We start from the raw sequence: 49,895 nt of genomic DNA, 5'->3' as shown, positions 1-49,895 counted from the left end.
GGACGGTCACAAGATCTACTCCCTTCATGAGCCGGACGTGTTGTGCATCAGCAAGGGGAAGGACCACAAGAAATACGAGTTCGGCAATAAAGTCTCCCTTGTCAGACTGTGGAATGGTCTCATTGTCGGTGCATTATCTTTCCGCAATGAATACGACGGTCATACGATAGACAAGGCAATGGAGCAGGTCGGCAGGGTCTATGGCAGGAAAATCAAAAGACTCGCTGGGGACAGAGGGTATCGCGGGCAGGAAACGTGCGGAGAGACGAACATCATGATACCCGGCGTTCCCAAGGCAAGCGACTCGCCACACACGAAAAAGAAAAAACAAATGTTCTTCCGCAAGAGAGCAGGAATAGAGCCTGTCATAGGGCACTGCAAGGCAGATCATCGATTGGGGAGGAACTTCTACAAGGGTCTCTTGGGTGATGCCATCAACGTGATGCTCGCTGCGGCTGCATTCAACTTCAAAAGAGCCATGCGGCTTCTTTTGTGCCTTATTCGAACTATGATAAAATGGAGTATTCAAGGAGTGGATTCCAACTTTAACGAAACAAAGGTGTTATCCAATACCTTTTGCTGGTTGTAAGTCGAGTTCTTGAGGGACGACTAGCTAAGGTTTCGTGTTGCAAAAGCTTAGCTTTTGAACTGTAAAAGCTTAGCTTTTGAACTGCAAAAGGTAAGCTATTGGAAACTCGGAAATCAATCTATTTGTAGAAATTGGGTATTGTATTCATTAACAATCTGTTATGGGATTATTTTCTTTGGATTGTGGCTGTAAAAAATATTTACCTTAGATGGAGGCCTCACTGTGAGAAATCAGGCGAGTGGGACAAGAGACGGATTTTAGTCGTTTAGTTTCTTAAATGCTTCCGGAAGATACCTGATGATGTCGCCTGCCACAAGGCTTTCCTTTCCAAGTTCCTTCGCAGCCAAGTCGCCTGCCAATCCGTGTAGAAACATTCCCACTGCACAGGCGTTGGCATGCTTGTAGCCACGTGCCAACAGTCCGGTGATGATGCCCGTGAGCACGTCGCCACTGCCGGCTGTTGCCATGCCGCTATTCCCGGTTGAGTTGAATATTACGTTGCCATTTGGCAGACAGAGCGCGCTGCGATGCCCTTTCAACAGGATGAAAGCGTGAATGCCCTGCGCCATGTTCCGGGCTTGTTGCAGACGTTCGTAGTCGCAATTGGCGGGAACACTGCTGATTCGGTCGAATTCCAGTGGGTGTGGTGTCATGATGATGTTTCTTGGCAATTGTTGCATCCATGCTCTGTGGCTTGCCAAAATGTTCAAGGCGTCGGCATCTGCCACCACGGGGCATTGCGCCCGTCGTATTTGTGAAATCATCGCTATGGCGGTGTTCTCCATCTGTCCCAAGCCGGGACCTATTCCCAAGGCATCGAAATCTTCAGTATCGACAGCCTCCGAGAAGGCAGTTTCCTCATGATCCATCTGCATCACTGCTTCCGGCACTGAGATTTGCATGATGTCGTAATTCTTTTTCGGTGTGTGAACCGTAACCTTGCCCACTCCGGCTCTCAGGCAGGCTTTGGTTGCCAAGATGGAAGCTCCTGCCATACCGTAGCATCCGGCTATGATGAGCGCGTTGCCCATCTGTCCTTTGTGCGCAAAATCGTTGCGATGAAGCAGGAGAGGACGGATGTCTTTTTCCTCCAATAGTGTAAATTGGCACTCGGTTTTATCTATGAAGTTCCGATCCAGGCGAATGTCGAGTATTTTTATCCTACCCAAATAGGCTTGTGCGTCGCTAAAGAAGAAAGAAAGTTTCTTTTGATGGAGTGTCAGCGTGAGGTCGGCTCGAATGATGTTTGCGGTAACGTTTAGTGAATTGTCTTCAGGCATGAGCCCGGAAGGGATGTCTATGCTCACGACTTTTGCCGGACTTTGGTTGATGTATTTCACGAGCGATGCGAAACCACCTGCCAATGGCTTTGAGATGCCAGTTCCGAACAAACCATCGATGACCAAAGTGTCGGCAGTTAGTTCAGGTGGGTCGAAAGTGGTTGTTACTTCAGTGAAGTCCTTGAAATGTTTGATCTCTACGAGGCGTTGTTTGTTGATGGCACAATCTTCGGAAAGCTTGTCCGAGATGTTGAAGAGAACAACTTTCGGTTTGTAGCCTTCCGTCAATAACAAACGAGCCATTGCCAATGCATCCCCACCATTGTTGCCCGGCCCGGCAAAAACGACAATTGGCGTGTTGGTGTTCCATTCTTCCATGATGGCATGGGTCATTGCTTTGGCGGCACGCTCCATGATATCTACCGAACGAATGGGCTCGTGTTCAATTGTATATTTGTCAAGCTCGCGTAACTGAGCACTTGTAAATATCTTCATAACGTACGCAAATTTACAAAATAAATGTCAATCCTATAGATTGTTTGGCATAAATTTCGTAAATTTGCGCAAAATAACAGAGTTAGTACAATGAGTCGGGTAACAATAAAAGACAAAACGTTTGAGACTTCTATCACCGAAGCGGAAATCCTGGAGAGAGTCAGGCATGTGGCAGAAAAGCTGAATCACGACATGGAAGGTAAGAATCCGTTGTTCCTTGCCGTACTGAACGGAGCGTTCATGTATGCCGCCGATTTGATGAAGTTTATTACCATTCCCTGTGAAATATCTTTCGTGAAACTGGCTTCTTACGAAGGCACGGCTTCAACGGGAAAGATTAAGGAGGTAATAGGACTGAACGAGGATATTCGTGGGCGGCATGTCGTTATTGTGGAAGACATTGTGGACACCGGTGCCACTATGAAACGCATGATGGAAACTTTGGGAAAACGCGTCCCCGCCAGTATGCACATCAGTTCGTTGTTGGTGAAACCCGGCAAGTTGCAAGTACCCTTGAACATAGAGTATGCCGCCATGGAAATTCCCAACGATTTTATTGTGGGCTATGGATTGGACTACGATCAGCAGGGAAGGAACTTGAGAGATATTTACACATTAGTAAAAGAATAATGAAGAATATTGTGATTTTCGGTGCGCCGGGTGCGGGAAAAGGTACCCAGAGCGACAAGATGATTGAAAAGTACGGGTTTGAGCACATCTCTACCGGTGATGTGCTCCGTGCGGAGATTAAGAATGGTACGGAATTGGGCAAGACTGCCAAAGGATACATTGATAATGGGCAGCTCATTCCGGATGAGTTGATGATTGATATCCTCGCGAGTGTTTACGATAGCTTCGGAAAAGAGCACAAGGGGGTTATCTTCGATGGCTTCCCACGCACCATACCGCAGGCGGAAGCTTTGAAAAAAATGCTCACTGAGCGTGGACACAAGGTAGCAGCCATGATTGAACTCTTCGTTCCGGAAGAGGAATTGATGAAGAGATTGCTGCTTCGCGGTCAGCAGTGTGGACGCTCCGATGACAACGAGGAAACCATCAAGAAGCGTTTGCACGTTTATCACACACAAACCTCACCACTCATCGATTGGTATGAGAAAGAAGGCATCCACCATCATGTGGAAGGGCTGGGCACCATTGATGAGATATTCGCGAGAATAGCACAAGTAATTGATAATTTGTAAACAAAATCTCCCCAAGCATTTCCATGGGGTGTCTGCCTTTTTTCAAACTATGAGAGAAAATGGGGCATCCACTTTGTTCGGAAAAGCTTGGGGAGATTTCAGAAAATAGAATATGGAATCCAATTTTGTAGATTACGTAAAGATATATTGCCGTTCCGGAAAGGGCGGGAAAGGTTCCATGCACCTTCGACGAGAGAAGTATAATCCCTACGGTGGACCCGATGGAGGAGACGGTGGTAAGGGGGGCAGTATCATTCTTCGCGGCAATCACAACTATTGGACGCTGTTGCATCTTCGATACCAACGCCATGTTTATGCCGAGCATGGAGGAAACGGTGGACGCGACAAGTGTCATGGAACCGATGGAAAGGATATGTATATAGACGTGCCTTGTGGAACCGTGGTTTACGATGCGGAGACCGGAAAGTTTATCTGCGATATCTCTTTCGATAAACAGGAGGTCGTTTTGCTTAAGGGGGGCAGGGGAGGACTTGGGAATTTCCAGTTTAGAACCGCCACCAATCAGGCACCACGCTACGCTCAGCCCGGAGAGCCCATGCAGGAAATGACCGTCATTCTTGAGCTGAAACTGCTCGCTGATGTGGGATTGGTGGGTTTCCCGAATGCCGGCAAGTCCACTTTACTGTCTGCCTTGTCGAGTGCAAAACCCAAGATAGCCAATTATCCTTTTACCACGATGGAACCCTCCTTGGGAATCGTGAGCTATCGCGATAACCAAAGCTTCGTGATGGCGGACATTCCCGGAATTATAGAGGGCGCAAGCGAGGGGAAAGGACTTGGATTGAGGTTTCTGCGCCACATTGAGCGCAATTCACTCTTGCTCTTCATGGTGCCCGGAGAAACTGATGATATCAAGAAAGAGTATGAGATTTTGTTGAATGAGTTGAGACAGTTCAATCCGGAAATGCTTGATAAACACAGGGTGTTGGCAATAACCAAGAGCGACTTGTTGGATGATGAGTTGATTGAAATGCTGAAAGATACACTCCCCACAGATTTACCAACGGTTTTTATATCGGCTGTTTCAGGAATGGGATTGAACAGCCTGAAGGATTTACTTTGGAAAGAGCTCAATGCAGAAAGCAATAAGTTGCAAGATATCACGTCGGAGGACACGTTGGTGCATCGCGATAAGGATATGACACGGTTTGAAGCTGAGATACACGCTGAAGGAGCGGACGTGGAAGAAATCGATAGTGTAAGCGAAGAGGAAATCGATGATATCGAAGAACTTGACGACTTTGAATATACGGATGATTAAACCAAAGTTACATTATTACGATTTGGGTGCGGAGATTGTGGCTTTCAGTAGTACGCGACACGGAGGAGTGAGCAGGGGACGTCATGCCGAGTTCAATATTAATAGGTATTGTAGCGATGATGTTAAAAATGTGGCGACCAACCGCGAGGCGTTGGCTGAAGCGTTGGGACTATCCGTTGATAAACTAATAGTTCCGCATCAGATTCATAAGATTGATTCGCGCCGTATTGAGGAAGAGTTTTTCACGTTGTCGCAAATCACTCGTGATAAGATACTTGATGGTGTTGATGCCGTGATGACCAATGTGCCGGGAGTTTGTATCGGTGTTTCGACGGCGGATTGTATTCCCGTGCTTGTTTATGATGAGAGAAAGCGTGCGACAGCTGCCATTCATGCCGGCTGGCGTGGCACTTTACGACATATAGTGTGGAAAACAATTCGGGAAATGGTTGTTGGATTTAGCTCTGAGCCTAAGGACTTAAAGGCGGTGATAGGTCCGGGAATCTCAATAGAGAACTTTGAGGTGGGGCAAGAGGTCTATGACGCTTTTGCTTCTGCCGGCTTTGATATGACTGCCATTGCAAAACAATTCCCTGCTTTCGGGTTGAATGCTGAAGAACCGGAAATGAAATGGCATCTTGATATCCGGATGTGTAATCAATTGGATTTGGAAAGAGCAGGACTTGTTGCCGAAAATATCCTTGATACAGGTATTTGTACCTACGATATGGTGGATGATTACTTCTCGGCACGAAGATTGGGCATCCGCTCCGGTAGAATTTACAACGGCATTATCATAAAGTAAAGTAATTGTTTTACTTCTTGTTTCTAATGACCGCCATCGGAAATATTCAGTTATATGGGTTTGTTATTCAGCTGTTTACTAACTAAAAGCCATACGCAATAAACTCGCATCAACCCCTGCCCCTGTCCGGATCAAGATAAAAGACAAGCATATTCTCTTTGTTTAGTCGGTTCGTTGAAAAAGCGAAAATCCTTCCCGGCGATATGGAAAAAGTTCGATAATGTCCTAAATTTTCTTCATTCATCTATCCAAAGCTTAGCTTTTGCTTTCCAAAAGGTAAGCTTTTGCAATGCAAAAGGTCATGAATCGGAGTGCAAAAGGTAAGCTTTTAAATCGTAATTAATATCATTCTGATTATCAATAAGTTATGAGGTGTACTTCGGGTGTGGTTTTTGTAATATAATTTCGTGGTGATGGTTGAGTCGAATGTGCGCTATCAAGCGTCTGTTTGCCATCATCCGAATACGAATTGGAGGCATGAGGAAATTTGTGCTATTCGAGATTGGAACAAAATACGTCAAGTCGCATGACTTGATGCAACTTTGCGTGAGGTTTCAACAAAATCATTCAGGACACCATTGGAACAAGATGAAAGATTTTTCTTTGTCGTGCGACAAAGAAAAATCCTAATGACCGATTTGGGCTAAACTTTATTCCTCATGAGGCTATTTGTGCCTGTTGGCTCGTTGTTGGCGATATTTCGCTTTTTGTTTCGCACTTCCCGAGCCGTGAGCCCCCGTGATGTATTTCTTCTTTTTTGCTTTGGTCTTGATCTTGTCTTCGGCTTTCTTGGACTTTGGCGCACCCTTAAAAACCATTCCACTCTCGATTATTTCGTCAATGTCGCTCATCTTTATTATATTAGGTGGGTAAATTCGGCATACATTCCCCATTCCCTATAACAAGGAGTGGGGAATATGGGAATTAATGATGGAATAATCTTATACCGGTGAATGTCATCGCGATGTCGTATTTGTCGCAGGTATCGATGACATTATCGTCGCGGATGCTCCCACCTGCTTGTGCGATGTATTCCACTCCGCTCTTGTGCGCACGCTCAATGTTATCGCCGAAGGGGAAGAAAGCATCAGAACCCAAAGCCACTTTCTTATTTTGTGCGAGCCATTCTTTGCGTTCTTCTGCTGTCAGCGGCTCCGGTTTCTCCGTGAAGAAGAGTTGCCATATTCCCTCTTTTAGTATGTCTTCGTATTCATCCGAGATATAAATATTGATGGAATTGTCGCGATCGGCTCTTCGTATGCCGGCTTTGAATGGAAGGTTCATTACCTTTGGGCATTGGCGGAGCCACCATTCATCAGCTTTGTTGCCTGCCAATCGTGTGCAGTGAATGCGGCTTTGTTGTCCCGCTCCGATGCCGATGGCTTGTCCGTCTTTCACATAGCATACTGAATTGCTCTGTGTGTATTTTAGGGTAATGAGCGATATAATGAGGTCGCGTCTTGCTTCTTCCGGAAAGTCCTTGTTTTTTGTAGGGATATTCTCAAACAATTCAGGGACGTAAAGCTTTACTTCGTTGCGACTTTGTTCGAATGTTATTCCAAATACCTGTTTGTGCTCTATGGTTGCAGGGCGATACTTGGGATCCATCTCAATAATATTATATGTCCCTTTGCGCTTGTGCTTCAATATTTCCAATGCTTTCGCTGAATAACCTGGCGCGATTACTCCATCGCTTACTTCGCGGTTGATGAGTCGGGCTGTAGCTTCATCGCATATATCGCTGAGAGCACAGAAATCACCATAAGAGCACATGCGGTCGGCACCTCTTGCACGGGCATAAGCCACTGCCAAAGGGGTGAGCTCAAAATCAATGTCATCTACAAAATATATCTTTTTCAGCGTGTCGTTAAGCGGTAAACCGATGGCAGCACCTGCGGGACTGACATGCTTGAACGAAGCTGCTGCCGGTAATCCGGTTGCTTCTTTCAGTTCTTTTACGAGTTGCCAGCTGTTGAGTGCATCCAAAAAATTGATGTATCCCGGTCTGCCGTTCAGCACTTTGATGGGAAGTTCTCCCTCTTCCATATAGATTCTGGAAGGTTTCTGATTCGGATTGCATCCGTATTTGAGTGATAATTCTTTCATATATATAATGTCGTGATGGATTTATTATTGCAAAGATAGTCAAAAGAACGGAGACTGCTGTCGTGTGGCGATAGTTTTATTCAAGTTTTCTGATTTTTTGCTGAATTTTCATCTTGCTTCTTATTTTTATTTATAATCTTTTAGTACTTTTGCATCTGAAAAATTAGAGAGATAAAAATGAGTAAGAGTGTTAGAAATTTGGTGGAAGAATGGGGGCGAAAAGCACCTCGTCATTCCTTGATGATAGCCGACTTTGAGAAAGTTTCTGCCAAACTTGAAAAGCATCATATTCATCTGCGCTCCGGTTCGTTGCGCAAACTCTGGGGATATGTTGTTTCAAAGGAAAAGCCCTCTCAAAAGTCATTGGATAGATTGGCGCTTTTTGCCGGCTTTCAGTCTTGGAAAGATTTTCAGAAAGCCATCCATGGTGATGGCGACGGACAATTGAATTATGAAGACTGATGACCGGTTGTGGGGATAATGAAAAAAGGTTCGGATAAAATTCCGAACCTTTTTAATTCTGTTGGATTATCGAAAGGTTTACTTTTCGGCAACAATCTTTCTTCTTTCCTGAATGCGTGCTGCCTTACCCGTGAGCTTGCGCAGATAGTAAAGCTTTGCGCGACGCACCTTACCGCGTTTATTCACTTCAATGGAATCGATGTTTGGAGATTCCATCGGGAAGATGCGCTCCACACCGATGGTGCCTGACATTTTGCGAACAGTGAAACGTTTCTTTTCTCCCTCGCCACTAATTTTAATTACAACACCGCGATAGAGCTGAATACGTTGTTTGTTACCCTCGACGATTTTGTAAGCGACAGTTACAGTATCACCGGATTTGAACTCCGGGAACTTCTTGCCGGTTGCAAATGCTTCTTCAGCAACTTTAATTAAATCCATTTTGTTTGATAATTAAATATTGTTTGTCGTTCCAATACAACATGGCTCACGACTCTTCCGTGACCAGCGGTTATACCGAAAAGCGGTGCAAAGTTACGATAATTTATTTAATTCCGCACGTATATGATATGTTACTTCATATCCATTTAAACAATTTTTGCATTTTTAATATATCATCTTCTGTTTTTTATCACTCTATAATGGTGAGTTTTTGCTATCTTTGCAACGGATTGAATATCATATTCGTTCCAACGATAGATTATACGATATTTATTCTTACCACAAATATAATTGCAGGACATAATGAAAAGAAAATTTATTTTGATGATAGGTTTCGGATTGTTCCTTGTTTTTACGGGATGTTCCACTCACTATCAGCTGGCAGCTATCAGTCGAAGCCGAATTCTTGTCGATAGTAATTACGATGGCTCCACCAATCCGAACGTCATGGCGTTCCTCGCGCCTTACAAATACCGGGTGGATAGTCTGATGGAGCCCGTCGTGGCACGTTCAGATCACTATATGAAAGCGAGAAGACCGGAGAGCGACCTGTCTAACCTTTTAGCGGATATCATGGTTTGGGGCGCGAAAGCCTACAATGAACAAGTGGATTTCGCTGTTTACAACATGGGAGGCATACGTGCCGATCTGCCCTCAGGGGACGTAACCTATGGGGATGTGCTGGATATCGCGCCTTTTGAAAACAAGATTTGTTTCCTTTCCCTTACCGGAGATAAGGTGATGGAACTCTTCCGCCAGATAGCCTCCACCGGCGGTGAGGGAGTGAGCAAGGGTGTTGAGCTCATGTTGAGCAAGAACAATCGTCTCTTGCATGCTTCCCTGAATGGAAAGCCTATTGATCCAAATGCGAAATACCGCATTGCGACCATTGATTATCTGGCACAAGGCAATGATAAGTTGGAGGCGTTTAAGTTTAAGACTGAATTTAACGCTCCGCAAGACGAATCGAATAACTCACGCTATATCATTCTTAATTATTTCAAACAGCTCACCGCAGAAGGGAAGACGGTAAACAGCGCAACGGAGGGGCGCATCGCTTACTATAAGCCCAATGATGATAGAATTGGCGTAATTGGAATTAACAAGAAACAGGAAAAACAATGAAAAAACAAATATTGTCGCTGACACTATGCATGATAAGTTTGGTGGCAGTGGGTCAGGGAAAGCAACTCACCATCTTGCATACGAACGACACACACAGTCAGATTATGCCTTTCAAGTCCACATTGGCCGATACGCTAAAAGCCGGACGGGCAGGTTTTGTGCGCAGAATAGAAATGTTGCGAAACGAACGTGAAAAAGATCCAGATCTGTTGCTGTTCGATAGTGGGGACTTTTGTCAAGGCTCACCTTATTTCACAATGTATAAAGGCGATGTAGAGGTGGGACTCATGAACATGATGGGGTACGATGCCGGAACAATTGGTAATCATGAGTTTGATTTTGGAATGGCGAACATGATTAGATTGTTCAAGCAGTTGAACTATCCTATAGTATGTGCTAACTATGATTTCACGGGAACGGAATTGGCGGAGATAGTAAAACCTTACACCATCATTAATCGTAAAGGAATAAAAATAGGAGTGTTTGGTTTGTCGCCGGAATTGCGAGGACTGGTGATTGAGGCAAATTATGAACCCTTGAAATTTATGGATCCCATTGCCTGCGCTCAAAAATGCGCTGATGAACTGAAAGCGAAAGGTTGCGACTTGGTGATTTGCATTTCGCATTTGGGAGTGAATATTGCCGGTGTCAGCGATGAAGAGATGGTAGCGGGAACGCGAGGTATCGACTTAGTGCTTGGTGGTCATTCTCATACTTTCTTGAAAGAACTCCTATATGTTAATAACAAAGATGGGAAGCCCGTAGGTATTGATCAGAATGGGAAGTCGGGAATCTATGTGGGGAAGATGGTATTAACCCTCAATAGGAAGTAACTCTTGTCCTTTGCACACAAAAAACGGTCGGTTGTCATGTGGCTTTTATGCCTGACAACCGACCGTTTTTCTTGAAAATCGTGATGTACCATCCCCTCATTATTCAAAATAGAAGGTTAAGGCAATCATCTTTGAGTGAGCTTCCGATACAGAGTTGGTGTACATAATCATGTTTTTATCTTTCAAATCTTTCGAGTGTTTTGTGTCAAGACAGTTGGAAAGACCATACATGAACTTCACTTCAGGGCGCAACTTGAAAAACGGAAGGTAAAAGTCGCATCCGATGCCGGCTTCCAAAAACACATCCCCACCTTTTAACTTGATGTAGTCGTTATTCTTTCCCGACAAATTCAACATCGGATTAAGTCCCAGCATCAAGTAAGGTCTATGATTGTTGAAACGCGGAGCAGCCGCAATCAAATCGAAAGCGCATGCGACATAAGCCGACTTAAGGTTTTGAGTTTGTTCCGTGGGATTTCCTTCGATGTTTAAATCGGTATGGTTGCGAAATGTGATATGGCGTGTCCCGAAATACATCGCCGGCGCCACTCGAAACTGGAATGTGGTGTTGAGTCTGAATTCTCCCAATACTCCCACGGTGAAACCGGCGTCCCACCTATCTTGATCGGCAGAAATAACCTTTTCCACCATTCCGTTTCCGTCTTCAAAATCCACCATTTGCGAACCAACATTCAATAATTCCATATCTTGCAGGTGGGTTCCCACCATCACACCGAAATGAAACCCTCTTAAATCGGTATATGGGCGGTTCTGCACCGTTCGCTGCTGCGCAAAAACCGTCATAACCGACAATAACATCCAAACTATGTATAGCGTTCTTTTCATATAATCTTTCATATAACGCTTTAGCTTTCTTCTTATTGTGCATGATTCAATCGGCTTATGTTTTCCACTTTTATTTTTATAATGTTTAAATACTTAAAAAAAATAGCATTATCTTCTAACGTTCAAAATATTGTTCCTATCTTTGCAGCATACTTAAAAGTAGGTATCAAAATATTCTGTACAAAAACATTATTAATAAAAACAAAGGAGATAATTATTATGGCTTACGTAATTGGCAATGACTGTATCGCTTGTGGTACATGTATTGATGAGTGTCCGGTAGGTGCAATTTCAGAAGGCGACATCTATAAGATCGATCCGGATGCATGCACAGAGTGTGGAACATGCGCTGAAGTTTGCCCGAACGAGGCAATCAGCCTTCCATAAGGAACGCTAAACGTCAAAAGGTAAAACTGCGAACTCGAAAGAGCTCGCAGTTTTTTGTTTCAATGGACGAAGGAGATTAAACGCACCGATTGATAATGTTTTTAAGAGCTGATTTGTTTGTAAACAACTATCGAACAAGTGTGCAAATCTGTCTCATACGCAAGTTGTAAGTCTTGTCTTCCTCAAGGTGATAACATCCATTTCCTCTTCATCTGTTGTGTGTTAGAAATGGAATAAAAAAACAAAATAAGCCATTGTGTATTAACCTAAATCGGTCATTATAAACTATTTTAATTCTTTTTCCTAATGAACGCCATTCGAAATACTCAACTATAGATGTTTGTTATTCAGCTGTTTACTAATTAAAAGCCATACGCAATAAACTCGTATCAACACCTGTCCCTGTCCGAATCAAGATAAAGGATAAGCATATTTTTTATTTAGATGAGGCTTTGAAAAAGCGAAAATCCTTTCCGAAGACAGGGGAGAAGTTCAATAATGTCCTAAATTTTCTTCATTCATCTATCCAAAGCTTAGCTTTTGCTTTCCAAAAGGTAAGCTTTTGCAATGCAAAAGGTCATGAATCAGCGTGCAACTAATCAGCGAAAATGAAGAAATATCGAAGTTGGTGTAAACTGACTGATAATGAGTAGGAAACGGAATAATTTGCATAGAAGTGCTCTTTTCAAAAAGAGTTATAATATGCAGATTTAGGCAGAAGTTCAGTTACCAAACCGTTACCCGAATTTGCCATAGGTAACGATGGAACAATGTTCGGTAACTGAATTATTTTTACTCGTGTGGCTGTTGCTGCGGTCGGCAGTTTTCTGCGTAAGTGAGGAACGCTTTGAATTTGGTAATTTTGCCACAAAACATCAAAGCGTATGAAAACAGAAAAAATGAAGGTGTTGCTCTACCTCAAAAAGAGCGGTCTGGACAAGTCGGGTAAGGCTCCGATTATGGGGCGGATAACCATCGGACGTTCTATCGCGCAGTTCAGTTGCAAGCTCTCCTGTAATCCTGACCTGTGGAATCCCCGTGAGAGCAGAATGGACGGAAAAAGTCGTGAGGCGGTGGAAGTGAATGGCAGGTTGGAGAATTTGCTGCTGTCCATTCAGTCAGCTTATCAATCTTTGCTTGCAAGAGGTTGCCCATTTGACGCAACCGACGTGAAGGAGCAGTTTCAAGGGAGTGTGCAGACACGGTGCATGCTCATCGAAAGACTTGATATGCTCATCAAGGAGAAAGAAAGTCATATCGGTGTAGACATCAGAAAAGAGTCAATGGCAAGCTATCACTCCACGAGAATCCACTTGCAGGAGTTCATCCAAGCGAAGTATAAGGTTTCTGACTTAGCCTTCTCACAACTGACAGAGAACTTCATCCATGAGTTTCAGCAGTACTTCTTGGGAGAGTGTGGATTTCAGGAGAGCTCATTCTACAATGTCGCCACCCATTTGAAAACAGTTTGCAGGCAGGCTTACCGTGAGGGGGTGGCAGACATCCTGCTTTTTGACAAAGTAAAAATCAGCAAGGGTAACAAGAAACTCCCCAAAGCACTTGACAGAGGAGCATTTGAGAAGTTAAAGACTCTCCACTTTGAGGAATTGGAGGAGGAAATGGAAACGGCAAGGGATATTTTCCTCTTTGCCTGTTATACGGGTGCTGCGTATTGTGATTTGATGGAACTGGACAAGTCCCATCTTGTGCGTGATGACGAGGGTAGCCTTTGGCTGAAGTTCAACCGTCAGAAGACAAGTGTGCCTTGCCGTGTCAAACTGTTACCCGAAGCCATACGGCTGATGGAGAAGCTCCACAGCGATGAAAGGGAAACATTGCTCCCTTTCATGGGATATGCCACTTACCAATCTTATTTGAAAGCCTTGCGGCTTCGTGCAGGCATCTCGTTTCCTTTTACCACACATACGGCAAGGCACACATTTGCCACGCTCATCACGCTTGAACAGGGTGTACCCATTGAGACCGTTAGTAAGATGCTGGGGCATTCCAACGTGAGCATGACCGAGCGTTATGCAAAGGTAACCCCACAGAAACTCTTTGAGGAATTTGATCGTTTCCTTTCTTTCACTGAAGATATGCAGTTAATAATCTAATTCCTATTTTTTTCTATCTTATCATTATTCATTATTCAAAACCACCAAGACAATGAGAAGTACATTCAAGATACTGTTCTATATCAACAGACTGAAAACAAAGGCAGACGGCAATACCGCCATTCTCTGCCGTATCACCATAGACGGAAAGAACACAGCCATTACCACAGGCGAAGAGTGCCATCCTGCCGAGTGGAACACCAAGCAGGGGTTGACAACCAACAAGAAAACAAACCAAAGAATCATTGAGTTCAGGGACTTGGTGGAAAAGACCTATCGGGACATTCTTGTAAAGGATGGAGTGGTAAGTGTGGAACTTGTAAAGAACCGCTTACAGGGGATTGCCACCAATCCGACCACGCTCCTTGCCATGAGTAAGGCAGAATTGCAATCCGTCAAGGAGAGCGTAGGCAAGTCAAGGGCAGAGGGAACTTATCTGAACCTGTTCTATTCTGACAGAAATCTCCGTGAATTTGTAGAAAACAAAGGAGTGCAGGATATATCCATCGGAACAATTACAGAGGACTTGTTCGAGGAATACCGCTTCTTTCTCAAAAAGCGTGGACTAAAAGCATCCACCGTCAACAGCAACCTCTGCTGGTTGAGCCGACTAATGTTCCGTGCGGTCAGCAAGAGAATTATCCGCTGTAATCCGTTTGAGAATGCCAAGTATGAGAAAGAGGAAAAGAAGATACGCTTTTTGCAAAAGAGCGATGTGATGAAACTTATGGCAATGAAGATTAACGACAAAGAAGCGGAGCTGGCAAGACTGATGTTTGTCTTTTCCTGCTTCACAGGCTTGGCTATTTCAGATATGGAGAATTTGGAATACAAGCATATCCAAACGACAGCGGATGGACAGATGTATATAAGAAAGGAACGTCAGAAGACCAAGGTTGAGTTCATCGTGCCGTTACATCCCATAGCGGAAGCCATAATCAGCCATTATCGGAAAGAGCCAGAAAGAAGCGAGGTACAGCAGACGGTGAAAGAAAAAGGCGACCACCTTGTTTTTCATCGTGATTGCAGCCGCAGTGTCATGGATGCCAAACTGAGTATTGTGGGAAAGGCTTGCGGTATCCGCCAAAGACTTTCCTTCCACATGGCAAGGCATACGTTTGGCACGATGTGCCTTAGCGCAGGAATACCTATTGAGAGTATAGCCAAGATGATGGGACACGCCTCCATATCAAGCACTCAAGTTTATGCGCAGGTGACGGACAAAAAGATATCAGAGGATATGGACAGGCTCATTGCCAAGCAATCAGTAAAGGAAAAGGAAACTATGGAGAGAGAGGTTTATGAACCAAACTCTGCTAACTCGTTGTAATTAAATGTTCTATCAATTTTGACAAATCGGTAGTGTAGCATTTTTGTAGCAGTATTTTGACCGCTTGATGACTACCATTCTGACTACCTGTTGAAAGCACAACTGCTCTCTTTTCTTGGGTACAAAAGTATATAAAATTGTACTAACCTCCAAATCTTTGTACCATAAAGATTTAGATATTTTACTGCTACACTTTCCAGTGCAAGGTGCAAGTCCCTATATATAAGGGGACTTGCACCTTGCACTGGAGGGATTTTCTCAAAATTATTTGATTTTGTTCTGGAATGATTGTTATTACAATGTATTTTCGTTTATGAATTCTAGAAAACAAACCAATTAAATCATCCCATGTTGACATCGCCCATCATATTCATCTGCACCTAATGCAAGCCACCTTGCATGGGATGCAAACATTTGAATGTGGCGGGTTGCTCAAATTTAGGTGTCTTTGTAACTTTATACATATGAAACAGTTGCACAAAACCCTAAAGGAAAAGCGAGAGCATGAAGGATACTCACAGGAGTATATCGCTGAAAAACTGAAAGTTAGCTCAAGTACCATCTCAAGATGGGAAACGGGAGCCGTATCCATGAGTATAGTACAAATTTGCAGCTATGCCAAAGTTTTGGAAATGGATGAGGACGATCTGCTTGCATCCATTGCAAGGAGAAGAAGAGAAATACCACCCCCATTTATCCGACTGGGCATAGACGTGTTTGACGAAGAGACTTATGGAAAGATAATGGATCTCGCCAAGGAATTGGGACCGCAGCACATTATCTTACAAACCAAATTATAAAGGCTGATGGAAATAATAGCAGTAGAAAGCCAAGCCTATCAGGAACTGATAGATAGGCTCAACCGAATTGAACAGTATGTTGAGCGCACCTCTCATCTTATCCAAGATATAGATGATGAGCTGGAGATGACCACGAAAGACCTTATCGGGACTCTGAATGTTTCAGAGTCCACCCTTTACCGTTGGCGCAAGAAGCAGTTGGTGCGGTATCGCTACACAGAAGGTGGTGATGTGCGTTATTTTTTCAAGTCTATCGTGATTGCCACGAAATGCAACCGCCTCCGTGTTTCAGGTATGAGGAATGACGAGGTTCTTGGTAGGCTCAATCGTTTTAAGGACAATCTTATCATGAGTTCATGTCTTAACCCTAAAAACAGACAACTATGATAGAAAAAGAACAGATTCTTTTGCTTACCCAAGGAGGTTTGGATGTATTTTCCCATTTCCTTGGTTTTGAGGTGAATCTTCACCGAAACTTCCGTAGCCCCTTTTATGACGACAGACGGGCTTCCTGTCATATCTACTATGATAGGAAAACTTCTTCTTATAAATTCTATGATCATGGCGATACCACCTATTCAGGGGATTGCTTCTGGTTTGTGGCAACGTTGCGTAGTTTGAATCTGAAAACGAGTTTTCCCGAGGTCTTGGAAATCATCGTACAAGAACTTGGATTGTATTCTTTATGTGATGCTGAAAAGCATAACAAACATATCACACCGTCATATAAAAATTCTAAAGCCTCCAGTCCTACGATTGAAATCATCAAGTGTACGGAAGAACGCCCATATAGTTTCGAGATACAGCCATTTGACGATGGATTGCTGAACTATTGGGCGCATTATGGCATTCATGAAGATACACTCCGGCTTTTTCGGGTACGGAGTCTTAAACGGTATGAGAGCGTATCTGCCGAGGGCAAGAAGTTTGAACTTCACAGTTCACCGACAGAACCGATATTTGCCTATATCGGAAACGGCTATGTAAAGATATACCGACCACACAGTCCGAAAATCCGCTTCCTCTATGGTGGAAGGATGCCAGTCACCTATTGCTTCGGTATGGAGCAGATTCCCACCAAAGGTGATATTCTTTTCATCACAGGTGGAGAAAAGGATGTGCTCTCGTTATATGCACACGGCTTCAATGCGATATGTTTCAACAGTGAAACAGCACAAATACCGACAAGCATCATTGAGAGCCTTCAACTTCGCTTTCGGCATATCATACTCTTGTATGATGCGGATGAAACAGGTGTAAGGGAGGCGCATAAACAGGCTGAACATTTTGTAGAATTCAAAGTGTTGAATCTTACACTTCCACTTAGTGGAACCAAGACGGAAAAGGATATTTCTGATTTCTTTGCTTTAGGAAATGGAGCAACGGAACTGAAGGATTTACTTGCCAAAATGTTTACAGACCTATACAGCCAAACCATGATGATGTTACGTTCCTGTGAAATTGACTATGAGAATCCACCAGACATTTCCAAATCAGTAGTAGCAGTAAACGGTGTGCCACTCGGCACGCAGGATAACCTATTCTGCATCACTGGAGGAGAAGGTACGGGCAAGAGTAACTATGTAGGAGCCATTCTTGCTGGAACATTGGGAGAAGAACAACTGCCAATAGAGAAAACCTTGGGATTAGAGATTACCGCCAATCCCAAAGGTTTGGCAGTTCTGCACTATGACACGGAGCAGTCCGAGGCACAACTCCACAAGAATTTGGGCAAGACATTGCGCAGGGCTTCTCTGGCAGCAGTACCTGAATATTATCATTCTCTGTATCTCGCTTCGCTTTCCCGCAAAGACCGGTTGAAACTTATCCGTGAAAGTATGGACCTGTTTCATCACAAGCATGGGGGCATCCATCTTGTGGTGATTGACGGCATAGCTGACTTGATACGTTCCGCCAACGATGAAACGGAAAGCATTGCCATCGTGGATGAGCTTTACCGTCTGGCAGGGATTTACAACACCTGCATCATCTGCGTACTGCACTTCGTGCCGAATGGTATCAAACTCCGTGGGCATATTGGCTCCGAACTTCAACGCAAGGCGGCAGGCATTCTCTCCATAGAGAAAGATGATAATCCTGAATACTCGGTGGTGAAAGCTCTGAAAGTCCGTGACGGAAGCCCGTTGGACGTACCGATGATGCTTTTTGGATGGGACAAGGCAGAGGATATGCACGTCTATCGTGGTGAGAAGTCCAAGGAGGACAAGGAAAAGCGTAAGACCGATGAACTCGTTGGCGTTATAAGGGAAGCCTTCCGAAATTCTTTCAAGCTCACCTATCAGGAACTTTGTGATGTTCTGATGCGAGAAATGGAAATAAAGGATAGAACCGCAAAGAAGTACATCGCCTACATGAAAGAACAGCATATTTTGGCACAGGATATCAATGGCAACTATCAAAAAGGAGAATTATGTCGTTCATAAACTATAATACAGAAGACACTTGGCAAAAACGCCTGTTCGATAAGCTCATGAATGTCGAGGACAAACTCGACCGTCTGCTTATTCTGCAAGAACAATCCGTCGATACGTCTGTCCATCCACCATTGAAACCCGAATATTTGGATATCATAGATGTGTCCAAGATACTCAAAGTGGAACAAAAGACCATCTATAATTGGGTTTGGGCAGGGAAAATTCCTTATCTCAAAGCCAATGGCAGATTACTTTTCCTTCGGGAGGAGATAGATGAAATGGTACGGAAGCGAGAAGGTTGGTAGAAGTCAGTTCTATACAGGTATGTTGGAAATGTTCATGTTTTATTTCATCCTCTTTTTCCTCACTATGGTTGAAATATTATCCTACAAGTCAACTATTAGTTTACTTTCAGGAAAATAATTCAACCAATCAACTGTAATTAGTAAAGTCTTTTGTACCTTTGCGGTTGGTTTTAATTACAGCAAGTAAACTATGAGTGTACTAAAAGGAAAAAAAATAAACCAAATGCTTCAATCTGGGCAAAAGAACGGATTGCTGTTTGCGACATGGCTCGTAGAGCATGGCTATTCCAGGCAGTTGTTGAGCAGATATCGTTCTTCCGGTTGGTTATCCTCTCTATGTAAGGGAGTCATGTACCGCACAGGTGACACGCTGTCCGCTTTTGGTGCTTTGCAGTCCTTTAACGAACAAGTAGGAAAGAGTTTTCGTGTTGCAGCGCATTCTGCTTTGGAGCTTTGGGGCTTCAACCATTATGTTCCTATGGGCAAACCCCTGTTAATGGTATCAACGGCAAGTGATAAAATGCCACAATGGATGAAGCATGACATTTTCGACCGTGAATTTAAGTTTTTCAAGACAGAGGTGTTTATCAGTGCACAGATAACAACTTTAACATACTTGGACTGGAGGCTGCTTATATCCTCCCCTGAGCAGGCCTTTATGGAATGTCTGCTGCTTGCACCACGCCAATATGATTATATGGATTTATTCTATATCATGGAACAACTGACTACTCTGCGCTCTAATATTGTTCAATCGTTATTAGAGACGACAAAACACTACAAGATGAAGAGATTGTTTCTATATATGGCTGAAAAGGCAGGGCATTATTGGTATGAAGAGTTAGACCTTACAAAAATTGAGTTGGGGACACACAAGCTTCAATTGGTTAAGTCGGGTGTATATATCAGTAAATATAAGATGGTTGTCCCAAAAGATTTAAATGATTATGAATAACCAGCAATATAAAAAACAGGTGGCATTGTTACTACGCATTCTGCCTTTGGTTTACAAGATAACGGACTTTGCTGTTCATGGAGGTACGGCTATTAACCTGTTCCACCAGAATATGCCGCGTTACTCGGTTGATATTGACCTCACCTATATTCCGATAGAGCCACGCACAGCGAGTTTGGAAAAGATAAATCAACATCTTGGAGAACTGAAAACTAGTATAGAACGTGCCATTCCCGGAATACATGTGGTACATAAATCCGAAGTATGGAAATTGCAGTGCACGCATGATGGTGCTACGGTGAAAATAGAGGTAAATGGTACAAAACGGGGCATACTTGGAGAGGTTGAAATTATGGAACTCTGTCCGAAAGCAAAGAAAGAGTTCCAAGCCAGCTGTAAGGCACGTATAGTTCCTTATTCTCAACTTTATGGGGGGAAGATTGCGGCCGCCCTCAGCCGCCAGCATCCACGTGACATGTTTGACTGCAAATACATGAAAGACCAAACGCTTGAAAGTGTAAAAGGCGGACTCATCTTATGCTTATTGGGAAGCGACAAGCCTATCGTGGAATCCTTGTCTCCTAATAACATAAACCAAGAGGAGGCACTTGAAAACCAATTCAAGGGAATGTCAGATATTCCATTTACATATACAGACTATGAGCAGGCTCGTAAATCCATTATTAAAAAGGTAAATGACAGCCTTACAAATACAGACAAGGAATTCCTCGTTTCCTTTGAGGAGGGAACACCACAGTGGGAGAAATGTTGCGCAGGTGATTTAAGCCAATATCCATCTGTACAATGGAAACTACTGAATATAGGTAAACTTAAGAAACAGACTCCCGATAAGCACAAAGAAGTAATAGATAAGCTAAAAAGTTATTTGCAGGTATAATGATAAAAGTCAGACATTCAATACGGATGTCTGACTTTTATTTAGCCTCTCGGCATGTGCTTAGTGCCTCCATTTGGGTCTAAAACTCTGTAAACGGCTATTATCTTCTCTGTCTTGGACAAGATCGCTTTCATTCTTTACTCCTCCAGAATGATAATGGTCGGATAAATCCTCTCCTTGCTTCATTTCTTCTGTTTCCTCTTTTTCCTCTTTTTCCCCCTCTGGTGGAGCAAGGGTAAGCGCAATCTTTCTGTCTAATTCAGCAGCTTCACTTTTAAGTGAGCGAAGCTCATTCTCTTTCTTCCAAGAACTGTTAGCAATATTAGTATAAACTTCTTTATTTGCAACAACCTTTGCCATTTCCTTCTCATGCGACTCTACCACCTTAGGGATACGCTCCAAGGCATTTACGAAGTTCTCGCAGGCAAGTTTCGGGTCTGCCGCTAACTTACCGTTATTATAGGTATAGTAGATGCTTTCCTGTCCCTTGACAAAGAAGCGGTTCACCGAGCAGTCGAACAAGTCCTTGGAAGTGCTCTCCGTCTTGACCATGATGGAAAAGCCGTAAACCTCGCCAATCTTGTTGTACTCGCTCTTGGTACGAGCCTTTTCCTCTATCTCATGCAGACGGGCGGCGATGACCTTTATGTCGGTGCTGTCCTCTACACCTTTGATTGTCAGTTTATTGACGGGCAGTCCCTCCTTGTCCCGTTCCACACGCTGCTCAAAGCAAGCCAAGTCAGCTTTAGCTTCCTTAATCTTGTCGGAATGGAAGGACACGGAACTCTCAATCTCTGCCAGCTTGCCCGTCGCTGCATCACGCTCACGGAGGAAGTTCTTACGCTCGGATTCCAAGGTGGTAATCTTCTTGTCAAGTCTCGCTTTTTCCAAAAGGTCGGTGTTGCCTGAAAGTACTGCTACATATTCTGAGAAGTTCATACCACTATCCTCGTCCATCGAACCCTCATCAATGGTACGGCTACCCAAAGTGTTTGTTTTTAGCTGGTTGATAAAGAGCTGTTTGTTGTGCAACAGATTGAACTTATAGCTATCCAAGGAACGCTCTACGGCATAGATGATGACATCGACCTTGTTGTCCGCAAACTCCTTGGCAACAAGATTTCCTTTTCGGATGGCACGCCCATTGCGTTGCTCAAGGTCTGACGGTCGCCACGGTGTATCGAGTTGATGGACCGCAACAGCCCGTTGCTGGGCATTGACTCCAGTTCCCAACATAGAGGTAGAACCGAAGATAATGCGAATGTCGCCACGGTTCATGGCATCCACCATTGCTTTCTTTGCTTTCTCGTTCTTGCACTCCTGAATAAAACGTATCTCGTATGCCGGGATATGGTAGTCCTCTACCAATTTTCTCTTGATTTCCGAATAGATATTGAAGTCTCCGCCGGGCTTGTAAGTCCCCAAATCAGAGAAAACAAACTGCGTTCCCTTTTGTGCATCATACTTTTGGTAATAGTCATTCAAGAGTTTCGCACAATGGCTTGCCTTGTTGTCGATATGGTCTGAGTACCCATTTTCATCAATCATGCGTAAATCTAAGCTCATCTTTCGAGCATAATCAGTTGTTAAGAATCAAGGGAAACAGAGGGAAAAGCAAGGAATGTAACTATTTGAAATATCATCATTTAGCATTTTTATGCCATTATCGAGTTAGGCGAAAGGAAGCATCAAACGGCAGGAGTTCCGTTACCAAATCGTAACCCATCAAGGAAAAAGCAAAAAGGGGTTACGAATTGAAGGTAAACAACTGTATCATAGGTTTTTATTCTTCATCTTTCATTTTTCTGCATCGCTCAGGAATACTTGTTCATCTGTACCTTTGCAAGCAAAGGAAATTTTGAAAAAACGACAGAAAAAAATGAAGGAAAACAAACTCAAAGTATCGTTCTTCGTTCAGGCGAAACGAACCGACAAGAAAGGACTTGTGCCTGTCATCGGGCGAATCTCCGTTGGCAGAACCCATTCGGGCTTCTCCACCAAATGCAAAACTCCGCTTACTCTTTGGGACAGTCGTAAGCAAAGGCTCATCGGCAAGAGCAGCATGGCTGTGTCCGTCAATCAGAAACTTGGTGAATGCACCGCACTTATCCACACACGCTTTCACGAACTCTGTGAAAGAGAAGAATCCTTTACCGCCACCGATGTGAGGGATGCCTATCAGGGGCAAATCCACTGTCAAGCCTTGCTCTTGGAGAGTTTCGGGGAGTATCTCACACAGACAAAGGAGCGCATAGGCATCGACCGAGCCTTAAAGACGTTCAAACTTCGTACCTACCAGCTCTCCTTGCTCCGTGAGTATGTGCAAAAAAAACATAAAGTAAGCGATATTCCCCTTTCACAGTTGGACAAAGCCTTTATCGAGGGTTTCGAGTATTATCTCACCATTGACCGAAAACTGAAACGCAGCAGCATATTGAGTACCTTGTCCACCTTGCAGACCATCGTCCGTATGGCGGTGAAGAAAGGCGTGCTGGACTTCTATCCGTTCTTGGGCTACAGTTACGAGCGACCAAAAGGCGAACCGAGAAGCATTACGCAAGACGAACTACAAAAGATAATTGACTTGGAGATTGAGTGGGAAAACTACCGCATTGTCCGTGATTTGTTCGTCTTCTCCTGCTTCACAGGACTGGCTATCTCAGATGTCCGCAATCTTCGGGAGGAGAATATCGTCACTGAAGAAGGCAAACTCTGCATCAAGGGCAGACGCATGAAGACCAAGACCCCGTATCGTGTACAGGTGCTTCCCCCTGCGCTGACTATCATGAATCGTTATAGAGGGATAAGGGCAGGCTTTGTCTTTGACGTGCCGACCACCGACATTGTCCTCAATGGTATGCACTACATACAGAGAAACATCGGCATGGAGACTCCGCTGACCTTCCACATGGCTCGCCATACCTTTGCTTCGCTTATCACGCTCTCGGCAGGCGTTCCTATTGAAACGGTGAGCCGTATGCTCGGACACACCAACCTGAGAACAACACAGGTATATGCAGCGGTTTCCTCCGAAAGAATCCATCGGGATATGCAAGCGATACAGCAGCGAATACAAGATACATTCACCTTAAAACTTTGACATTATGGCACGAAGTACATTCAAGACACTCTTTTATATCAATCGCTCAAAAGAGAAAAAGAACGGCAGCTGCCCGATTATGGGACGCATCACCATAGACGGAGAGCAAGTGCAATACAGCACGGGAAAGGAAATCGCTCCCGAGCTTTGGGACAGCCATAAGGGACGATGCAAGGGTATAGGCGAAGAGACAAAGGAAATCAACCGCTACTTGCAAACCAAAGAGGAACAAGCCAAAGGCAAATACCAAGAATTAGTTTGGCAACGTGGCTATATCACCGCCGAGTTGTTGAAACGTGAACTCATGGAAGAAGACAATCCCAAAGGCTTTCTTTTGGAGGAAGCCCGACTATTTATTGAGGAAAAGCGTCCATGCGTAGGACTGACGATAGCCAAGCCTACCTTTGCTAATTACATCTATGCAGCGCAGCTCATTAAGTCCTATCTGCGTGAACGCTTAGGGCTGGAGGATATCCGCTACTCTCTGTTGGACTATGGTTTTATCGAGGGGCTGGACTTCTACCTTAAATCAGAGCGCAACCTTTCTCTTGCCACTATTCAGGTAGCGGTCATCTTCCTTAGGAAACTCATCGGCATCGGTCAGCAGAAGAAGTATATCCGTATCGATCCGTTTGCGGACTACAAGGCAGAACTGCCACATCGCACACGCAGGTATCTCACTACGGAGGAATTGCAGAGGGTCCTGCAAACACCCATAATTGACAAGCAGTTCGAACGGGCAAGGCAACTCTTTCTTTTCTGTGCCTTTACTGGTCTGGCTCGTGTGGATATGCAACGGCTCAAACCGAAGCATATCACCCATAATGCTGACGGCACGGAGGAAATACGCATCAAAAGGCAGAAAACCAATGTGGAAGCGATTATCCCACTTCTGCCCATTGCCAAACAAATCCTTTCGCTCTATATAAAGGACAAGAAAGCGGACGACTTGATATTCCCCAATCTTACAATAAGGAAAGCATCCTTTGCGTGTGTGAACATCGGGCAGATATGCTGGATAGAGAAGGGCCTGACCTTTCACATGGCTCGCCACACATTCTCAACCACGATATGCCTATCCAATGGTATTTCGATGGAAACGCTCAGCAAGATACTCGGACACAGCAATATAGGTACGACACAAATCTACGGAAAGATAACCGACCACAAGATACAGGAGGATATGACTGCACTCACAGACAGGGAGCATACTGTATTTGAAGGTTATTGTGAGTCGATAGCACGGCAGAACGTGCCACTGCAACACGCATAAAAAGGAAGTAATTACCAAACATTTATTATTCACGATTGAAAACCAAATGATTATGAAAAAGAACAACAAACAGGAACTTTCTTACTTTCGATTGAAATTAAGAAGTTACATGAGTGAGCATCACCCTGAGAGATTGAAAGATAAGGAGTTTATCACTGCACGGGCAGATATGGCTCTCACAGCTTACTGCGATGCCGTGACACAAGGTTTCACGCACCCCGAAGCGGAAAGCATGGCAAGCGAGGTTTTGTATCAAGGCTTGCACTTTTCCAAGTATGATACGCTTGTATCCGTGTTTGAGAATGAGTTTGAAAGGGAACTGCCTGCACCTCTCCCAGAGAAACTCGTACCTATATTGTTGTCGAATAAGGCTATTCAAGCCACATTCGACAAGTTCGGTTTGACGGACACATTTGCTTCTGACGAGCAATACGACCGTCTTTACACCGAACTCACAGGCACGATAGTGCTGCTTACCAAGAGCAATCATTTGCCAATAATCGGTCAGACGGAGGGGTAAGCCCAAAGGCGTTGTAAGCAAAGGCACACGCAAAGTCCCTGATGCCGTTTCTTATCGTGCAAAGGTACAACGGCAGCCAATCTGCCCTGACAAGGTCAAGTCCTGCGGATGGAGAGAAGAATCTCCACCGCAGGATTTTTCTTTTCAAGTTGGTATTGCCATTTTCAATATTCGTGCGGTCGTATTCATCTCTCCCAACCTTGCAGGGCTGGGCTGCCGTAGAGAGTATAGGCACGACAAGAATACGGCATACTCAGGCTCTTTGGACGCAAGGCGTAACAGCCAACAATAGATAGGACTGACTATAATACGGACTATCTGTTGTTTGTACAATTTATTGTCATGACTATCTGTTGTCATGACTATCTGTTGTCATGACTATCTGTTGTCAAAACTATATATCGTCAAAACTATATATCGTCAAAACTATATATCGTCAAAATAATCTATCGATAAAACTATCTATCGACACTTCGACATCTCGATTTGTCGAACTATCGAATTATCGATAAAACAACAAAATAATAAAAGGAAAGAGCCGGCACCTCATCTCATTACCGCAATAACACAAATGGATCTCCTTTGGTCTTTTCTCTTGTTTTCTCTCTATTTCCCTGCTTATCCTCATTTCTTGCAGCGGTGCTTCCGAGGGTTTACTTTTGCACTCGATAAGTACGGCAATGGACTGCATAACAGTTTGTTTGCCGAGTAACAATAAAGTAATCAAAACAAAATCAAGGCAATGAAACTCATTATCATCGACCGCAAAGCGTGGGAGCGGCACTGCTCCGAATTTGCAGACTTTATCCACAGTATTGAACAGCTTATCGGCAATCCGCCCGAAACGGACGAATGGCTCGACAATGAAGCCGTATGCCGCAGGCTCGGCATCAGCAAACGCACCCTGCAATCCTATCGCGATACGGGTAAAATCCCCTTCTCCATCATTGGGCATAAATGCTATTATAAGGAGAGCGACATCGCAGAGTTACTGAATGCAAACAATTAATGAAATCAAACACAGAATGAACTATGGAAGAGAAAGAAATCATTACACAGCAAGACCCTCAAATGCAGATGTTTGCACAGTTGATGGAGGGAATATTGAAGAAACTGAAGCGTTATTGTTCTACAGCCCGTCCAATGTTAGGCGGAGAGGTTTACCTAACAGGCGAGGAGGTTTGCAGCCAATTACGGCTCAGCACACGCACGCTCCAAGAGTACAGAAACTTAGGAACGCTTTCTTTCTACAAAATCGGAGGGAAGATACTATACAAGCAGAGCGACATACAGACAATGCTTGAAAGGCATTATAATCCAATACCGCAAACAGGTAAGTTATGAGTTAAGTTAAGAAATCAGTCGCGACTTAAGTCAAATGGTCAATTGTGACTTTGGTCAAGAAATTAGTTTCGACCTAAGGTAAAATTAACTTTAGTCAAAAATATGTCAGCTCATAAAGTCAGTAAGTCAAGAGATTAGTCTAAACTTATCTCTTGACTTACTTCTTGAACTTTGAACTCTCGCACCCCAGAAAGGTTACTTTATGGAACATAACAAACTATCTCTTTCTTTATACTGGCAAGGTGTGTTTTTGTGACACAAACTGCCGTTTGTACCACAAAGACCCTTGCCCCGAAAGGGGATTAAATCACTCCAAAGTCGTGATTAGAAGAACAAAAACAAGAGAATATGGCAAGCGATAAATCAAGGAAAAGGGTAGCGAAAAAGTATGGTGATATGCCCGACAAGTGGGACGATTGGCACGTCCGCCTGCCCGACCCGAAAGAGCAACTTCGGGTGATAGAGCTCTATCACAGGTCTGGTTCAAAATCCAAGTCAGAGTTTGTGCGTGCAAGGCTTTTGGGTGAGCATTTCAAGGTGATAACGGTGGACAAGTCCGCCGTGGAGTACCACCGCAAGCTCTCTGAACTCACAGCCCAAGTACATAAGATTGGAGTGAACTACAATCAGGTGGTGCGACTGATGCGCCTTTATACGGCAGAGAAAAGCATACAGGCATTGTTGCGGGAGCTTATCGGTTTGACACAAGAACTCACTGCCTTGCAAGAAAAAGCAGTGAGTTTAACCATTGACTATCGAGAGAGATAAGGAATGTGCGATGGAATTATATGTCCCCAAGCATTTTTTGTAGCAGATTGCCCGATGTTCGAGTTATCTGGAAATCCACCGTTTGGTTTTCCACAGTTTTTATGTCGGCTGACTTGAAACGGCATAGGGCTTTCTGACGCTCCAATGTGTCACGGACGGAAGAAAGGTCTTGTATCTGTCCTGCAAATGTTCTGTAGGGAGATTGTAGATAAATCATTTGTCCCTTCGTATCTTCAGGACGCTTATTCTCGAACTTCAATAAGATGGTTATATCCGTACTGTCCGCCGGTGTTGCGGTTGTTACTCTGTGTATGGTAGCCGTTCCTGAATACACCTGCTTATAGGGCAGGAAATAGGCTATGGCTAACAGACAAAGCAACACAGCCCCAATGGCGGTGATGCCGTATCGGACAAGCGAGGAGGGTATCTGTCCCACGATGCTGCGTACTTTCTCGCTGCGAAGCTCAAAACTCCGTTCCTGTTTCTTTGCTTGTTTGTCCATATCAGTTGCCCAATTCTAATTGATTCTTCACTAAGGCAAAGTATTTGCCACGTTTGGCGGTCAGTTCTTCGTGTGTACCCACTTCTGCGATTTTGCCTTCGTCAAGCACTACTATCTGGTCGGCATTGCGGACAGTGGAAAGGCGATGTGCCACCACGATAACCGTTTTTCCTTTGTAGAAATCCGAGAGGTTTTCGGTAATGGCTCGCTCGTTGTTGGCATCGAGGGCGTTGGTGGCTTCGTCCAAAAATACGAACATCGGGTTCTTATAGATTACCCTTGCAATAAGGATGCGTTGCCGTTGTCCCTGACTGATGCCCTGCCCGTCCTGTCCTATCATCGTGTTGTAAGCCAATGGCAGGGCTTCTATATAGTCGGCTATGTTTGCCACACGGGCAGCATGGCGGATACGCTCAATGTCTGGCTCATCGTCTGATATGGCAATGTTCCTCGCAATGGTATCGGAGAAGAGATAGCCCTCCTGCATCACCGCTCCGCATTGGCTCCGCCACCAACCGAGATTGTATTCGCTCAGATTGGCATTGCCTATCCGAATGCTTCCATTCAGGGGTTCATAAAATCCCAGAAGGAGTTTTACAAGCGTGGTCTTTCCACTTCCGCTCGCTCCCACGATTGCGGTTACTTTGCCGTTGGGTATGTAGAGATTGATGTCGGAGAGAATATCTTTCGGACTGTAGATGTCGTATTTAAAGGATAGGTCTTTTATCGTGAGGGAATGTCCCTCGGCTGTTTCGTCCGTATAGGCATTTTGTGTCCTATCAGCATTTTCTTCGTTGGTTTCGGTATGTATTTCGTTCATGCGGTCAAGGCTGATGCTTACGTCCTGCCATGAGTAGATAAACTGGATGAGTTGTTCCACAGGACTGTTGAGCTGTCCGATGATGTACTGCACCGCCAGCATCATACCGAGCGTCATGTTTCCGTGTATCACGGCAGTGGCGGCAAGAACGGTAATGAGGATGTTCTTCACCTCGTTGATGGTGATGCTTCCTGCCTGCTGTATCTGCTGCAGGTTCAAGGATTGCAGATTGACCTTGAACAGGTCGGCTTGCACGTCCTCCCATTCCCAACGCTTGTGCTGCTCGCACCCCTGCAGCTTGATTTCCTGCATACCGCCTAAAAGTTGGTAGGTGACGTTGCGGTTGCGTCCTGCCTGCTCAAAATACTTGTAGTCCAACTGCCTGCGCTTTTTGAGGAAGAGAATAATCCAACCTGCATAAAGCGATGTCCCCAAGAGGAAGACAAGGAAAATGCCAAGATTATAGACAGCAAGGACGACACCAAAGACAAGGAAGGTGAAGAACGAGAACAGCAGATTCAGGCTGCTTGATGTGAGGAACTGTTCCACTCGTCGATGGTCTTCAATGCGTTGCAGGAGGTCGCCCATCAGTTTGGTGTCGAAAAACTTCATCGGTAACTTCATCAGTTTAATAAAGAAATCCGAGATAAGCGAGATATTGATACGGGTGGAGATGTGCAGGAGTATCTTTGAGCGGATAAACTCGATGGCGGTACGACTGAAAAGGAGCATCATTTCTGCCAGCAGCACCAACCACACAAACCCGATGTCCTTTCCCCCGATACCTGTATCTACAATAGCTTGGGTGAGGAATGGAAAGACAAGTTGCAGGAGTGAGCCGAGCAACAAGCCGAGAATGAGTTGTGTAAAGAAACGCTTGTATTTCTTGAGATAGCTCCAGAGAAATTTCACTCGGCTTTGAGTCGGCACTGCTTCCGTATCGTTTTGAGCATAGAATTGTTCTGTTGGTTCGAGGAGAAGAGCAATACCTTTCTCCTCGCCATTGGTCTTGGTGCTTATCCAATGTTCGCAAAACTCCTCTTTGGTATAGGTAACATGTCCTTTGCCCGGATCTGCCACATATATGGTATATTTTCCTTTATTGTGATTTTTTATCTTATAAACAACAACAAAATGATTCTGATTCCAATGGACGACGCAAGGTAGAGGAATTTCATGGGCGAGGGTATTGAAACTCAAACGTCCTCCAATAGTTTTGAAGCCGATGGTTTCAGCGGCTTTGCTGATACCAAGAAGAGAGACCCCGTCTTTGCCTAAGGAACAAATCTTCCGTAATCCATCCCTATCAACCTGTCGTCTATAATAGTTGACCACTATTGCTAAGCATGAAGGACCACAATCCATAGCATCGCGTTGCTTGATATTGACGAACTTGGTTTTCCGCATCATAAATTAAATTTTAATGTGAAACTTTTCCTCAGACATAATGATTTCTCTTGCAGGATATATTGCATATCTAAGAGCATTGTCTTTAAGTTCTTCTATTTGATCTGGAGATATTTTCCAAAAACGGCGAAAACTAGAACTATGAACAATTTGACAAATATCAATACATTTGTCAAATTTTCCATATGTTTCAGGTAAATACAAATCATTTCGGATGAATCCAATTTTGTCTATTGCCATTTTATTATTATAAAAGGTATTATAATGAAAAGCCTCAGCAAACATAGCTCGATTAATGATTAATCTATCAATCGGCCATTTCTTCTGTGAAAAATATTGAAGTGTTCCTTGAGTTGTTAGAACATCATCCGCAAAAGATAATTCCCGAGTATTACAAATAATTATTTTATTTACCTTTTTATTAGTTTCAGTAATTTGTGTAGCATCTTTAACACGAAAATGCTTTCCATCAATATATAGGATAATAGACCTCAGACACGACACTCGAAAAAAAATCAAAAAAAATGAAACAAATTCATTTGTAATATCATTTCCCAAAAATCTTATCTCTGCATGTTTACAATGTAATTCTTCTATTGCCTTAGCAACTTCAGATAAATTATAATTTGAAGTAGATGAATACTCCAACTGTAATCGTTTTATATGCGAAGGTGAAAATTGGGGCAAGATTTTAGGGTAACAAAAACCTGAGATGTCAGATGTTAAAAAGCCAATTCCTATTTTTAGAAAATATGCAACCCAATTATATATAACCTCCGAATTATGATAATTCGAAGCTACTGAACCTATGGTATCATTTTTCAATAAATGAAGTAGCTCAAATGCATCTAATGGTAGTATTTCTATTCTGTTGCTATTTAGTAAATAGACAGCGCATCTTTTAGAATCAGAGACTGGGTAACAATCTCCAAATAAACAGAAATACTTATTGTAGAATTTACTATTTAACCCTTTCATTGCAATCGGAATCTTCTATTAATATGTTTGACATTGGTACAGAATCCAAATAATTGTTTAAACTCTTGGTTTGAAGTTGAATAGAAGAACTAAATTTAACATGCATATAAAGTTCTCCAATTTCATCTGTTTTCTTTACTTCAAGAAATCTAAAAACCAATGGAACTTTTTTAAGATCCTTATTATATATTAATTGTTCAAAGTTATGTCTTTTTTTATCAGCCATTCTGCAATATTTTTTTCAACACAATAACCACAAGAAATTGAAGGAGACAAATATTGTCCAACAGGATTCACTTCGAGAAAATAATATTTTCCATCTATTCCTTTTAAAACATCTATAGAGCCTGTGTTAAGGTTAAGAGTATTCATTAATTTTCGGATTTTTTCCTTGAATTCATCTGGGAAATTATAAGGTACCCATCTAGAAGATTGATAATTTTGTTTTACATCTACGGTTCTCTTCCTACCCTTCTTTTGGGGGACAATTGCGGAAGAATAAAATTCACCATCCAAATAAAATGTTCGAATTTCATATTCCGATTTTATCCGTTCTTGAAATAAACTAGGAAAAAATCTATTGGGAAGAGAAGTTAACACTTTTTGATTGATTTCTGTTACATAGGAAGAATACGTTTGTTCTCCAATCGTATAATAAGAAAAACCGTTTAATGGCTTATAGATTATAGGAAATTTTGCGTAAAATTTTAATAAATCGTCTTTCGATGTTGAAATCAAAGTTCTTGGAGTATATAATCCGCACGACTTTGCAATAGAAAGAACAATTTCCTTATTGACTTCTAAAACTGATGGCTTTGGTAGCCAATTCTTGTCTTTCAGTAAATAAAAGAACAATTCTGATAAATGTGCTAGTTCACTATTTGTTTCAGCATTAAGGCGTCTATTTATTTCTCCCAAATTATATGAAAGACGAAAATCAAAATTCACCTTAAATCTCCTATAAAAGATAGAGCCAATTTCTTTTGTAAGATTTAGAGAATTATAAAGCACCTCCTTTGTCGTACTATCAATTGATAAAGTATTAGTTTCGTTAATAAAATCTTTTAAACATACTTTGACGTAAGGATGCTTAAAATACTCCAACCATTCTGTTACAGGGTCAGTTCCTTGTTCGTAAAAATTATAAGTCAATATTAATACCATAAAAGAGGAAGGAAAACAATCTGTACACGCTACATAATAGTAGCGTGTACAGATAAAATTAAGGGTTACGAACAACCATTAAATACCATTTAGTTCTTGCTGAGAAATGCTATCATAGCTTTCGCTGTGATCATGATGGTTGGACGTGTCATTGTGATTCGAAGTATCATCATGGTCTGATGTGTCATCAGAATCAGATGATACCGCCACTTCAATAGGACTAAATGCACCAACAAGGTGAATTTGTTCGTTAGCACTAAGAGACTCGAAGTCTTTCAAATCTAAAATACTTTTCATAATTACATTAAAATTTAGTTAAACAATTTTCAGTTCCTTGTTACATTATGTATAAGAGAACTGAATTTTTTTACTCTATTACTTGAAGAAAAATTATATACAAGTTGAATGCCAACTCTTCTCGTATCTGTGTTGTTTTTTCTATATTCATTAAAACCATTAGCATATATTCTTGATTGCATCTGATTTTGTTTGAAAATATCATTAGCAAATAACGATATTCTGAAAGCATTATTTAATGTTGAGAATGTATATCTAAATGATAAATTCGACCTTGGTTCTTCTTTTGTATTCTCGAATTGTGAAATAGGAAAATAGGAAAAAGTAATATTTACTCTGTGCTTACGATAATTAAAGCCAAAAGGTAAAGAAACAGCAAGATACTTATTATTATATTGAGAATTATTCTCTGATGTTTTGAAATTCCCTGTTTCTAAACTGATATTGGGAGAGAGGTAAAAAAACTTCCAATATTGTGAATAATAAACACTCGCAGTAAACATATGCGAAACACCAAGGCTCGTATATTTGTAAAGGAATTTGTTGTTTTGATAGGCAGGGAGAAGAAGCCACCAGTTTATACGACGACATCCTCCAATATTAACCCCCAAGTTCCCTCTTCGGTATGATAATTCCAATTGAGTGTTTCTATATGGTTTAAGGTCGTTATTGCCTGTAATATCTATTCCTTCATTTTCTTTTTTTGTTATGCCAGCAAGTTGCCCAGAAAGAGGTCTTGACGTATTTTGATCATACCTTATACCAAATTTATGACCATTTATTTCATAACCAAGTAGAATATGGGGGTCTACATAAAAATAATGCGCTTTATGGCTAGTTGAGTAATCAAAAGTAATTCCTGCATTAAACTCAACTTTTCCAAAAGAACCGTTCAAATACATATCTTGCCTAAATGTGTGTTCCCAAAAGTCTTGTAATTTGGTATTATTAAATACATCTTTAGACGTTAAAAACATGTAAGAGTAAGAACTGAATAAACGAATCTTGAATTTAGGGTTTCTGAATGTGTATGTATAATCAACAGAGGCATTGGGCGTGATATTATTGCTCTTCATACTCTGAAGTAGTGCATTGTTAGTACTTCTCAATTTGTATTGGTCATTCTTGTTGTTAAATGCCATCTCCAAGTGGAGTTTATGCTTGTTCTTGTTGAAATCAAAATAGACCCCCGTGGTAAAAAAACGATAAAATTGAGATGCATCCATATTAGAGATATTACCAAATACATTTGAAGTTCGAACTTCTTTGTTGTTAGACACAAGGTAATTTATTAATACTCCTGCATTTACTTCTTTTGAAAGGTTATAATTATTAGCGTAATCAACATAAAAGTCTTTCGTTTTTTTCTGTTTAGCATCCTCAATGTCTTTTACAACACCATTATCAAAAACATATTGCCTTGTAGAAGAAGTCGGAGAACGATATGGATTTGTCCTTAAATAAAGGCTATTTGCTAATTTTGCAGTATTTAACACGCCACGAGTGTTGATAGTCCCATAATCACCTTCTCCTCTTGAGTATTCTGCGGTAGTTGTAGTTTCAAATCCTTTTATAATTACAGAATTTACAATAAGTTCATAACTATTACCTTGCGGTAATCTTTTAAAAATTATAGATGAAACATTTTCAGCAAACAAACTCTCAAGCATTTGCAACATATCTGCTGTCAGTTGTCTGCTTATCCCTTGACTGCCAAATCTTACAGATACCACAGGAAGAGATTTATAAGTTAACTGACTGCTATTCTGAATAAATCCAGGAACTTTTTGCAATATTTCAACCATATTGTTATTTTCAAAAATCGTAATACCCTTTATTTGTATTTGATCTTCCATAAGTTTGCTTTTTACGATAGGTCTCTTGCCTAGTACGATTATTTCCTCCAACTTTTTTTCCAGCTTAGTTTGGAATGTAAGATGAGATTTTACATCGTCACACCCAACAATTGTATCAAGAACCTGTTCTCCAAAATATGCGATAGTAAAATGATAAGGACAATCATTTCCCTCAAAAGAAAAATTCCCGTTTGGTGAGTATAATTTCAACGAGTCCAACTTTGAAGCCCCCACCACTTTCAATGTATAATTTATAAAAGGTTTACCGTCTTCATCAATAACATTTCCTGTTATCATTGTTTGTGAATACAGATTCAGAGAAATAAAAGCTATTGGTATAGCGATGAAAAATTTAAGATGTTTCATACTTAACTACTTATTTGTAACACCAAAATCAAAAGGTTAAATTTTTTTCAAAGATATGAAATATATATTGTATTTGCAAGAAAACCACTCATTATTTTTTATTAGGCATATCTTTTCTCGTTAAAGTTAATAGTCTTTCTTAAAAAAACATTATATTTGCGGCAATAAATCAAGTGTTCTTTGAGGCATTGCAGAATAAAGAAAGGAAAAGTAATCCGCTCGTTTCCAAGTCGTAACCCTTTTCTTCTTTATTTGTTGTCATTTCATTGATTATCTGAAAGATATAAATTTCTAAAATCTTTTGCGCGCGTAGTCAGTTGCAATGAGCATCTTTGCCTTTTCCTCACTCTCACTCAGTGGTGCACGTCCCAAGAGTGTAGCATCGCCCGTCTTGGCAAACTCCATCAGCTTACCGATGAACTCTTCCTGTTCTGGAGTGGGCGGTATGTTGTGCAGTATCTCGTTCTTCTCTGGACGGTCGATACCGATGTTCTTAGCTGTACGGAAGTCGCAAATCTCCGCATAAAAGTAATAGAAGCGAATGTAATCGGCTGATTACAAAAGGAAAGCATAAATAAGAATAATAAAAGGTGAACGATTTGGAAACGAGCGAGTTTCTTTCTCCTTCTTTCTTTTGCAATGCCTCAAAGAACTCTTTATTCTTGTTTGCAAAGATATAAATTTTTCACAAGAAGGTATACGGATTTCAAGAAATTCATAGAAAACTTCACTGTATGAAATTGGAAAAATTGGAAAAATTGGAAAAATTGGAAAAATTATGAAATTCAGAGAAAAAAGATGCAGAAAAATTTGTTGTAAACAATTTGGTTTTATATATTTGCATCATATTTTCCTATAATATAAGAAAGATTTTTTGAAGACTTACCTGAGGATCTATTTCATAGTCTAAAATAAAGACACTAAACACAATAGCTTATGAGAAACTATTACCTATCCTTATGTCTATTCCTGCTATCTTTCCCGCTATATGTGGAAGCCCAGTCGCCAGGTGGCGTTGACGGTGCGGAGCTCTGGCACATGACGGTACCCATGAACACGGATTTAACTGGCAATTACTTCTGGAAGGACTATGCCGGGGATACCGTGCGTTCACGAATCTTGGACAAACAGAGCGGTCGATATGGAAAGGAATTTATACAGTCCCTGCAGCATGTGCGCACGTTTAACTTCCGCCCTGCCCTTAACCTCTCCCAAGTAAATGCTCCCAAAGTTTCCCTGATGAAATACAGTTCATTGGGTCAGGCGACCGTTATCGGACTCTTTTGTCACAAACCTGCGGATGCCAAAAAGGATGCTGTACTGTATACGTTGAGTGGTCGTCCCGGTAGCGGTGTCCTAATGTCCAAGGACAAAGCTGTTGGTGTCAGTGGCACGAGTACGTTGGATTACGGAAAAGAATACGGACAAGATCTTCTTTACGGTAGTGTGGACACCACTGCCACGGAAACATTTGAGGAAAGTGCCCTCAGGATAGTATCCTATATCAAAGCTAACAAGCCTGCACGTTCTGTATGGGGTGAGAAATGTGGAGGTTTCTATTCTGTTGGTTCCATCTATAACGGTCAGGATGTCAATCTCAAAAATGCTTTCAGCACGACCGATATTGGCAATAATATCTTTGATGGCTACAGCCCCGAGGCAATCGTATTCTCTCGCCATCTCACCAATACTGAGCGGCTTAGAATTGAAAGTTACCTTGGTTTAAAGTACGGCGTCACGCTGAAAGGTTCCTACCTTGATCCACGTGGCAATCTCATTTGGGATGCATCAGCTAATGCTGCATACCATCACCGCGTAACGGGCATCGCTCGTGAGGATGTTGAGTTGCTTTTCCAGCCCGTGTCAACAACCTCTTATGAGGAAACACCTCTGTATTCTTCCCTCCATGATACTTATTACAAGTCCAAGCCCTATAACCTTTCCTCCGAATCTCGCTTATTAGTTATCGGGCAGGAACATGGCAGTCCCATTCCAGACGGAGCCTATATGATTTGGGGTGACAATGGGGTTAACACCGCCATCGGCATACCTGAGGAATATTCCTCTTGGCATGTCATGAACCGAAAGTGGCTCACAGCCACCAATATACACGAAACGGCTGACACGACGGTCGTATGGGGTGGCAGCGGGTTTTACTTTGAGCGCAACGGACATTTCACCTCGCTCCTACAAAATGACAAGGACATGACAGCCGTAGCCTACAGCAAGCCCCTTGTCGGCACAGACGGAAGCATTTCCATGCTTTGCCCTTTCAGTCCTTTTGATGTGGGCTTCACGGACGAAGCGAAGAGCATCACGGTATACGGCTATCGCATAAGAGACGGAAAAGTATATTCCATCATCAAAGGCATTCCACAGACAGACGCCCTATGTGCCATCAACGTAGGAGAAAGAATGATTATCCGCAAGACAGGCAATGCGCTCCATCTCATCATATCAGCCGAAGGCGATGTGAAGTATACTGTGGATATTCCTGAAAACGAAGCAAAGCGAATTGCTTTCATCCGTCCCATTGACAATGCCTATCGTCTGGAAATCAGAGACGTTCTCGCCAGTGGATTCGGTGTGACAGGTAATGTTATCGAGCTTGCCACGAATTTGCTGAAAGATAAGCATTTCGTTAAAAACGCATCCAATGCCCTTTTGCTGATTGATGGCACGGGAAAGGGCGAATGGGATCCTGAGACGGTACGTGTCTATCGTTGCAGTGAACAGGATGCCAAGAGAGGTAAGTTTATCTTCCATAACGTATTCTTTGACACTGACGGCAACGGCAGTGATGTATTTACCTTCGGCTATCATGATGGCGTCTTCGCTCGTCTGACGCCAAAGCCAGCCAGTTGCATAGGTAGTAAGCCACAGGCAGACGGCAGTATTGATGTGAAAGTTCTCTTCGGCAATCCATCCTATCGCTATGAGGTACGTGCTGAATCTGTTTCAGGACTAGTTACAGACTCCCTTGTGCAATCGGGCTTGATGACTACCGACCACGCAACCATCAAAAAACTTCTTCCCGGTATCTACCACGTTGATGTCATTCAGACAGGAGGTACCGTGCTCACAGCCAACATGTCTGAAAATAAAGGAGAGTCATATGCCAACTCCCCCGGCAAGTTTCCTGAATCCACTTTCTCGTGGAGTGTCAGCGACATGACATCCGTCTATCATGCAGGTATGAGTTCAGTCATCAGGCTGGGCGGGCTTCCCGACTTCGGTTTCTCTGTGAACGGTTCCACAGTTACGGTCATTGTTAAAGGAAAAGAGGACGAACAAAAGCAGTTCACCGTTGCCAAAGGCGACGTACTGTCCCTAACATACAGTGGCAAGTACTTGGATTACCGTATCAACGGCAAGAGCGTCAATCAGTACAAAGGTTTACTTCTTTCCAGTTGGCATTTCAGTTCTATATTCACGAAACGCCATTCTTCTTTGAGTAATCTTCTGGTCAACGACCAGCCGTGTCCAATACTGACAAAATCTTCGGATGTTTCTGTTGAAACCATTACACGCAGCTTATATGACAAGAAGGTGACGATCAACAGTGAGTGCGGAGGTTCGGTTGAATCCCAGCCCATGACAAGAAGCAGCCGTGAAGACGGCATTGGTATTTCCGACGACAGCGCATTCAAGGTGATTGATAACGGTAATCATTCTTTTACTGCAAAACTTTCCATGAGAACCTCTCATTCGGCAGACTTGATGGTCTTTGATGCTTCAGGTCAGCTTCTTCTCAATAAGCAGATGGAAGGCGGAACAGAAAAAACCTCGACCTTTACACTTCCTCAGACGGGTGTATACATCGTGAAAGCCATCACACCGATGAAGGAATATACCCTAAAGATGATGAACAAATAAAATACCCCACTATACTCTTATCCTATGAAAAAAATATTGGCATTGACACTGGCGGTCGGAACACTCGCTGTGTCCGGTATCGCCATTGCAAGATACACCGACAAGAACGACCTCGGCAGTATGACGCCGACCAATAAAGAAACCACTGCTCCTAATCCTCAGTCAGGAAAACATATAACCGCATCAGCGGATAAGAAAGCACAGCCAGGTTTTACCACGGCTCCTTCATCGACTGGTGTCAAAGCAGCCACCTCTGCATCGGGAACGGTGGCGCAGTTTGCCTCCATAGGCTCCGGTGTCATCGGTACGCCCGACGGACGTGTTTCGGACAACCCCGAGGACAACCTCTTTGAGATTGTACTCAAGAAAGTTTCAGCCGACACACGCTCATGGCTTGTCTACGATCTCAAGGGTGTCAGCTCTGGTGCTGGCATCAGCAAAAGCATCAACGATCGCATGGCTGCTGGCGGTTATCTCACCGAGCTGTCTCAAGGCTGGAAGACCGTCAGAGAAGAAATCAATCCCCTGTGGCTCAAGAAAGGTAGGAATACCGTCTTGTTCACCATCCCATCGAATGCCACCTACAGCTATACAGTCAAAAACGTACGCATAGAAACAACACCTGCATCTGCAGATATGCGGGATGCTATCGTCCTGTCAACCGTTCCCGTTGTTTACGGTGGACAGACCTATGTCCACGGTTTTGTTCGTGGAAACGTACAGAAGGTATCTGTTAGCGGTAAGACTCTGTCGGTCAGAGACGGCGAGTTCGAAGGAATCATTCCCACAGCTTCGAAGCAGCTCACCCTCGCAGCTACCGTTGCAGGAAAGAACGTCAGTAAGACCATTGTTCCCATCATACGGGAAAAGGCGGACTATGCCCGTGCCTTCGTTTCCGTAGGCGGCAGTGCAGAAAAACTGTTCTTTGCACACAAGGCGGACAGTCTCTGTGTCAGCGGCAATATATTGGCAGTAACCTCTAATGATATCAGCAAGGCTGGAAGATATTCCATCTCGGCACTCCGTGAAATGGATATGCCTGCCCTTGACTATGGTATGACCAACGTCACTGCCAAGGGTGACGGCTATCGTTTCCTTCCTCACGGTAACCATTTCGACGGGAAAGGTGCGACTGTCAAGATCAAGTATGACCGCACAAGAATCCCGAGCGGTTTTACTGAAGATGACATCAATACCTATTACTTTGACAAGGATACCAAGCATTGGGTAGCATTAGAAAAGGTCAAAGTAGATAAGAAAGCAGCTTGCGTGGTTTCACGAACAACGCACTTCACCGATATGATCAACGGTGTGATAAAGGCACCCGAATCTCCACAGACCGATGGATTTACACCGACGATGATGAATGACATCAAGGCGGCAGACCCGACAGCAAAAATCAATCTCATCACTCCTCCGACAGCCAACAACAGAGGTTCCGCCAGCCTGCAGTATGGCTTCGAGATGCCCCCTGCCCGCAATGGCATGGCACCGTCCTTAGGTATTCAGTACAGCAGTGAGGGTGGCAGTGGATGGCTCGGTGAGGGATGGAACCTCTCCGTTCCTTCCATCACGCTCGACACCCGATGGGGTGTACCCCGTTATGACACAGCAAAGGAAACCGAGACCTACCTGATGTCAGGTTCCATGCTTTCTACCATGGGGGATGACGGTAAAATGGGTGTTGCCCACCGTGGTGAGAAGATGGCACGTAAGGCAGACCGTCAGTTCTATACCAGACAAGGTGGTGACTTCAGTCGTATTATCCGTAAAGGAAATTCACCTGCCGACTATACTTGGGAAGTGACCGACAAGCAAGGCATCAAGTACATCTATGGTGGTGAGGGAGCCGTACTCAAAGGTGCTATTACCGATATCAGCGGTACCAAGCGTGAAGTCATCTCTGAGTGGAAGCTCAAACGTGTGGAAGAGACACACGGTGACTATATAGAATATGTCTATGAGACAGCCGACGAACCTGTTCGTGGCGGACTCATGGCGAAAGCCATTTATCTCAAGGAAATCCATGCAGGTAACAGCGGACAACAGCCCCATACCGTAGTTACTTTTGAGGGAACGAAAGAAAAACATCTCAAGACCAACAATGCACGCTTTGGATTCCTCACCTCTTCCAACAGGCTGTTGGAGAAGATAGTAGTCAACTTCCAGGGTTCCGTACTCCGAAGCTATACCTTTGCCTACAAGGAAGGTGCTTTCCATAAGGACATCCTCACAGGTGTGAAACACCTTGATGATGCGGGAACGGAGGTATCCTACCAAAACTTCGACTACTATGACGACGTACAGTCCGACAAAGGGTATGTGCCATTTAAAAATAAACAAGAGGTTTGGAACACGCAGGATGACAACCTTAATGCAGGTTTTGTCAATCGATTAGGTTCTGATTCCAAACGATTCAGTGACAAGCCGACGGCATTAGGCGGGACGACGGGAACGTCCGTGAATGGTTCGTTCTTTGCAGGCATAGGACCTGCCGATACAAGTCCATGGAGAAGTAACACCGTGGGTGGCTCATATAGTTATTCTATAGACAGTTCGAATGGTCTTACAACATTAGTGGATATCAATGGAGACGGGCTGGCTGATAAGGTTTTTCGTAAAGGTAATACTCTGTTCTATAGGACGCAAATCAAAAATGTATCTGGAGAACCAATTACTTATGGAGATCGAATACCAATAAAAGGTATCAGAAGCTTTTCAAAGGCAAAGAGTACCACAAATTCCGGTGGTTTAAAAGCAACTCCGGGATATGGTAGGTTTACTTCTGTCTTGGGTGTTGATGTATCCAAGACCAAGACCAAGACGACCGAATATTTCTCCGACATCAATGGTGACGGTCTGGTAGACCTTGTCTCGGGCGGCAGGGTATATTTCAATCACATCGAGTTTGATAAGGCGGGTAATGCCATACCTACTTTTACGCTCAGCAGTGCTGATACCCCCAGTCCTATCATCTATGGAGGTAAAATTGACCCCTCAGTCATTAAAATAGACCCTGCCGAGCAGCAAGAACTTCTCCAGTCTTCTCCGATGGAAGATATGGTACGTGTCTGGCAGGCACCTAAGGACGGTACGGTTAATGTGTCCGGTACGGTTAGCCTTATGACACCGATCGGTGATTATGATACGGAGGAATATGCCAAGGCGGACGGAGTCCGGGTTGCCATTCAGAAAGGTAGCAGCGAACTTTGGAACAAGAAAATAGCCAAGGGTGATGCTACGGCTTATCAGGCTACAGCACAAAACATTGTTGTCAAGAAAGGCGACCGTATCTACTTCCGTGTCCAGTCGGGAACGGAGGAGATGAGCAACGGAGCCTTTGATAACGTGAAATGGGCACCTGTCATCACCTATACAGGAACAAATGAAACACTTCCTGACGGACTATCTTCAACTGTGTACAATTCTGAGGAAGGTGCTGTTTACGATGTTAACACTGCTATCGTCATACCACAGGGTACATCCTTTTCACTGGCAGGAAAATTTACTAAGCTGGTAACTTCGGATGACATTGTTTTGAAAATCATTGCATCCAACGATGAGAAGGACAGCTTGGGTAATGCCAATCCTAACTACAGACAGCAGGAAATCTATACCAGATTTTTTGCGTGGAATGAATCTTTTGACGGTGAACTGAGGGAGTCTATTTCTCATCCCAACGGACTACCGTATTTGAGCTTCAGCGTTACTTCTACTTCAAATGTGGATTGGTCAAAGATTAAATGGATGCCACAGGTAGAAACAACGATGCAAAATGAGGAGAAGCATATCATGACTTCTGCTGTCCATTATGCGATGTTCCCACAGATGGTGCAAGAGGGAATACCGTTCACCCTCGCTGCAGATGCTGCCAACCTAACTGTTACACCGAATATGACAGTTGTTCCGTCAACTGCCAGCGGTACGGTAACCATGACAGTCAAGACAGCAGACAAGTTGTTGGGTAAGAAGACCTATACACTCAGTGGCGGAACTCTGTCAGGTGACGCACTGACCCTGACCAATGTGAGTGCAGGTAAACTATGGGTAGACTATTCCTATTCAGGTAATATCTCTGAACAGACGGTTCTTGCAACAGCCAAAGTAGGCAACAATGATTCCATACAGGCAGGCGTCTACGCCCAAGCTGACAATCAGGGATTCGGTTCGATGTTCAGAGGATGGGGCGGATTCGTTTATAATGCCTCGGAAGGCCGTTATGCTAAACCGATAGATGAGTCATTGCTCACCCTCCCAAAGAGTAAGGATGAGAAACTTGATCCAAGAACGATGGCATTCACTCCTATAGCAACAGACCAGAAAACACTTAACCGTTGGATGGGACAGAATGGATATATCTATATGACAGGTCAGGAGATGGGAACTGCTCGTCTGGCAGAACAAGATGTTGTCCTTATAAATCCTTTGGAAGGTGGCGGTGATGTTGCAGCAGCAACGGGTGACTGTTTACAGGGAACCGGTGCAATGGCTGTCACACAGGTATCGGAGAACAAAAGTACCGATACGCAGAGTGGTGCCATGGGTATTACCTATAATGATGCCAAAGGTCATATGAAGTCTCTGGTATCCATGATGGATATGAACGGTGACGGTTATCCTGATGTCATAGCAGGTAACACGATACAATATACCAACAGCCAAGGCGGCATGAGTGGAGAAAAGTATAACGGAATCGGTAATGCATCCTACTCTAATAATGCTTCTTATGCTTGGGGCTATGGTGGTAACCCTATCTCTTCCGTTGCTAATATTATAGGAGGTAAAGCTGGTGCAAAATTAGCGGAACTAGCTCAAACAACATGGTTAGGCAAGTTTTCTATCTCGGGAAGTAAACCAACTAATAAAGACGAAGCTGTAGAGAGCTTCACGGATATCAACGGTGACGGGTTGCCTGACAAGATAGAATCGGGCAACAAGGTAAGACTGAATCTCGGTTATGCGTTTACCGAACCGATAGACTGGCAGATAGATAGGATTCAGGGTGGAAAGAGCATTTCATACAACGGAGGTATTGGTATAGACATCGCCTCCTCAAGCGTCACTGCAGGCATTGGCATCGTTGCTACGGAAACATCTGAAGAGTATAGCCTGATGGATATTAACTCAGACGGGCTTCCTGACAGAATATGGCAGGCTGATAATGGTATTATGGTTGCACTGAACAACGGACAGGGCTTCGATACTCCCATCCAATGGAAAGGTGTCTCAGCACTCACAAAATCTTCTTCCACGGCAGAGTCCGTTAATGGCGCATTTACTATTTGTATACCTGTAACTTTATTTGGAGTGGGAGCCAAGATTATTACAAATCCTGGTGCTTCAACAGGTCACAGCATCAACCGTACGCACTACTCGCTACAGGATGTAGATGGTGACGGCTATCTCGACATATTGGAATCAGACAAGGAAAGTGAGCTGAAGGTTACTCGCTCTGCCATCGGCAGGACAAACATGCTCAAAAGCGTGACCAACTCCCTCGGTGGCGCCTTCACACTCGACTATCAGCACAGCGCGCCAACCTATGGGCTTCCCGGTGGTAAGTGGGTGATGTCTTCCGTGACCGTTGATGATGGCATCCACGACGACGGACCACTCATGAAGACTCTCTTTGCCTACTCTAACGGGCAAAAAGACCGCCACGAGCGCGAGTTCCTCGGTTTTGGTAAGGTCATCACGAAGAATATTGACACCGAGAAAGGCGACAGTGTCATCTATCGTCAGGCAGTACAGCTCTATGACGTGTCCACCTACTACACACAGGGCAACCAGCTCAGTGCCTCCGTGGAGGATGCCAATGGCAAGAAATATACCGAGACGAAGAACGTATACGATAGCTACTATCTCACTGCCAGCGGTGACAAGTACACCTTTACCAAGCAGCAGAAACTCTGCAGCGACCGTGCATCAGCATTTGTCCCATTGCGCTATACTGCCAATAAGCACTATGAGGGACAGACAAGCGGCATCACCACCTCTGAAGCTTGGAACGAGTATTACCTCACGGGTTATCATGGTGAACTCAAATCCTATAAGTTCAGCGACAAAGGCACATTGGGTGAAGAAGGCACGGGGGCGTTCGATTACCAGACCGCCATTCAGTATGCTTCCAACGAGGTCAAGCACATCATCGGTCTGCCTACCGACGTCATTGTGACGGGAGGAGACGGCAAGACATACCACCACGTATCGGCGAAGTACGACATGAACTATGCTGACCACCTTACACAGATTAGTCAACAGTTAGGAAATAGTACTGCCGTTTCAGACTATACCTACGACGGTTACGGTAACATCACCAAGACTACGCTTCCTGCCAACACCAAGGGGCAACGTATGTGGTACAGCTACCGCTACGAACCGGTGATGAACATGTATGTCTCCCGCATTGATGATGCCTTTGGCTACAGCAGCGAGGCAGCCAACTTCGACTACCGTTATGGCATGGCTTTGCGCCGTACAGACCTCAACCGACTCAACTATGAGACCGACCTCGACAACCTTGGACGCATCAAGGCGGTTCGTGGTCCTAACGAATTGGCAACAGGAGTGCCGTACATTATTGCCTTTGACTATCAGCCCAAGGCTACTTTCGGCATCAATGGCATCACTGCACCTGCTTACGCCGTGACCAAACATTACGACATCCAGCACCCAAGCGATGATATGGAGACCGTCACCTTCGTGGACGGCTTTGGACGACCCGTTCAGGTGAAGAAAGATGGAGTGGTTACCACCGCTGACAAAGGCAGCGCACCCAAGGACGAAACCGTGATGATTGTCAGTGGGCGCAATGTCTATGACGCATTCGGTCGTGTGGCGAAGGCTTACTACCCCGTGACAGAGGCAGTGGGCAAAAAGACAACTTTCAACAAGGCATTTGACAACGTGTCGCCAACCGTAACGGTTTACGACGTGCTTAACCGTGCCATGAAAGTAACGCTTCCTGATAAAACCGAGACCAAGACCGAATACTCTACCGATGCGGGCAGCAACACCCTCAAGACACTCGTTACCGACGCTCTCGGCGGCAAGCAGGCTACCTACACCAACGGCAGTGGCAAGACCGTGAAGACCGAGCAGCTCAGCGGACCCGATGGTATCATTACTACCTCCTTCGAGTATGACGGTATCGACCGATTGGTCAAGGTAACAGACACCGAGGGCAACGTCACGACATCCGTCTATGACATGGGCGACCGCCGCACGGAGATCAACCATCCTGCCAGCGGTATTACCACATTTACTTATGACAATCTTGGCAATGTACTCACCAAGCAGACTGCCAACCTCAAAAAAGAGGGCAAGACCATCAACTATGAGTACGACTACGGCAGGTTGGTAGCCATTAACTATCCCGACCATCCGGAAAACAATGTGAAGTACCACTACGGCAGTGCCACCTCTTCCAATAACCGCGTTGGCAGGCTGATGCTCCGTGAGGACGGTAGCGGTGCCATCGAATACTACTACGGCAATTTGGGCGAAGTATTGAAGACCGTACGCACGCTGATTGTGCCTAATCAGGCAGTGGCAACCTACGTCACACAATGGAAGTACGACAGCCACAACCGCCTCTTGGAAATGATTTATCCCGATGATGAAAAGGTCACCTACGGCTATAACCTCGGTGGACAGATAGAAAAGGTCAGTGGCTATAAAACAACCCATTATGACTATGTCAGAAAGATTGGCTACGACAAGTTCGAGCAACGCACTTACTTGAAATACTGCAACGGAGCGGAAACGTTCTACAGTTACGACCCACAGCGTCGCAGACTACAGAACCTTGCAGTCAATGCCAAGGCAGGCACCATTATGGATAATGCCTACAGCTATGATGCCGTGAGCAACGTACTTGGCGTAAAGAACAATGCTCCACTCCCACAGAGCGGCAAGGCAGGCGGACAAATGAGCCACAGCTACACTTATGACCCATTGTATCGTTTGTTAAGCGCAACAGGTACTTATAAGGGAACGGACAATAAGATGGCTTCTTACACCCTTGCCATGGGCTACGACAACATGTATCGAATCACAAGCAAGAAGCAGCACCTCACGCAAAGTAACGTACAGTTCAACGGTTCGCTCAATGCAGGCTATGACCTCACCTACACATACAATAATGATGAGGGCAAGAAGTTCCAACTGGCTAGTGTCCGTGACATCAACTATCGCACGGAAGAGACCCCTACGGACAGCACGAACATCAACAACGGACACAAGTACACCTATGATGCCAACGGAAATCTTGTCTACATTAACACCTCTCGTGTAAAGAAAGACAACAAGGAAGACGACAAGGCAAGTGAGCAGAAGTACAAGTGGGATGAGGAAAACCGACTCCTTGCAGCCGATGAGAACGGCTTTGTGAGCAACTATTGGTATGATGCTGACGGTGAACGTACAGCGAAGACCAGCGGTGAGAACGAAGCCATATACGTAAACTCTGAGTTCTCGGGTGGTAACACGGGTACGGCACGATTCTCGCTCTATGTCAACCCATACTTGGCAGCAGGGCAAGGTGGCAAGTATACCAAGCACATCTATGTAGGTAGCCAGAGAATCGTCAGCAAGCTTGGTGACTTGGCAAGCTACGGTGCAGACCCAAGACGAATACCGTATGCGGGCAATGAAGCTGACGGTGTGACTGTCAACTACAAGGAAAAGTACAATCAGCAGTTACAATCCATTAAAGACAATTACAAAACGTTTGACTTGCCTTATTCTGGAAAGGACAATGACGACTATGTCAATGGCAAAGGCTTTAGTAGTGATGACGACACGCCAGAGGCAGCACAAGCAAGGGCAATGGCACGCACAAGAGCTGCAAATGGCAACTTCAAGCCTAACGACGACTACGAGAAGATGCAGTTCTACTACCACCCCGACCATTTGGGCAGCAGTAGCTACATCACCAATCTTGATGGCGAAGTATCGCAGCACATCGAATACGTTCCATTTGGCGAAGTATTCCTTGAAGAACGCAACAATACGTGGAATACCCCTTACCTCTTCAATGCCAAGGAGCTGGACGAGGAGACGGGCATGTATTACTATGGTGCGAGGTACTATGAGCCGAGGTTGAGTCTGTGGATAAGTGTGGACTCAAGATCAGAAGAAGCACCAGAAGCATCCTCATACACTTATTCTCATAATGCGCCTACTGGAAGAGTTGATTTTGATGGAAAATGGGATATTAAAGTTTCTGCATCATCAGACAGAGCAAATCATCCATATGCTATATATGCTGTATATGATAGAAATGGAAATCTAATTTACAAGACAGTTGTAAAAGTACTTGGAAGTTATCGAAACAGGAATAGTTCTAATGCAGATACCCCCCAAGGAAAATATAAAATATTGGGATGGAGGAAAACGGGAACAAAGCGTTATCCAACTATATCTTTTGGTCCTAATGACCTGCTTGCTTTAGAGTATCAAGGTGGTGAAGGGGGAACCAGACAAGGAATGCACACACATGGAGGCCGTAGGCAAAAGCCTGATTTGATGGGAACACATGGGTGTATGCGAATGGCAGATGCAGACATAAAGGAACTTAAAGAAATGGTTACACAGTTAGAAAAAAATGATCCCAACGAGAAAAAAGGATTCCTTACGTTGAAAGATGATTTGCAGGTTCCTGTCAGCTATAATGATAGAGATAAAATCAAAGAAGAAGTAAACGAAATGAAATCCTACGAGTTACCTGAAGTTGTTGTCATAGGTCATAGAACTCAAAAGGTAGAAAAGAACGAAACAGAGAAAGGGGGAGCAAAACATGAGACAGAACAATAAAAATACCCTGCTTCAAATGGCTCTGTTATGTTTTTTGGGAGTTACAAGTTGTAATAATAATTCTAAAATCACTTATACAGCAACACAAAGGGAATCGGATTTTGATAAAGATACAGTTCTGAAAAAGGAAGCAAGTAAAGACATCAGTACAGAGCCTGATGATAGCCTTTTTGTGCAAAGAATTATTGATGGAAACTTTTTTCAAGAGAAGATTTCCAAAGAACAGGACTATGTTCTAGTCGTAAAACATTGTTTTGCACATACCGATGAACAATATGACGAAACTTTTGCTGATGGTTTGAGTCAAATGCTGGTCAAATATCCCGACAAAATAAAAGGAATACAAAAAGCTATAAGTTTACTTCCTATGGAACAACAAAGCAAGGCTAACCATAATATGATGATTTATATCGTATCTTCATGGATAATGGAAAACTATACAGATTCCATTGATTTTGATATGTTCTATCAATCATATCCTTTTTTCAGGAAAGACCCTGAAATTGAGAATATTTTGAAAGAACAGTTTAATAATGGAGTAAGATAATTGACTTTGTCATTAGAAAATATGCATAGTATTTTTTGTATGCTCCAAATTGGGGGTAATGCTCTAAATTGGGAACTGTTGTAATAACTACCTGATAATCAATTTATTTCTATGTGATTAAGGTATAAAGGCGGGGATAAATTCTCTGCCTTTTGCTATTTTTGTAATATTACTGTCCGCTAAACATCCCACATTTTTTATGAATTAGGGCTGACACTTCTCACGAGGTATCAGCCCTTTTTGTTATCTTTGCTTTTGTTTCCAAACTCAGATAACATGGGCAAAAGTACACATTTCTTCGGACAGCCGGTATATGGTCAGCTGATAAAATCTCTCGACCAGGTACTGTCCTATAAAAGTGTGTAAGCTTCTTTTTTCTTATCTTTGTATTTGATAACTTTAAAAAAGAAAAAAATGAAACTTACACATTCGCAAATTTCGGAAATTCTTTCGAATTACACAAGCAGCAGCGAGGGTTTTGTTACCCTTCAGTCATTAATCATGAACTCCCTGATGTATCATGAACGAGAGTTGTTCGTCAGCGAAAATGCCCATGAGCAATGCAATGGCT

At 43.5% G+C, this 49,895-nt stretch carries 41 protein-coding genes and 3 pseudogenes (1 of these 44 running past the window's edge); 29 read left to right on the top strand and 15 right to left on the bottom strand.

Features of this window, described 5'->3' with window-relative positions; translation table 11 throughout:
- Nucleotides 1-589: transposase (locus tag E0E16_RS08905; protein ID WP_165444203.1), on the top strand; the 589-nt coding region annotated here is incomplete at its 5' end.
- Between the two features lie 257 nt (nt 590-846).
- On the opposite strand, the gene E0E16_RS08900 is transcribed toward E0E16_RS08905, so the two are convergent.
- The gene (locus E0E16_RS08900) at nt 847-2,364 is read right to left on the bottom strand and encodes an NAD(P)H-hydrate dehydratase (RefSeq protein ID WP_130830019.1); all 1,518 of its coding nucleotides are present in this window, start codon (nt 2,362-2,364) and stop codon (nt 847-849) included.
- A 90-nt stretch (nt 2,365-2,454) separates the two neighbouring features.
- Here E0E16_RS08900 and hpt point away from each other — a divergent pair, with 90 nt between their 5' ends.
- From hpt to pgeF, 4 genes are all read left to right on the top strand, one after another.
- Nucleotides 2,455-2,994: a hypoxanthine phosphoribosyltransferase gene (gene hpt / locus E0E16_RS08895; RefSeq protein ID WP_130830018.1), complete on the top strand. Its 540-nt coding sequence runs from the start codon at nt 2,455-2,457 to the stop codon at nt 2,992-2,994.
- Complete coding sequence (locus tag E0E16_RS08890; protein WP_130830017.1) at nt 2,994-3,566, top strand: adenylate kinase; 573 nt, start codon at nt 2,994-2,996, stop codon at nt 3,564-3,566. Before hpt ends, E0E16_RS08890 begins: the two co-directional genes overlap by 1 nt.
- Before the next feature lie 112 nt (nt 3,567-3,678).
- Nucleotides 3,679-4,848: a GTPase ObgE gene (gene obgE, locus E0E16_RS08885; protein ID WP_130830016.1), complete on the top strand. Its 1,170-nt coding sequence runs from the start codon at nt 3,679-3,681 to the stop codon at nt 4,846-4,848.
- A complete protein-coding gene (pgeF, locus tag E0E16_RS08880; RefSeq protein WP_130830015.1) occupies nt 4,841-5,653 on the top strand; it encodes a peptidoglycan editing factor PgeF in 813 nt (270 codons plus the stop codon). The genes obgE and pgeF overlap by 8 nt, the downstream gene beginning before the upstream one ends.
- 665 nt (nt 5,654-6,318) lie before the next feature.
- Here pgeF and E0E16_RS08875 read toward each other — a convergent pair.
- Both E0E16_RS08875 and E0E16_RS08870 read right to left on the bottom strand, forming a co-directional pair.
- Complete coding sequence (locus tag E0E16_RS08875; RefSeq protein WP_130830014.1) at nt 6,319-6,504, bottom strand: hypothetical protein; 186 nt, start codon at nt 6,502-6,504, stop codon at nt 6,319-6,321.
- Nucleotides 6,505-6,577: 73 nt separating this feature from the next.
- The gene (locus E0E16_RS08870) at nt 6,578-7,759 is read right to left on the bottom strand and encodes a phosphoribosylaminoimidazolecarboxamide formyltransferase (protein ID WP_130830013.1); all 1,182 of its coding nucleotides are present in this window, start codon (nt 7,757-7,759) and stop codon (nt 6,578-6,580) included.
- 177 nt (nt 7,760-7,936) lie between these two features.
- Between E0E16_RS08870 and E0E16_RS08865 the strand changes: the two genes are divergently transcribed.
- On the top strand, nt 7,937-8,221 hold the full coding sequence (locus E0E16_RS08865; protein WP_130830012.1) for a hypothetical protein: 285 nt from the start codon (nt 7,937-7,939) through the stop codon (nt 8,219-8,221).
- Between the two features lie 78 nt (nt 8,222-8,299).
- On the opposite strand, the gene rplS is transcribed toward E0E16_RS08865, so the two are convergent.
- On the bottom strand, nt 8,300-8,662 hold the full coding sequence (gene rplS / locus E0E16_RS08860; RefSeq protein WP_130830011.1) for a 50S ribosomal protein L19: 363 nt from the start codon (nt 8,660-8,662) through the stop codon (nt 8,300-8,302).
- A gap of 303 nt (nt 8,663-8,965) precedes the next feature.
- Here rplS and E0E16_RS08855 point away from each other — a divergent pair, with 303 nt between their 5' ends.
- The gene (locus tag E0E16_RS08855; protein WP_130830010.1) at nt 8,966-9,787 is read left to right on the top strand and encodes a 5'-nucleotidase C-terminal domain-containing protein; all 822 of its coding nucleotides are present in this window, start codon (nt 8,966-8,968) and stop codon (nt 9,785-9,787) included.
- Nucleotides 9,784-10,620 carry a bifunctional metallophosphatase/5'-nucleotidase gene (locus E0E16_RS08850; protein WP_130830009.1) on the top strand — a complete coding sequence of 279 codons (837 nt, stop codon included), beginning with the start codon at nt 9,784-9,786 and terminating at the stop codon, nt 10,618-10,620. Before E0E16_RS08855 ends, E0E16_RS08850 begins: the two co-directional genes overlap by 4 nt.
- 99 nt (nt 10,621-10,719) lie before the next feature.
- Here E0E16_RS08850 and porT read toward each other — a convergent pair whose 3' ends face one another.
- The gene (gene porT / locus E0E16_RS08845) at nt 10,720-11,466 is read right to left on the bottom strand and encodes a type IX secretion/gliding motility protein PorT/SprT (RefSeq protein WP_130830008.1); all 747 of its coding nucleotides are present in this window, start codon (nt 11,464-11,466) and stop codon (nt 10,720-10,722) included.
- Between the two features lie 219 nt (nt 11,467-11,685).
- Between porT and fdxA the strand changes: the two genes are divergently transcribed.
- Nucleotides 11,686-11,853 carry a 4Fe-4S ferredoxin gene (gene fdxA / locus E0E16_RS08840; RefSeq protein WP_130830624.1) on the top strand — a complete coding sequence of 56 codons (168 nt, stop codon included), beginning with the start codon at nt 11,686-11,688 and terminating at the stop codon, nt 11,851-11,853.
- A gap of 737 nt (nt 11,854-12,590) precedes the next feature.
- Here the strand turns inward: fdxA and E0E16_RS14400 are convergent.
- On the bottom strand, nt 12,591-12,722 hold the full coding sequence (locus E0E16_RS14400; RefSeq protein ID WP_255418164.1) for a hypothetical protein: 132 nt from the start codon (nt 12,720-12,722) through the stop codon (nt 12,591-12,593).
- 15 nt (nt 12,723-12,737) lie between these two features.
- On the opposite strand from E0E16_RS14400, the gene E0E16_RS08835 reads away from it, so the two are divergent.
- The 8 genes from E0E16_RS08835 to E0E16_RS08800 all read left to right on the top strand — a co-directional run bounded on the left by E0E16_RS08835 (nt 12,738) and on the right by E0E16_RS08800 (nt 20,690).
- Complete coding sequence (locus E0E16_RS08835) at nt 12,738-13,967, top strand: site-specific integrase (protein ID WP_130830007.1); 1,230 nt, start codon at nt 12,738-12,740, stop codon at nt 13,965-13,967.
- A gap of 52 nt (nt 13,968-14,019) precedes the next feature.
- On the top strand, nt 14,020-15,297 hold the full coding sequence (locus tag E0E16_RS08830; protein WP_130830006.1) for a site-specific integrase: 1,278 nt from the start codon (nt 14,020-14,022) through the stop codon (nt 15,295-15,297).
- A gap of 464 nt (nt 15,298-15,761) precedes the next feature.
- Complete coding sequence (locus E0E16_RS08825) at nt 15,762-16,097, top strand: helix-turn-helix domain-containing protein (RefSeq protein WP_130830005.1); 336 nt, start codon at nt 15,762-15,764, stop codon at nt 16,095-16,097.
- 6 nt (nt 16,098-16,103) lie between these two features.
- Nucleotides 16,104-16,484: a MerR family transcriptional regulator gene (locus E0E16_RS08820; RefSeq protein ID WP_004365032.1), complete on the top strand. Its 381-nt coding sequence runs from the start codon at nt 16,104-16,106 to the stop codon at nt 16,482-16,484.
- On the top strand, nt 16,481-18,541 hold the full coding sequence (locus tag E0E16_RS08815; protein WP_130830004.1) for a bifunctional DNA primase/helicase: 2,061 nt from the start codon (nt 16,481-16,483) through the stop codon (nt 18,539-18,541). The genes E0E16_RS08820 and E0E16_RS08815 overlap by 4 nt, the downstream gene beginning before the upstream one ends.
- The gene (locus tag E0E16_RS08810; protein ID WP_130830003.1) at nt 18,529-18,837 is read left to right on the top strand and encodes a helix-turn-helix domain-containing protein; all 309 of its coding nucleotides are present in this window, start codon (nt 18,529-18,531) and stop codon (nt 18,835-18,837) included. Before E0E16_RS08815 ends, E0E16_RS08810 begins: the two co-directional genes overlap by 13 nt.
- Before the next feature lie 190 nt (nt 18,838-19,027).
- A complete protein-coding gene (locus E0E16_RS08805) occupies nt 19,028-19,792 on the top strand; it encodes a type IV toxin-antitoxin system AbiEi family antitoxin domain-containing protein (protein ID WP_036866806.1) in 765 nt (254 codons plus the stop codon).
- A complete protein-coding gene (locus tag E0E16_RS08800) occupies nt 19,785-20,690 on the top strand; it encodes a nucleotidyl transferase AbiEii/AbiGii toxin family protein (RefSeq protein WP_130830002.1) in 906 nt (301 codons plus the stop codon). Before E0E16_RS08805 ends, E0E16_RS08800 begins: the two co-directional genes overlap by 8 nt.
- 60 nt (nt 20,691-20,750) lie before the next feature.
- On the opposite strand, the pseudogene E0E16_RS08795 reads toward E0E16_RS08800, so the two are convergent.
- Nucleotides 20,751-22,280 (bottom strand): annotated as a pseudogene (locus E0E16_RS08795) (helicase-related protein); the annotation flags it as partial.
- Between the two features lie 289 nt (nt 22,281-22,569).
- On the opposite strand from E0E16_RS08795, the gene E0E16_RS08790 reads away from it, so the two are divergent.
- The 7 genes from E0E16_RS08790 to E0E16_RS08760 all read left to right on the top strand — a co-directional run bounded on the left by E0E16_RS08790 (nt 22,570) and on the right by E0E16_RS08760 (nt 27,695).
- A complete protein-coding gene (locus tag E0E16_RS08790) occupies nt 22,570-23,790 on the top strand; it encodes a site-specific integrase (RefSeq protein ID WP_130830000.1) in 1,221 nt (406 codons plus the stop codon).
- Between the two features lie 4 nt (nt 23,791-23,794).
- Complete coding sequence (locus E0E16_RS08785; RefSeq protein WP_130829999.1) at nt 23,795-25,063, top strand: site-specific integrase; 1,269 nt, start codon at nt 23,795-23,797, stop codon at nt 25,061-25,063.
- Between the two features lie 52 nt (nt 25,064-25,115).
- On the top strand, nt 25,116-25,583 hold the full coding sequence (locus E0E16_RS08780; RefSeq protein WP_130829998.1) for a DUF1896 domain-containing protein: 468 nt from the start codon (nt 25,116-25,118) through the stop codon (nt 25,581-25,583).
- A gap of 41 nt (nt 25,584-25,624) precedes the next feature.
- Nucleotides 25,625-25,879: a hypothetical protein gene (locus tag E0E16_RS13610; protein WP_165444219.1), complete on the top strand. Its 255-nt coding sequence runs from the start codon at nt 25,625-25,627 to the stop codon at nt 25,877-25,879.
- A gap of 446 nt (nt 25,880-26,325) precedes the next feature.
- Nucleotides 26,326-26,592 carry a helix-turn-helix domain-containing protein gene (locus tag E0E16_RS08770; protein ID WP_004355514.1) on the top strand — a complete coding sequence of 89 codons (267 nt, stop codon included), beginning with the start codon at nt 26,326-26,328 and terminating at the stop codon, nt 26,590-26,592.
- A 23-nt stretch (nt 26,593-26,615) separates the two neighbouring features.
- Nucleotides 26,616-26,927: a helix-turn-helix domain-containing protein gene (locus E0E16_RS08765; protein ID WP_130829996.1), complete on the top strand. Its 312-nt coding sequence runs from the start codon at nt 26,616-26,618 to the stop codon at nt 26,925-26,927.
- Nucleotides 26,928-27,275: 348 nt separating this feature from the next.
- Nucleotides 27,276-27,695: a plasmid mobilization protein gene (locus E0E16_RS08760; RefSeq protein WP_116617421.1), complete on the top strand. Its 420-nt coding sequence runs from the start codon at nt 27,276-27,278 to the stop codon at nt 27,693-27,695.
- 16 nt (nt 27,696-27,711) lie between these two features.
- On the opposite strand, the gene E0E16_RS08755 is transcribed toward E0E16_RS08760, so the two are convergent.
- The 8 genes and pseudogenes from E0E16_RS08755 to E0E16_RS15005 all read right to left on the bottom strand — a co-directional run.
- Nucleotides 27,712-28,197 (bottom strand): hypothetical protein, encoded by a 486-nt coding sequence (locus E0E16_RS08755; RefSeq protein WP_028901967.1) that lies wholly within the window; start codon nt 28,195-28,197, stop codon nt 27,712-27,714.
- A gap of 1 nt (nt 28,198) precedes the next feature.
- Nucleotides 28,199-30,424, bottom strand: coding sequence for a peptidase domain-containing ABC transporter (locus tag E0E16_RS08750; protein WP_130830623.1), 2,226 nt, complete (start codon nt 30,422-30,424; stop codon nt 28,199-28,201).
- 6 nt (nt 30,425-30,430) lie between these two features.
- Nucleotides 30,431-31,402, bottom strand: coding sequence for a hypothetical protein (locus E0E16_RS08745; RefSeq protein ID WP_130829995.1), 972 nt, complete (start codon nt 31,400-31,402; stop codon nt 30,431-30,433).
- On the bottom strand, nt 31,386-31,628 hold the full coding sequence (locus E0E16_RS08740) for a hypothetical protein (protein WP_004362754.1): 243 nt from the start codon (nt 31,626-31,628) through the stop codon (nt 31,386-31,388). The genes E0E16_RS08745 and E0E16_RS08740 overlap by 17 nt, the downstream gene beginning before the upstream one ends.
- Entirely contained in the window at nt 31,592-32,566 is a 975-nt protein-coding gene (gene gwsG / locus E0E16_RS08735; protein ID WP_025877539.1) for a grasp-with-spasm system ATP-grasp peptide maturase, read from the bottom strand. The genes E0E16_RS08740 and gwsG overlap by 37 nt, the downstream gene beginning before the upstream one ends.
- A 78-nt stretch (nt 32,567-32,644) precedes the next feature.
- Nucleotides 32,645-32,863: a hypothetical protein gene (locus tag E0E16_RS08730; RefSeq protein ID WP_025877538.1), complete on the bottom strand. Its 219-nt coding sequence runs from the start codon at nt 32,861-32,863 to the stop codon at nt 32,645-32,647.
- A 29-nt stretch (nt 32,864-32,892) separates the two neighbouring features.
- Nucleotides 32,893-35,085 (bottom strand): outer membrane beta-barrel protein, encoded by a 2,193-nt coding sequence (locus E0E16_RS08725; protein WP_130829994.1) that lies wholly within the window; start codon nt 35,083-35,085, stop codon nt 32,893-32,895.
- Nucleotides 35,086-35,376: 291 nt separating this feature from the next.
- A pseudogene (locus tag E0E16_RS15005) lies at nt 35,377-35,613 on the bottom strand (hypothetical protein); the annotation flags it as partial.
- Between the two features lie 408 nt (nt 35,614-36,021).
- Between E0E16_RS15005 and E0E16_RS08715 the strand changes: the two are divergent.
- The 5 genes and pseudogenes from E0E16_RS08715 to E0E16_RS08695 all read left to right on the top strand — a co-directional run.
- The gene (locus E0E16_RS08715; RefSeq protein WP_130829993.1) at nt 36,022-38,961 is read left to right on the top strand and encodes a T9SS type A sorting domain-containing protein; all 2,940 of its coding nucleotides are present in this window, start codon (nt 36,022-36,024) and stop codon (nt 38,959-38,961) included.
- A 24-nt stretch (nt 38,962-38,985) separates the two neighbouring features.
- Nucleotides 38,986-48,777: a SpvB/TcaC N-terminal domain-containing protein gene (locus E0E16_RS08710; RefSeq protein WP_130829992.1), complete on the top strand. Its 9,792-nt coding sequence runs from the start codon at nt 38,986-38,988 to the stop codon at nt 48,775-48,777.
- Nucleotides 48,761-49,324 carry a hypothetical protein gene (locus E0E16_RS08705; protein WP_036888147.1) on the top strand — a complete coding sequence of 188 codons (564 nt, stop codon included), beginning with the start codon at nt 48,761-48,763 and terminating at the stop codon, nt 49,322-49,324. The genes E0E16_RS08710 and E0E16_RS08705 overlap by 17 nt, the downstream gene beginning before the upstream one ends.
- Nucleotides 49,325-49,738: 414 nt before the next feature.
- A pseudogene (locus E0E16_RS14395) lies at nt 49,739-49,894 on the top strand (IS256 family transposase); the annotation flags it as partial.
- On the top strand, nt 49,885-49,895 hold part of the coding region annotated (locus tag E0E16_RS08695) for an IS256 family transposase (RefSeq protein WP_439650609.1) (this coding region is incomplete at its 3' end). The annotated region continues 1,032 nt past the right edge of the window; 11 of 1,043 annotated nt are visible. The pseudogene E0E16_RS14395 and the gene E0E16_RS08695, both read left to right, overlap by 10 nt.

Source organism: Prevotella rectalis, assembly GCF_900607215.1.
In the GTDB taxonomy this organism is placed as follows: domain Bacteria; phylum Bacteroidota; class Bacteroidia; order Bacteroidales; family Bacteroidaceae; genus Prevotella; species Prevotella brunnea.
The sequence above is the reverse complement of the archived record's forward strand: the minus strand, read 5'-3'. Positions and strand labels throughout refer to the sequence as shown.

Coding starts and splice junctions, on each gene's coding strand:
- pgeF (WP_130830015.1), top strand. CDS start 4,841: ATGATTAAACCAAAGTTACATTATTACGATTTGGGTGCGGAGATTGTG.
- E0E16_RS08705 (WP_036888147.1), top strand. CDS start 48,761: ATGAGACAGAACAATAAAAATACCCTGCTTCAAATGGCTCTGTTATGT.
- E0E16_RS08835 (WP_130830007.1), top strand. CDS start 12,738: ATGAAAACAGAAAAAATGAAGGTGTTGCTCTACCTCAAAAAGAGCGGT.
- E0E16_RS08855 (WP_130830010.1), top strand. CDS start 8,966: ATGAAAAGAAAATTTATTTTGATGATAGGTTTCGGATTGTTCCTTGTT.
- E0E16_RS08745 (WP_130829995.1), bottom strand. CDS start 31,402: ATGAAAGGGTTAAATAGTAAATTCTACAATAAGTATTTCTGTTTATTT.
- E0E16_RS08715 (WP_130829993.1), top strand. CDS start 36,022: ATGAGAAACTATTACCTATCCTTATGTCTATTCCTGCTATCTTTCCCG.
- gwsG (WP_025877539.1), bottom strand. CDS start 32,566: ATGGTATTAATATTGACTTATAATTTTTACGAACAAGGAACTGACCCT.
- E0E16_RS08825 (WP_130830005.1), top strand. CDS start 15,762: ATGAAACAGTTGCACAAAACCCTAAAGGAAAAGCGAGAGCATGAAGGA.
- E0E16_RS08820 (WP_004365032.1), top strand. CDS start 16,104: ATGGAAATAATAGCAGTAGAAAGCCAAGCCTATCAGGAACTGATAGAT.
- E0E16_RS08760 (WP_116617421.1), top strand. CDS start 27,276: ATGGCAAGCGATAAATCAAGGAAAAGGGTAGCGAAAAAGTATGGTGAT.
- E0E16_RS13610 (WP_165444219.1), top strand. CDS start 25,625: ATGCCGTTTCTTATCGTGCAAAGGTACAACGGCAGCCAATCTGCCCTG.
- porT (WP_130830008.1), bottom strand. CDS start 11,466: ATGAAAAGAACGCTATACATAGTTTGGATGTTATTGTCGGTTATGACG.
- E0E16_RS08875 (WP_130830014.1), bottom strand. CDS start 6,504: ATGAGCGACATTGACGAAATAATCGAGAGTGGAATGGTTTTTAAGGGT.
- E0E16_RS08710 (WP_130829992.1), top strand. CDS start 38,986: ATGAAAAAAATATTGGCATTGACACTGGCGGTCGGAACACTCGCTGTG.
- hpt (WP_130830018.1), top strand. CDS start 2,455: ATGAGTCGGGTAACAATAAAAGACAAAACGTTTGAGACTTCTATCACC.
- E0E16_RS08830 (WP_130830006.1), top strand. CDS start 14,020: ATGAGAAGTACATTCAAGATACTGTTCTATATCAACAGACTGAAAACA.
- E0E16_RS08870 (WP_130830013.1), bottom strand. CDS start 7,759: ATGAAAGAATTATCACTCAAATACGGATGCAATCCGAATCAGAAACCT.
- E0E16_RS08755 (WP_028901967.1), bottom strand. CDS start 28,197: ATGGACAAACAAGCAAAGAAACAGGAACGGAGTTTTGAGCTTCGCAGC.
- rplS (WP_130830011.1), bottom strand. CDS start 8,662: ATGGATTTAATTAAAGTTGCTGAAGAAGCATTTGCAACCGGCAAGAAG.
- E0E16_RS08790 (WP_130830000.1), top strand. CDS start 22,570: ATGAAGGAAAACAAACTCAAAGTATCGTTCTTCGTTCAGGCGAAACGA.
- E0E16_RS08815 (WP_130830004.1), top strand. CDS start 16,481: ATGATAGAAAAAGAACAGATTCTTTTGCTTACCCAAGGAGGTTTGGAT.
- E0E16_RS08730 (WP_025877538.1), bottom strand. CDS start 32,863: ATGAAAAGTATTTTAGATTTGAAAGACTTCGAGTCTCTTAGTGCTAAC.
- E0E16_RS08750 (WP_130830623.1), bottom strand. CDS start 30,424: ATGCGGAAAACCAAGTTCGTCAATATCAAGCAACGCGATGCTATGGAT.
- E0E16_RS08890 (WP_130830017.1), top strand. CDS start 2,994: ATGAAGAATATTGTGATTTTCGGTGCGCCGGGTGCGGGAAAAGGTACC.
- E0E16_RS08765 (WP_130829996.1), top strand. CDS start 26,616: ATGGAAGAGAAAGAAATCATTACACAGCAAGACCCTCAAATGCAGATG.
- E0E16_RS08800 (WP_130830002.1), top strand. CDS start 19,785: ATGAATAACCAGCAATATAAAAAACAGGTGGCATTGTTACTACGCATT.
- E0E16_RS08850 (WP_130830009.1), top strand. CDS start 9,784: ATGAAAAAACAAATATTGTCGCTGACACTATGCATGATAAGTTTGGTG.
- E0E16_RS08780 (WP_130829998.1), top strand. CDS start 25,116: ATGAAAAAGAACAACAAACAGGAACTTTCTTACTTTCGATTGAAATTA.
- E0E16_RS08740 (WP_004362754.1), bottom strand. CDS start 31,628: ATGGCTGATAAAAAAAGACATAACTTTGAACAATTAATATATAATAAG.
- obgE (WP_130830016.1), top strand. CDS start 3,679: ATGGAATCCAATTTTGTAGATTACGTAAAGATATATTGCCGTTCCGGA.
- E0E16_RS08900 (WP_130830019.1), bottom strand. CDS start 2,364: ATGAAGATATTTACAAGTGCTCAGTTACGCGAGCTTGACAAATATACA.
- E0E16_RS08810 (WP_130830003.1), top strand. CDS start 18,529: ATGTCGTTCATAAACTATAATACAGAAGACACTTGGCAAAAACGCCTG.
- fdxA (WP_130830624.1), top strand. CDS start 11,686: ATGGCTTACGTAATTGGCAATGACTGTATCGCTTGTGGTACATGTATT.
- E0E16_RS08725 (WP_130829994.1), bottom strand. CDS start 35,085: ATGAAACATCTTAAATTTTTCATCGCTATACCAATAGCTTTTATTTCT.
- E0E16_RS08785 (WP_130829999.1), top strand. CDS start 23,795: ATGGCACGAAGTACATTCAAGACACTCTTTTATATCAATCGCTCAAAA.
- E0E16_RS08770 (WP_004355514.1), top strand. CDS start 26,326: ATGAAACTCATTATCATCGACCGCAAAGCGTGGGAGCGGCACTGCTCC.
- E0E16_RS08865 (WP_130830012.1), top strand. CDS start 7,937: ATGAGTAAGAGTGTTAGAAATTTGGTGGAAGAATGGGGGCGAAAAGCA.
- E0E16_RS08805 (WP_036866806.1), top strand. CDS start 19,028: ATGAGTGTACTAAAAGGAAAAAAAATAAACCAAATGCTTCAATCTGGG.